Here is a 57671-nt window from a genome sequence, read left to right as displayed (position 1 = left end):
AAGTCGGCGGCCCATTGGGGAGCATATCTTGCCGATCAGGGCCAGGTGGACCCCACTACATCGATGCAGATCGGCCTGCGGGGGCATCCGCGCACGCTGGATTGGCTCGAACCGTCGTACGAATATGGCTACAACGTCGTCACCATGGCCGATTATCGCCGCCGTGGCGCCGCCGATGTCATTGCCCAGACCAAAGAGGTGCTGGATGGTCGCCCGGTCTACATCACTTTTGACCTTGATTGCCTCGACCCCACAATCGCGCCTGCGGTCTCAAACATCGAACCCGGTGTACGTGGCTTTGATATTGACGAGGCAGTGGCACTTTTGCATGCAGTGCGGGGCATGAATATCGTCGGCGGAGACGTTGTCTGTTTGATGCCAACCAAGGACCAGCCCAACAACATCACATCCATGGTTGCGACCTCTATCATGTTCGAGATGATCTCGATGATCGCGGAAAACGCCGCGTCGCATTAGGCGCTGTCTGGACCTTCGCTAGTTAACCAGCTAACGGTTGGCGCATGAGCCATACCGTCGACGATACCAGCGCCAAGCGCACCGTTTTCATCCTTGTTCTGGCACAAGCCTTTTTGGGCGCCCAGATGCCGATGATTTTCACCATTGGCGGGCTGGCTGGCCAGTCGTTGGCCTCCAACGTGTGCTTTGCGACCTTGCCGATCTCATTGATCGTTGTCGGCTCCATGTTATCGGCCACGCCACTCTCTGCGATCATGCAGAAATACGGACGTCGCGTTGGCTTTTTCGTCGGTGCCGCCGGGGGTGCGATTGGCGGGGCAATTGGGGCCTATGGTCTGTATCTCAACAACTTTTACATCTTCCTTTTGGGCAGCCTGATCACAGGTATCTATATGAGCGCACAAGGTTTTTACCGATTTGCTGCTGCCGATACCGCCTCGGATGAATTCCGTCCCAAAGCGATTTCCTATGTGATGGCAGGCGGCTTGGCTTCGGCCATTATCGGCCCGCAGCTGGTCAAAGTGACCAGCGACGCCATGGTGATCCCTTTTCTGGGCACATATTTGGGTGTGATCGTGATCAACGTGGTCGGTGCTGCACTGTTCCTGTTCATCAAGATCCCCAAGCCCGAAGCGCCCAGTGTCGACTCACCCAAAGGCCGCTCACGGTGGGAGTTGCTGACCACGCCGCGCATCGCCGTCGCGGTGATTTGTGCGATGGTATCTTACGCTCTGATGAACCTTGTGATGACCTCAACGCCTCTGGCTGTCGTGGGCTGTGGCTTTGAGCAAAACAGCGCCGCTGACGTGGTTTCAGCACATGTTCTGGCGATGTTCATCCCGTCCTTTTTCACAGGCCATTTGATCGCCCGCTTCGGCGTTGAAAAGATCATGGCGCTGGGCCTTTTGATCCTGGCGGCCGCAGGTGCCGTTGCCCTGCAAGGGGTCGAGCTTGAAAACTTCTTTATCGCGCTGATCCTGTTGGGCGTCGGGTGGAACTTTGGCTTTATTGGTGCAACCACAATGTTGGCCGGCGCGCATGAACCCAGCGAACGGGGTCGCATGCAGGGCCTGAATGACCTGATCGTCTTTGGCGGTGTAACCGTCGCGTCGCTGGCTTCTGGTGGGCTGATGAACTGCTCAGGCGGAGACGCGGTGACAGGTTGGACCTCGGTCAACCTCGCCATGGCGCCATTCCTGATGCTGGCCGGTGGCGCCCTGATCTGGTTGATGCTGCGCCCAAAAGAAGCCTAAGCACCCAAAGGCTACCAGCGCCCTGACATCGCGCACCACATGAGGCTGGCTTTCTTGGCAAATTCGCTTTGCCCCAAAGTGCCGTCGGCCACGCGTTCAGGTGCCTTGGTGGCTTGAGCCAGGATCGCCTCGGCTTGCCAGCCGGCAAGCAAGGCCTGTCCCGCAGGTTTTGTCAGCTTAGACCGTTGCGCACGCGCCCTGTTCAGGCGCTGCAAACCACCCTCAGCCAACAGTGCCACCGCCTCGGCGCGGCCATCCACCAAAGGCACACGTTTTTGCGCCTCAAGTTCTGGGATGGCTCTCAGCCAATTGGCCAACCCGCCGGCATAGGCCACATCGCGCACGACACCTTCATCCGCCTGCCCCAAGGCACGTGCCGCAACCCACATCAGATTGCCGGATGTCGCCTCTAGATACTGGGCAAAATGGGCGGCATCCTCAAAAGGGTCTTTGTAAATGTCCCATTGCCGCGCCACGATCAACGCGTCCAATTGCGCGACGGCCTCTGAATCCAAGATGGCTGCCAATGGCGTCACAACCTCATGCCGACGGACATTGCCGCCCTGCCCGATCTCTTCCAGAGCATCGCGCCACCATTGCAGCCGCATCTCGGCGATCATCGCTTCCTGGGTCAGCCAGGGAGCCCGCGCCACTTCGAGGTTAAAGGCATAAAGCGGAAACAGAACATCACGCGCATCCGGCTTGGCCGCCATCGCCGCCATAAATCGGTCAGGGTCTCCGCGCTGAACCAACCCGGCGCAAGCGCCAATGTCCTGTTCAAGGTCAGACGTCATTTGTCTCATCCAGCCCGAACCGCGCCGCTGCGCACCAACTTCCAGTTCAATGCCTCAAGCAAGGCTTGGAACGATGCATCGACAATGTTGGCAGAGACGCCAACAGTGGCCCAACGACGCCCGCCATCATCCTCAAAATCTATGATGACACGGGTCACGGCCTCGGTGCCACCGTTGGTGATCCGCACCTTAAAGTCGACCAGGCGCACATCCTGAATGACGTCCTGATAGGGCCCCAAATCCTGCCGCAAAGCCTGCCACAAGGCGTTGACCGGGCCATCATCGCTCATTTCGTCAGAATGCTCGTTCTTGAAATAGCTGGTGGTTTTCTTGCCCGAGGGCAATTGCACGGTCACCACGGACTCGGATTCAACAACCAGATGGCCACGCGCATTACGGCGCCGCTCTGAGATCACACGATAGCGTTCCACGTCAAAGAAGTTTTCACCAAGCCCCAGCTCTTCGCGCGCCAACAGCTCAAAACTGGCCTGCGCGGTGTCGTAGCTGTAGCCTTCGGCTTCGCGTTCCTTAATGCGGTTCAGGATGGCGCTGAGCGCTGGATTTCCCTTTTCGACCTCCAGCCCCGCATCCGTCAGACGTTTGCGCAGGTTCGATTGCCCGGCCTGATTGGACATCGGGATCACGCGCTCGTTGCCGACAACACTCGGTTCCACATGTTCGTAGGTTGAGGGATCTTTCAGGATCGCACTGGCATGCAGCCCCGCCTTGTGGGCAAAGGCCGAGGCGCCAACATAGGCCGCCTGTTTCATCGGCACACGGTTCAGGATGTCGTCCAGCAGACGGCTGGCACGGGTCAGCCCCGCAAGCGCCTCCATGCTGACGCCGATCTCATAGGCGCTGGCGTAAGGTTCTTTCGTCAACAAGGTCGGGATCAATGTGGTCAGGTTGGCGTTACCACAGCGCTCGCCCAATCCGTTCAGCGTGCCTTGCACCTGTCGCGCCCCGGCGTCCACGGCCGCCAGCGAATTGGCCACCGCATGCTCGGTGTCATTGTGGGTGTGGATGCCCACATGGGTGCCGGGGATGCCTGCGTCGATCACGGCCTTGGTGATGGCGTGCACCTCGTTTGGAAGCGCGCCGCCGTTGGTGTCACAGAGCACGATCCAACGTGCGCCCGCGTCATAGGCGGCTTTGACCACCTCAAGCGCATAATCGGGATTGGATTTGTAGCCATCAAAGAAATGTTCGGCGTCGAACAAGGCCTCGCGCCCCTGTGCCACGAGATAGGCGATGGACCGCGCCACATTGTCGGTGTTTTCGTCAAGCGTGATCCCCAGCGCTGTTTCCACGTGAAAATCATGGGTCTTGCCCACCAGACAGACCGCCGGCGTGCCTGCGTTCATCACCGCCGCCAGCACGTCATCGTTTTCCGCCGACATGCCCGCGCGTTTGGTCATGCCAAACGCCGTGAATGTCGCGTCCATTTGGGGTTTGGCGTCAAAGAACTCGGAATCCGTGGGGTTGGCACCAGGCCAGCCACCTTCGACATAGTCCACACCCAGCGCGTCCAATACTTCGGCAATCTGTGCCTTTTCCGGGGTCGAGAACTGTACGCCTTGGGTCTGTTGTCCGTCGCGCAGCGTGGTGTCGTAGAGATAGAGGCGTTCCTTGGTCATTACAACAACCCTTCCAGCTTGGCCGCATCAAATCCGGCAGCAGGCAATAGCTCCACTCCGGCCTTGCTCATGCGCACTTCCACACCCGCCGCGATCAAAGCGGCCTTGATCCGGTCCACGTCTGAGAAGTCTTTGGTTTCCATTGCTTTGTTACGGGTGTCGGTCAAAAGACTCTCATAGGCTGAAAGGTCAGCGCCTTTTGCCCAAGCCCCCAACTCATCTGTCAACAAGCCGAGCATCTGCGCGCTTGCCAATAGTCCTGCGGCATCTCCGGCACCAGCCAACTGGTGCAACTCCGTGATGGCTCCGGCCGTGTTCAGGTCATCCGCCAAGCACGCAACGACAGACGCGGCCACGCTGGACGAGGGTTCGACGCCCTCGGTCAGCGTTCGCCACTTGCGCAGCGTGGCTTCGGCCTCGCTGGCCTTCTTGGCGGTCCAGTCCATCGGCTTGCCGTAATGCGTCGACAGGAACACAAAGCGGATCACTTCGCCGGGAACTCCGGGCTGGCCATCGTGGCCATCCAGCAAGTCTCGCACGGTAAAGAAATTGCCCAGAGACTTGGACATTTTCTTGCCTTCAACCTGCAGCATCTCGTTGTGCATCCAATAGCGGGCAAAGGTGCCTTCGGGATGGGTACAGCAGCTTTGCGCGATCTCATTTTCATGATGCGGGAACATCAGGTCGTTGCCGCCGCCATGAATGTCGAAACTGTCGCCCAGCAACTCATAGGACATGGCCGAGCATTCGATATGCCACCCCGGACGGCCATATCCCCAAGGGCTGTCCCACCCCGGCTGGCTGGCATCCGACGGCTTCCACAACACGAAATCCATCGGGTCTTCTTTGTAGGGGGCCACCTCAACCCGCGCACCCGCAATCATGTCGTCGACCGACCGGCCCGATAACTTGCCATAGTCGGCATACTCACGCACTCGGAACAGCACGTGCCCGTCTTTGGCATAGGCGAACCCGTCAGCAATCAGCTTTTCGATCATGGTGACCATCTGCGGGATAAACTGCGTCGCCCGCGGCATCTGATCCGGGTCGCGCGCGCCAAGGGCCGCCATATCGTCAAGAAACCACTGGGTGGTCTCGGCGGTGATGTCGCTGATCGGCCGCCCGCTCTCGGCGGCCCGCGCGTTGATCTTGTCGTCCACGTCGGTGAAATTTCGCACGTAGGTCACGTGATCCTCGCCATAGACATGGCGCAGCAGCCGGTTCAGCACGTCAAACACCACAACCGGGCGCGCATTGCCGATATGGGCGCGGTCATAGACCGTCGGACCACAGACATACATCCGCACGTTTTTGGCATCAATCGGCTCAAACACCTCTTTCTTACGGGTCTTTGAGTTGTGCAGCTTAATCGTCGTCATGTCTTGTCCTCGGGCGGTCCCAACAGGGCACAGTTACGCTCGCGGCGGGCTTAACAACTTCAGATCAAGTATGGAATAGAAGAACGGCCCGCCAAGTTGTCTTAGCAGGGAATGCAGCAAATAATGATGATGTTGCGTGCAGTGTTCATGGGCCGGACCATAGGCGGCGCTGCCATCGCGGTCAAGCGACCTGTTGCGAGGGCGCGTCCGCTCTGTCAAATTGCAGATATGACACGAGACCTCGTTAACGATACCTGCGCCCCCTTGCCGGGTGCAGAATGCTCTGACCCTTGGGGCGGCGGACATGACGCGTGGAAAGTCGGTGGCAAGATGTTTGCCTCGACCGGAGCCAAAGGTGACGGGGTTTCGGTCAAAACACCCGATATCGAGACCGCGCAGATGTTGATCGACGCGGGCGTTGGGATCAAAGCGCCCTATTTCCATCGCAGCTGGATCATGATCCCCTTTGGCGGAGACGCAGACGAGCTGCGCCACCGCATTGAAGTGTCATATGACCTTGTGCGGAGTGGGTTGACCAAAAAGCTGCAGGCCAGCCTGCCGCCGCGCAGCCCCTAGGCCAAATCGCGCCCGGGTTTTACGCCCCAAAGGATAGGCCAGCGGCGCACGCATCCACGTCCGAAACCGCCTGAGCAACCTAGTCATAGGACACAACCTCAAACTCGATGCCATGCGGCCCGTCGAAATAGAACCGCAGGCCCGGTTCATAATCACCGTGCATGCCAGGCTTATAGCCAGCAGCTTTGACCTTCGCTTCCGTCGCGTCGATGTCATCCACGACCACGCCAACATGGTTGAAACCGCCGATCCGGGAATAGGTATTGCCCATTGGTTCCAGCGTTTTTTGCGGTGCATAAAGTGCAAGGTAACTGTCATCGTCGCCGACGTGCACGGTATAGCCGTTGTCCTTGGCCTCGCCTTCCCAGCGGATGTGCCAGCCAAATATGTCGCATAGGACCGCCGCCGTATCCTTGGGGTCTGGAACAGTTACATTTACATGCTCAAGTCTCATCTGGTGCTTCCTTGCAATTCTGATTGATATGACTATCTTAATTCTTCAAGTTAACTTGAGATCAACAGAAAAAACTCATGAAAAATAAACCCCTTGGAAAGTTTGGACTGTCAATTGGATATGTATCCGAGCGGACAGGCCTCGCCCCCTCAGCGATCCGATTCTACGAAGACGAAGGTCTGGTTCAACCGTTCCGCACCGACAGCGGTCAGCGACGCTTTGACCGGGCCGACATTCGCCGTTTGTCGTTCGTGATGATCTCGCAGGGGCTGGGGTTTTCTCTGCCAGAGATCCGAGAGGCGTTGAAATCCCTGCCCGAGGGCCGCACCCCAACCAAGCGTGACTGGGAACGCATCTCGGCCCGTTTTCGCCGCGACCTCGACAGCCGCATCGCACAAATGCAGGCACTCCGCGAAAAGCTGGACGGCTGCATCGGTTGTGGTTGCCTGTCGTTGCAGACCTGCAAACTCTACAACCCCGATGACCGTATTCGCCGTAAAGGTCAGGGTCCGCGCTATCTTATGGGGGACCGTCCGTCCGAGGCCACCTGATAGCATTCTGTCGTCTACAGCCTGTCCCACCCCCATTTTTACCCCCCTCCCGAACGCTATTCGAAAGTTTCCCGACGTCTCGAATAGGGTTTGACGAAAGCGCCAGTTTCGGGCCTTTTCGTCGTCAAATTTCTTAGGAGCCCTGTCATGCAGCTTTCCCATCGCATCACCCACCTGACCGGCGGCGGTTCAGACGGTTGGGACGTGTTCTACCGCTCGCGCCAGATGATCGCGGACGGTATCGACGTGGTTGAACTGACTATAGGCGAGCATGACATTCGCACCGACCCTGTGATCCTTGAAGCAATGGATCAGGCGGCGTCTGGCGGGCATACAGGCTACGCAATGGTGCCGGGCATCAAGACCCTGCGGGAAACCGTGGCCAAGCGCATTCAGGACCGTACGGGTGTACCAACATCTTATGAAAACATCCTGATCACCCCGGGGGGGCAGTCGGCCTTGTTCTCTAGTCACCTGGCCGCCTGCAACCAAGGCGACCGGGCGCTGTATCTTGACCCATTTTATGCCACCTACCCCGGAACCATCCGTGGAATCGGAGCCGTTCCCGTCCCAATCAAAACCCGCGCCGAGGACGCGTTTCAACCGCGCGCCGAGGATATTGCAGCCGAGGCCGAGGGTGCTGCGTCGCTGCTGATCAACTCGCCCAACAACCCGACCGGCACGGTTTACAGCTATGAAACGCTGCAAGGCATCGCCGGCGTCTGTCAGGACTTTGATCTGTGGCTGATATCTGACGAGGTTTATGACACCCAAGTGTGGGAAGGAGACCATATCAGCCCGCGCGCCCTGCCCGGCATGGCCGAACGCACGCTGGTTGTGGGCTCTATGTCGAAGTCACACGCCATGACAGGCAGCCGTGTGGGCTGGATTTGTGGCCCCAAGGACGCCATTGATCACCTCATCACACTGGCAACCCACACCACATACGGTGTCGCAGGGTTCATTCAGGATGCGGCCGAATTTGCCCTGCATCAGGGTCCGGACCTGGAAGACAAAATCGCAGAACCGTTCCGTCGACGTCGTGAATTGGCCCAAGGCATCATCGCAGCTCAGAACACTGTCACTCTGATCCCGGCCCAGGGCGCGATGTACCTGATGCTGGATATCCGGGCTACAGGCATGTCGGGAGAAGCCTTTGCCAACGCACTTTTGGACGCCCATAAGATTGCCGTGATGCCGGGCGAAAGCTTTGGTGAAGCGGCCGCAGGGCATATCCGCGTTGCCATGACCATTGATAATGTGGCCTTTGCGGGCGCTCTGGAAACCCTCTGTGACTTTGCCAAAAAATGCGCAAATGGCCAGGGTCCGGTCTAAAAACGACATTTGGTCGTTTTCCGTCAAGACTTGCACGATTCCCTGAGAGAACTATCGTTTCACTCAGGGAGAGGCGTAAATGCAAGGCATGCGCAGTAAAATCAAACTGGTCGTGGTCACGATCGGAGCCGTGCGGGGACGAGCCGCGCGTGGGCGACCGACTTTTAACATCTGACATCCAATTCGAAATTCAGACGTTAAAACAGGATACTACTAGACATGACTGAACCCGTTTCTCGCCGCTCCGGCGGTCGCGCTGCGCGTCGCGCCGCTCGCGCAGCCCCTCTCACAGATGACATGCGCGCCATTCGCCCCGGTATGGAAGGCGGCATGTACAAGGCGCTGACCCAAGACCAAATGGAGCAAATTCACGAATCCGCTCTGGAAGCGCTTGAGACCATTGGCCTTGCAGATGCCCCCCCCACCGGTGTCGAATACCTTTTGAAAGCAGGCGCCATTCTTGGCGATGATGAGCGTATTCGCATCCCCCGCGCCGTGGTTGAGGATGCCCTGTCCAAAGCCTGCCGCGAAATCACGCTGTGCAGCCGCGATGGTCAGAACGATCTGACGTTGTCGGGCAACCGCGTGCATTTTGGCACGGCGGGTGCCGCGGTGCATATGGTCGATGTCGAAGGGCGTGAGTACCGCGACAGCACCCTGCAGGATCTGCATGACGCCGCTCGGATCACTGACACGCTGGACAATATCCATTTCCTGCAACGTCCCATGGTGGCCCGCGACATCCCTGACAATCGCGAGATGGACCTGAATACGATCTACGCGACCACCTGTGGCACCACCAAGCACATCGGCACGTCCTTTACCGAGCCGGACTTTGTCGACGATGCGCTTGAGATGCTGCACATGATCGCGGGCGGTGAAGAGGCCTGGCGCGCTCGGCCTTTCGTCAGCAATTCCAATTGCTTCGTGGTTCCGCCGATGAAATTCGCCACCGAATCCTGCGAAGTCATGGAGAAATGCATCGCGGGCGGCATGCCGGTGCTGTTGCTTTCCGCGGGCATGGCCGGGGCCACGGCGCCGTCAACCGTGGCTGGTGCCATCGTCCAGGCCGTGGCCGAGTGTCTGGCCGGTCTGGTCTATGTGAATGCCGTGAAACCCGGCCACCCGGCGATCTTTGGCACCTGGCCCTTTGGATTGGACCTGCGGTCTGGCGCAATGACGGGCGGGTCTGGCGAACAGGCGCTTTTGACCGCAGGATGCGCTCAGATGCATCATTTCTATGGCCTGCCGGGTGGAGCCGCCGCAGGTATGACCGATGCCAAAACCCCAGACATGCAGGCCGGATGGGAGCAAATGTGCTCAAACGTCATGGCCGGTCTCTCAGGGCTGAACATGGTCTATGAATCGGTTGGCATGCACGCATCGCTTTTGGGATTCTGCCATGAATCCCTGATCCTTGGCGACGATCTGGTCGGCCACGCCCTGCGCTGTTTGCGCGGCATTGACGTGAATGAAACCACGATGGCATTGGACCAGATGCGCGAAGTCTGCCTTGGCGGGCCCGGTCACTATCTGGGTACCAGTGAGACCCTGTCGCGCATGCAGTCGGACTATGTCTATCCTGCGCTTGGGGACAGAACCTCGCCCAAAGAATGGGCCGAGATCGGCAAACCGGATCTCAACAAGAGGGCGACCGCGCGTAAAGAAGAGATCCTGTCCGAACCCTCCAAGGCGCGGTTTGATCCGATCAAAGATCAGAAAATTCGCGCCAGATTTAAGATCCACCTACCGGCGTAACAACCTGTAAAAAAACAAAAATCCGGGCGCGGCAGTGGCGCCCGGCTTTCTTGCGACCTGTGGCTTACGTACTGGGGGGTTAGGTCGCAAATGTCACGGCAGGATCAGTTGGTGGCGGTTTTGGGCAAGACGCCAGCGTTTACCCCAGCCATGACTTCGTCTTCGCTCAGTGTGCCATCGCGATCCGCGTCCAGTGCGGAAAAAGTCTCGGGCGTTACGTCGGGATGGACCGCCTGCACCTCTTCGATGGTCATCACGCCGTCGCCATTGGCGTCCATGCCGCTGGCAAGTGCCAGCGAAGGCAGGGTGACACCAATAAGGGCGATGGCGGGGATCAGATTGCGCTTCATATCGTAACTCCATTTTGTCTGTAGCTCGAAGGCGCGTTCTGCGACCCTCAATTAGTAAGACACCGCAATTGGCAATTCCGTCCCTCCTGACTCAACCGCACAGCATTCCCGCGCATTTCTGCCGATCCGCGCCGATTCAGGCGGCAAGGCCCCGCCAAAAAAGAGAGGCGCATCGCCATCGGCGGATTCTCCCCATCTTTTCGCCCCTTGGGCAGTTCGTCAGTCTGATTGCAACGCAAACTGCACAGGACATGCAACCATGACGGATGCGAATTGGACCCTCACCGCCCTGATGCCACGCCTCACCCGACGCGCGCGGCGATAAAGTGACACGGCCGAGGCCGCGGAAGACCTTGTTCAGGAGGTCGCCTTGCGCCTTTGGGCGCGACAGGCGTCGGGCGCGCAAATTGATGACCCCGAGGCCTATGCCATGACCGCGCTTGCGAACCTTGCACGCAGCCATTGGCGCAGCCACAAACCCGTTGAGGACATTGAGGAAAACCAGATATCTCACCGCGCCGAGGCGCCGGGGCATCTGGCCTGCCGCGATGTGGCTGACGCCATCCGTCACTTGCCGTCAGATCAGGTTGCCTTGATGCAATTGGTGTTACTAGGAGAGACCAGCCCGCGCCTTTTGGCGGAACGCACAGGGGTGCCGATTGGCACGGTCAATTCACGGCTGGCGCGCGCGGGCACGTCTGCGCGAAGAGATCGGCCTTGAACCGCGTGCCAGTGTTGCCAGCTTGCTGGATTAGACCGCAATAAAAGAAAAATGGGGGGCCGAAGCCCCCCAGTTTCGCCGCTCAGGCTCACTCATTATTACCGCCCGTAGTTTTTGCCTGCGGCCTGAGCGCCGTGCCGGGGCGAACGCATCCGCCCCGTAACCTATGTTTCGTCGGGGGCACGAAGGCCCCCTACCCGAGTCCCCCCGGGATCAGCTACAACCCGAGGTCGCCCCGCAGGTGTTGCATTTCATGCAGGTACCGTTGCGCACCAGCGTGTAGTTTCCGCAATCGCCGCAAGGATCGCCCTCGTAGCCCTGCATCTTGGCCTTGGCGCGTGGGTCCATGCTCACCGTGCCACTGGACACCGCGGTGCTGGCCGTGGCCGTCGTCGCGGCACCGGTTGTTCCGGTCGCGGTTTCAGGCACCAAGGTTTGCAGTGTTGCCACTGGATCGCCCGCGCCATTCAGCGCCGTCGCACCAGCTGCGCCACCATTCAGCACCACCAGTTCTTGTGGCAGACGTTTGCGCAGATATCCTGTAGAGGAAATTTGTTTCAACACTTCCAAAGACTTAGATGCGGCAGTTTCGCTGATTTCCTGAACGTTGCTGACGCCTTCTTCTTCGCCACGACCCAGATCATCGAACATCGTGCCTTCGGGCTTGATGTGCGCCAGATCGGTGCGGTCCAGATATGAGACGGCCAGTTCGCGGAAGATGTAATCCAGGATCGACGTCGCGTTCTTGATCGAGTCGTTGCCCTGAACCATGCCCGCAGGCTCAAACTTGGTGAAGGTAAAGGCATCAACGAACTCTTCCAACGGCACGCCGTATTGCAGGCCGACCGACACGGCGATGGCAAAGTTGTTCATCATCGCCCGGAAGCCAGCACCCTCTTTGTGCATGTCGATGAAGATTTCTCCAAGGTTGCCGTCTTCGTACTCGCCAGTGCGCAGGTATACTTTGTGGCCACCGACAACCGCCTTTTGCGTATAGCCTTTGCGACGCTCTGGCATTTTCTCGCGGTGCGATTTGACGATTTCCTTGACGATCACCTTTTCGATGATCTTTTCGGCCAGCACTTCTGCCTTTTCCTGCGGTGTACCGCTTTCCAAGGTCTCGGCTGCGCCCTCGTCATCCTCAACCAGTGCGGCGGCCAGAGGCTGCGACAGTTTTGAGCCATCGCGATACAGCGCGTTGGCCTTGATGCCCAAGGACCAGCTCAGTTCATAAGCCTTCTGGCAGTCTTCGATGGTGGCATCGTTCGGCATGTTGATCGTCTTCGAGATCGCGCCCGAGATGAACGACTGTGCCGCAGCCATCATGGTGATGTGGCTATCAACACTCAGATAACGCTTGCCTTTTTTGCCGCAAGGGTTGGCGCAATCAAAGATGTGATAGTGCTCTTCCTTGAGGAAAGGCGCGCCTTCCAGGGTCATCGTGCCGCAAACATGGTCGTTGGCTGCGTCGACGTCTTTGCGGGTGAAACCGAGATGGCTGAGCAGGTCAAATGACGGATCGTTCAGCTTTTCGGTTGGGATGCCCAGCACGTTGGTGCAGAACTCTTCGCCCAGCGTCCACTGGTTGAACACAAAGCGGATGTCGAACGCGCTGCCGAGGGCGGCGTCGATCTTGTCCAACTCGTTCTGGCCAAAGCCATGCCCAACAAGTGATGTGTGGTTGATACCCGGCGCATTGCCCAATGTGCCGTGGCCAACCGCGTAAGACACGATCTCTTCGATCTCGCTGGAGGAATAGCCAAGGTTTTCAAGGGCCGCAGGCACAGAGCGGTTGATGATCTTGAAGTACCCGCCACCGGCAAGCTTCTTGAATTTCACCAGCGCAAAGTCAGGCTCGATCCCGGTGGTGTCGCAATCCATCACCAGACCGATGGTGCCGGTTGGTGCAATCACCGAGGTCTGGGCGTTGCGATAGCCGTTCTTTTCGCCCAGCTTCAACGCTTCGTCCCATGAGGATTGCGCCAGCGCGACAAGTTTCTGATCAGGGCAATTGTCCATGTCCAGTGCGACAGGCTTCGTGGCCAGCTCTTCGTAGCCTTCAGTCTCGCCATAAGACGCCCGGCGGTGGTTGCGGATCACACGCAGCATATGCTGGCTGTTACGCTCATAACCGCTAAAGGCCCCCAGTTCACCGGCCATCTCGGCCGAAGTGGCATAGGACACACCGGTCATGATCGCGGTCAGCGCACCGGCCAGAGCACGGCCCTCGTCTGAGTCGTACCCATGACCCATGTTCATCAAGAGACCGCCAATGTTGGCATAGCCCAGTCCCAGCGTGCGGAAGTCGTAAGACAATTGCGCAATTTCTTTCGAGGGGAACTGCGCCATGGTGACGGAGATTTCCAGCGTCACGGTCCACAGGCGGGTCGCGTGCATGTAATCCTCGGCCTGGAACACGCCATCATCGAGGAAGGTCAACAGGTTCATCGATGCGAGGTTACAGGCGGTGTCGTCCAGGAACATGTATTCCGAGCACGGGTTCGAGCCGCGGATTTCGCCATCTTCCGGGCAAGTGTGCCATGCGTTGACAGTGTCGTGGTACTGGATGCCAGGATCGGCACAGGCCCAGGCTGCGTGGCCTACGTCTTCCCACAGTTTGCGCGCCTTGATGGTCTTGGCAACGCTGCCGTCCGTGCGGCGGATCAGTTCCCAGTCAGCGTCATCTTCGACAGCCTTCAGGAAGGCATCGGTGACACGGATCGAGTTGTTCGAGTTCTGGCCCGACACAGAGGCATAAGCCTCGGAGTCCCAGTCAGTATCATAGGTCGGAAACTCGATACTGGCATAACCCTGCTTGGCATAATCCAGAACGCGCTTGATGTAAGTCTCTGGGATCATGACGGATTTCGCGTCACGGATCGCTGCTTTCAGAGTGTCATTGGCCTTGGGGTCAAAGGCATCCGCTTCGGCGCCGTCCCAGGCTTTGATCGCGGCAAAAATGCCATTCAGCTTTTGCTCGTGCATCTTGGAACCGGCCACGATCGAGGCAACCTTTTGTTCCTCCTTGACCTTCCAATTGATGTATTCTTCGACATCCGGGTGGTCGGCATCGACAATCACCATCTTGGCCGCACGGCGCGTGGTGCCGCCCGACTTGATCGCGCCGGCAGCCCGGTCACCGATTTTCAGGAAGCCCATCAGGCCCGAGGATTTGCCGCCGCCTGACAGTGATTCCCCGTCAGCACGCAGCGACGAAAAGTTGGTGCCAGTACCTGAGCCATATTTGAACAGACGCGCTTCGCGAACCCAAAGGTCCATGATGCCACCGTCGCCGACCAGATCATCGCTTACCGACTGGATAAAGCAGGCGTGCGGTTGCGGATGCTCATAGCTGGACTTTGATTTGGTCAGCTTGCCGCTCTTGTAGTCGACATAATAGTGACCTTGAGCCGGGCCATCGATGCCATAGGCCCAATGCAGACCGGTGTTGAACCACTGCGGGCTGTTCGGTGCGGCACGCTGGGTCGCCAGCATATAGCGCATCTCGTCAAAATAGGCGCGCGCATCTTCCTCTGTCGAGAAATAGCCGCCCTTCCAGCCCCAATAGGTCCAAGCGCCAGCCAGGCGGTCAAAGACTTGCTTGGCGCTGGTTTCGCCACCGATCTCGGCATTGTCGTTCGCAGGTACCGAGCGCCACAGGAATTCAGGAACGCCTTTTTCGCGCACTTTCTTGAGAGACGCGGGCACACCGGCTTTGCGGAAATACTTTTGAGCGATCACGTCACTGGCAACCTGGCTCCAGGTTGAGGGCACTTCGACCTCGTCCAGTCGGAATACAATCGTACCATCCGGGTTGCGAATTTCGGATTCGGTCTTCACGAAATTCAGCGCTGCGTATGCGTCCTGACCGGCTTTGGTAAATTTTCTTTCGATTTTCATGGCGCCTCTTTGTCCCTGCTTTATCCCTGCCTACACCTTGGCCGAACAAATTGGTCCAGCCGCTATGATGCAAATCGCCCGCATCGGACGAGACAAAAAGCCACCGCATCGGCAAAAGCATGTTTGCCGAACTCTCCGGAGTGTGCCCCGGTCATCTGTTTGGTTTCCGTCCCTGCCCGATCCTCTTCACCACTATATATTGTGGCGCTTCCGATCTGCTTGCACAATCTGGCGTATCTGGCCCTACGTGGTCAAACCATTTATTTACGTTTTTTGACGATTTTTCCTGTTGACCCAGTCACAGGATTTTGACGCGTTCGTGACGATGCCCGATTCCTTGCGGGCTCTTTTTGGCAATCCGATTTGCGCATCGCATCAAGCCGCGCCGGGAAGTGTTTCAAAAACAAGGCATTTCCCAAAACTGTCCCCAGAACACCGAGTTATCCACAAGATATAGTGCGTTAAGAAACCTTAACACAAGATGTATGAATTTGAGATTATTTTGTCACGTTCTTGTGCGCGCGATCATCAAAGCACGCGGTGATTCTACTCCGACAACACCACGCCGATGCCTCATGATGCAGGCGATCACCCACATGTCTGCGCCCAAAAACTGAACAAATGCACATGCGCCGACCTGAGTGGCAGCGCCACTCAGACGTCGAGCTCTATGGGTTGAGAGAGAAAATTGGTCGGGACGGCAAGATTCGAACTTGCGACCCCCTGTACCCAAAACAGGTGCGCTACCAGACTGCGCTACGCCCCGGACCGAGGCGGTGTTTAGCGCCTAATTTCCGACCTCACAAGGCCAAACCGCACCGTCTTGCAAAATAGATGGGTGGCGCACGTCGCTGCCCACTTGAATTCCCATCGCCTGCGCCATTCCGCCATTGATCTCGAGCACGTAGCGAACGTCATTCGTGCTGGAAATAGGCGTACGATCCAAGGGTTTGGCACGACTGTGGATTTGCGTGACTTGCCCGTTCTCAGCGATAAACAGCATGTCGAGCTCTATCAGCGTGTTTTCCATCCAAAATGACACCGGCTCGGTACGCGAAAAAACAAACAGCATGCCCGCCCCTGCAGACAGCGAGTCGCGATGCATCAAACCAACCGCGCGTTCCTCTGCCGAGTCGGCCACTTCGACGCGGAACCTGGCTTCTCCCCATTCACCGCGCAATTGCAAAGTGTCATCACGACAGACAGAGCTGGCCGACGCGGGCGTCAGCCAGATCAGGGTGCAGGCAGCGCCCAACAGAAGATGTCGCAGCATTAGCTGTCCTTTGTGATCGCGGTTTCCCAGGCCATGACTTCGGTGGCCATACGCCCACGTTTACCTTCGATCACGCGCAAGGCCAATGCCTCGCCAGGCTGCAAGTCCGCCAAACCGGATTGTCTCAGCACTTCAATATGGACAAATACGTCTTCGTGACGTCCAAAGACATTGGCAAAGCCAAACCCCTTGCCCTTATCGAACCACTTAACACGCGCTGGTTCCAAGGGGGCGTCCCGGATTGCCTCCGGATCCAATTCTGCAAAATCCGCAAGCGTCGCCATTGCGGGAGCGTCCGCAACGTCGATGCGAAAGACCTCGACAGCCTGAACGCCTCGTGACGTTTCTTGGATATCGATTTCAATCCGCGCTTCATCTGCGACAGAACTCTGACCGAAATTGCGTAAAACATTCGCATGCAGCAATATATCGGGTCCGCCGCTCTCGGCAACGACAAACCCAAATCCTTTGACAGGATCAAACCATTTCACCTGTCCGACGATTCGAGTCGTCTCTTTTTCGTTTTCACTCAACACCTTAACCCTACGTAAGCTCATCCCTAGCTAGAATAGGAGTCTGCGTTAAATGTTTAACAACGGCAAGAAAAAACCCAACCTTTATCAGTGCCTTGCAGTTTACGTTACGTGAATGTCACGGATTTAGGCGGTCAATTTTCCAAGGCTCCGATAGAGAAATTCGGCGCCAGACAAAGCGGTCATGCAACCGAAATGCCCCATCGGCCCAGAACTCAATCTCAAGCGGGGCAATCCGAAACCCTCCCCAAAACGGTGGGCGTTTGGGATTGGGGCCCTGTTGTGCTGTCACCTTGGCAACTTCGGCCACCAAAGTCGCGCGCGATGACAAAGGTTCCGATTGACGAGACGCCCAGGCCCCGAGGCGGCTTTTGAGAGACCGCGACGCGTAATAGTCGTCAGCCTGCGGGCCATCTTCGCGGGTCACGAGGCCCCGCACCCGAACCTGACGACGCAAAGATTTCCAGTGCATGACAAATGCGGCCTTGCCAGCCTGCTCAATTTCGCGGGCTTTGGCGCTGCCGTAGTTGGTGTAGAACACAAAGGCATCATCCTCGATGTCTTTCAAAAGAACCATACGCGCATTGGGCAGCCCGTCAGTGTCCACTGTCGACAAGGCAATTGCGTTTGGGTCGTTTGGTTCGCTTTTTTCGGCCTCGGCCAACCAGGTGCGTGCGATTGCAAACGGGTCGTCGCCTGCGAATATCCCACTTCTCTCAGTCATTTTGCGCGCCCTTTCTCTAGGTCAACCTGCACTTGATGCATCCGGTCGGATCGCCTAAACGTCCTGATAACCGAATTGGGACGGAGTGGACAGGAATGTCAAACAATCTGATGGCAGGCAAACGCGGCCTTATAATGGGCCTCGCCAATGACAAGTCGATCGCCTGGGGCATCGCCAAGGCCTGCGCGGATGCAGGGGCCGAGATGGCGTTCAGCTATATGGGCGATGCGTTCAAGAAACGCGTGGCACCCTTGGCGGACCAGTTGGGCGTAGAAACCCTGATCGATTGTGATGTCTCTGATCCGGCGTCAATCGACGCGGCATTTGCCGAGTTGGAAGCCAAATGGGGCAAATTGGACTTTATCGTTCACGCGATTGGCTTTTCCGACAAGAATGAGTTGCGCGGACGATATGTCGAAACCTCTAAAGACAACTTTTTGATGACGATGGACATTTCGGTCTATTCTTTCACCGCTGTGATGCAGCGGGCAGAGAAGCTGATGAAAGACGGCGGCAGCGCATTGACGCTGACCTATTATGGCGCTGAGCAGGTGATGCCGCATTACAATGTCATGGGTGTGGCCAAGGCCGCATTGGAAGCCTCGGTCATGTATCTGGCCGAAGATCTCGGCAAGGATGGCATTCGCGTCAACGCAATCTCGGCGGGTCCGATCAAAACGCTGGCCGCCAGCGGTATCGGCGATTTCCGTTATATCCTGAAGTGGAATGAGCTGAACTCACCGCTGCGTCGTAACGTGACCATTGATGATGTTGGCAACTCTGCGCTGTATCTGCTGAGCGATCTGGGCAGCGGCGTCACCGGTGAAAACCTGCACGTTGATGCAGGATATCATGTGGTCGGCATGAAAGCCGTCGACGCACCAGACATCGACGCCGTTACTGGCAGAAAGTAACCGGGAGAATTCTTATGAGCGACCGCCTGCCCCACGAAAAAGGGTTTCACATCAGCTGGGATCAAATGCACCGTGACAGCCGCGCCCTGGCTTGGCGTCTGGACGGTCAAGGCCCCGACGATGGCGCCTGGAAAGCCGTTGTTGCGATTACTCGCGGTGGCATGGCCCCAGCGATGATCGTCGCACGCGAGCTGGATATTCGCACTGTGGATACGATCTCTGTGAAATCGTATCACTCCGGCGGTGGAAAGCAGGACCAGCAGCGCGACGCACAGGTTCTGAAAAGCCCAAATGTCGAACTGATGGGCGACGGAACCGGAATCCTGATTGTCGACGATCTTGTGGACAGCGGCAAAACGCTGGAACTGGTACGCGACCTTTATCCCAAGGCGCATTTCGCCACGGTCTACGCCAAACCCCAGGGCGAGCCCATGGTCGACACCTTCATCACAGGCGTCAGTCAGGACACGTGGATCTTCTTCCCGTGGGACATGGCGTTGCAATATGTCGAGCCCTACCGCGGCACGGATTGAGGTCAGGTTACGCGGTTGAGGCGGAACGCCTCCGGCGGGAGTATTTATGGCAATACGAAGCCGGGGTGGATTGCCCTTATCGAAAGCGGCCCCTAGGGTCGCTTTTGTTGTTTTGACGCGGAGACCAAGATGAACCAGCCCCGGACTGCCACCACTTTTGCCCCCCCTGTCATGGAGGCCCGCCGTTGGCTTGAAGGAGTGCGGTTCACTGATGACCTGCCGCTGATCAATGTGAGCCAGGCAGCGCCCGTCGATCCACCGCCAGCCGCTTTGCGCCAGCATATTGCTGATGTAGCTTTGAACATGGCGGACGCACATCTTTATGGTCCGGTGCTGGGCCTGGATGAACTCCGGGCCGAAGTGGCGACGCAATTCTCTGACGCTTATGGTGGCACGATAGACCCGTCGCAGGTGGCGATCACCTCGGGCTGCAATCAGGCGTTCAGTGCCGCAATGATGTCTATCGCCGGTGAAGGGGATGAAGTCATCCTGCCAACCCCTTGGTATTTCAACCATAAAATGTGGCTGGATATGCAAGGCGTCCACGCGGTGCCTCTGGCGACGGGCGCTGATCTTTTGCCAGATCCCGAGGCTGCCGAAGCCCTTATTACCGAGCGCACCCGCGCCATTGCACTGGTGACGCCGAACAATCCCGGTGGCGTTGAGTATCCCGCGGAACTGGTCGCGGCTTTCGCGGACCTGGCGGCGCGGAAGCGCATTCAATTGATCATCGACGAAACTTACCGGGACTTTGATTCTCGCAGTGGGGCGCCGCATGGTTTGTTCGAAAACCCAGACTGGTCGGATCATTTGATCCAGCTTTATTCGTTCTCCAAAGCCTATCGGCTGACCGGACACCGTGTGGGCGCGATGATTGCCAGTAATTCGCGGCTGGCTGAGGCGGAAAAGTTCCTTGATACCGTCACCATTTGCCCGAACCAATTGGGCCAGCACGCTGCACTTTGGGGTATGCGGAACCTTGGTCAGTGGTTGGCTGGAGAGCGGGCAGAAATTCTCGATCGGCGGGCGGCAATTTCGGACCACATGCCCCTGATTGCTGACAAGGGTTGGAAATTGATGGGGGTTGGCGCCTATTTTGCCTATGTGCAGCACCCGTTTGACATGGCCTCTGATGATCTGGCGCGCGAGCTGGTACAAAAGGCCCATGTTTTGACTTTGCCGGGTACAATGTTCAAGCCAACCGAAGACACCACGGGGCAGCAACAGATGCGCATTGCCTTTGCCAATGTGGACCGCAAGGGCATAGAGACACTGTTCAAACGGCTTGCGGCCTTTGAAATCTAAGCTTTCCGTACATTCCGCGCTACCGCCCCCTTGCCCCTCTGGGGCGGGCGTCGTAGACATCCCGGAACGTTTGAAATGACCGCCATTGCAGGGGGACACGATGTCCAAGGGTAGCACGTCAAAAACACTGGTCTGGATTCTCATGGGCCTGCTCATTCTGGGGCTTGGAGGCTTTGGGGTCACCAACCTTTCTGGAACTGTGCGCAGCGTCGGAGATGTTGGCGGCAAAGACATCGACATCAATGACTATGCACGCGCACTGCAACAGGAATTGAACGCGCTTGGCGCCCAAACCGGACGCAATGTCAGCTTTGGCGAGGCTCAGGCCGCAGGCATCGACAGTCTCGTCTTGGGCAACCTTGTCGTTCAGCGTGCAATGGACGCAGAAACCGCGCGTATGGGCGTCTCAATCGGCGATGAGCGGCTGCGCTCGGAATTGCTGGCCATTCCGGGCTTTCAAGGCGTCAACGGTGAGTTTGACCGCGATGCCTATCGCTATGCCCTGGACCAGACCCGTCTGACCGAAGCCGAGTTCGAAGATTCGATCCGCGAAGAAACCGCCCGCACCCTGTTGCAAGGCTCCGTTGTTTCGGGTGTTGCAATGCCGGCCATATATGGTGACACGATCCTGGATTTCATTGGCGAGCAGCGCGACATCACGCTGGCGCGTTTGAAAGCCGACGATCTTGTCTCACCGATATCCGAGCCGACCGAGGGTGACTTGCGCGCTTTTTATGATGCCAACCTCGACCAATTCACCCTGCCCGCAATGCGCCAGATTACATATGCGTTGCTGACCCCGGACATGTTGATTGATGAGGTGGAAGTTGACGAAGAGTCTTTGCAGGCCCTTTTTGAACAACGCAATGAAGAGTTTAACCGCCCTGAGCGCCGTTTGGTTGAGCGTCTGGCCTTTGCCGACATGGCCAGCGCCGAAGCAGCCCGCGCCCGTCTGAACTCTGGCGAAGCCAGCTTTGAGATGCTGGTCGAAGAACGCGGACTGACATTGGTCGACGTGGACATGGGTGATGTCAGCATGGCCGAGTTGGGCGAAGCTGGTGAAACAGTCTTTGGCGCCGTCATCGGCGCAATCTCGGGTCCTGTGCAATCCAGCCTTGGCCCCGCGCTGTTCCGCATCAACGGTATCCTGCCTGCATTGGAAACCCCATTTGAAGAGGCCGTGCCCACGCTGCGCGAAGAACTGGCTGCTGAACGTGCACGTCGCTTGATCGAAGCGCAGATTGGCGATCTCGAGGACCTTCTGGCCGCGGGTGCTACTCTGGAAGAGCTGACCGAAGAGAGTGACATGCAACTGGGCCAAGTTGGCTGGCACCAAGAGGAAAGCGCTGGGATCGCGGGTTATGAAACCTTCCGCGCACTGGCCAGCATCGTAACCAAAGACGATTTCCCCGAAATCGAAATTCTGGCAGATGGCGGGCTGTTTGCACTGCGTCTGGATGGGGAAACAGAAGCCACTCCGGCGCCGTTCGAAGACGTACGAGACGACGTGGCGGCCGCATGGGCCGATGCAGAAACCGTAAGCCGCCTGCAAGACATGGCCGATGGCATGCTGCCGTCGCTGGGGGGTGACGTTGACTTTGCAGCCTTTGGTTTGACTGCAGAACAGCGCCCCAACATCCTGCGCAGCGGTTTCGTGGCTGATACACCCGAAGGCTTTGTTGATGCCGTGTTCGCAATGGAGACGGGCACCGTCACTACCATTCCGGCCGGTGACGAACTGCTGATCGTCAAGATGACAGCCGTGAACAAACCTGACCGCACGAACCCCGAAATTGCCAACCTGATGAACGCTTTGTTGCAACAGGGTGCGCAGGGTCTGTCACAGGACCTGTTCGAGGCCTATGCTCAGGAAATCCAGTTTGTACACGGCGTCACGATCAATCAGCAGGCGCTGAACGCGGTCCACGCGCAATTCCAATAACCTCCGGTATCGCCGGAGCACGTATGAGGGCTCTGCCTTGGAACTGACCCCGTCGCTTGAAGAGTTTACCGCAGCCTATGACTCGGGCCGCAATCAGGTGGTCTATACCCGGCTTGCCGCCGATTTGGACACGCCTGTGTCTCTGATGCTCAAGCTGACGGGCGCGCAGAAAGACGCCTTTGTGCTGGAGTCGGTCACGGGCGGTGAAGTGCGGGGCCGGTATTCGATCATCGGCATGAAACCTGACCTGATCTGGCAGTGTCACGATGGTCAGGCGCGGATTAACCGGAATGCGCGTTTCGACCCGGATGCCTTTGTGCCACAAGACAGCGATCCACTGGCTGGCCTGCGCGCGATTATCGACGAAAGCCGCATCGACCTGCCCGAAGATCTGCCACAAGCCTCGGCAGGTCTGTTTGGCTATCTCGGCTATGACATGATCCGGTTGGTGGAGCATTTGCCCAACGTGAACCCCGACCCCTTGGGCGTTCCCGACGCCTGCATGTTGCGCCCTTCTGTGGTGGCCGTGTTGGACGGGGTTAAGGGCGAAGTGACCGTGGTCTCTCCCGCGTGGATTTCGGATGGCCAATCGGCCCGCGCGGCCTACGCGCAAGCGGCTGAACGTGTGATGGACGCGGTGCGTGATCTGGAACGCGCCATGCCACAGGCCGCACGTGATCTGGGCGACGCCGATGAAATAGCGCCGCCGGTGTCGAACTTCACCAAAGCCGCCTATATGGAAGCCGTTGAAAAGGCCAAGGAATACATCCGCGCAGGCGACATCTTTCAGGTGGTTCCGGCACAGCGCTGGACGCAGGAATTCCGCCAGCCACCTTTCGCGCTTTATCGCTCGCTCAGACGCACCAATCCGTCGCCTTTTATGTTCTATTTCAACTTTGGCGGCTTTCAGGTCGTCGGCGCCAGCCCCGAAATCCTTGTTCGGGTCTTTGGCGACGAAGTGACGATCCGGCCCATCGCGGGCACCCGTCCACGCGGCGCGACACCAGAAGAAGACAACGCGCTTGAGGCGGATTTACTGGCCGACAAGAAAGAATTGGCAGAGCACTTGATGCTTTTGGATCTTGGCCGCAACGACACCGGACGTGTGTCTAAGATTGGCACCGTGCGCCCCACCGAACAGTTTATCATCGAACGCTATAGCCACGTCATGCACATCGTTTCTAACGTTGTCGGAGAGCTGCACGACGACAAAGACGCACTGGATGCCTTCTTTGCCGGGATGCCAGCGGGCACTGTCTCTGGTGCACCAAAGGTGCGCGCGATGGAAATCATCGACGAGCTTGAGCCGGAAAAACGTGGCATCTATGGCGGCGGCGTGGGCTATTTCAGCTCCGGTGGCGACATGGACATCTGTATCGCCCTGCGCACAGCCATCGTGAAAGACCAGAAACTCTATATTCAGGCCGGGGGCGGCGTTGTTTATGACAGCGATCCCGAGGCCGAATACATGGAGACCGTGCACAAATCCAATGCCATCCGTCGCGCGGCTGCGGACGCTGCGCGCTTTACTGGGCATGGAAACGGGTAAGCATTCCCGATCAAACGCCCAACAGGTATTGGGGCGTTATTGGCGTTCGACCGAAGCCAGTTTCTTGCCGACCTCACGAACGAGTTTCTGACGGATACGCGCCGGGTAATCGGCAAATCCATTGGCCGTAACAACAAAGGCCCCTGCCCCAACGATCACATTTTGCCGGAAATAGCCGGTCAGGTCAGAGTCATCCGTCTCGATCACCAATGCATTGACCGTGATCCCCGCATGGCGCAGATCGCTTCGCAGAGCCAAGGGCGCAACGCCTTCGTTTGACCGCCCATCTCCGGACACGTCAATGACCTTGCGCCGGCAGTCCTGAACCTGAGACATGGCCACCAGACTGACTTCCAGCGCCTCGCCTATCGCCGTCGAGTAGTTTCGCCATTGCCGAGGGGCCTCTTCGATGCTGACGGCCAGAGCCTCGACATCTTGGAGAGTCTCAACGGGTCGCCAGGGAACTGTCATGTCCTGTCGATCACTGCCCGTCCACTGCACCAAGGCCACGCGCGCCTTGGCATTGACCAATGCGTCCGCAACAATCCCGTCGCGCAATCCGGCGGCAAGACCGTCCATCTGAATGCGATACTCTTCCCGATCAACCGATCCTGATACGTCAACAGCCAGAACCAACGCCAGATCACAGGCTGCAACGGTCGTCCCGCCCATGCCAAACCCCAAAGCCCATGCTGCAAGTTTGATACCCATTGGCAAAGCCTGACCGTCGGCTTGGGCATTTTCAACCCAGTGCCGCTGAATGACGGATCACCTTTTGGTGTGTCTCACGGTGATCCGTAAGCACGAGGAGTGCTGTGTGCTTTAGTCTAAGGCCGCCAAAAACGTTTCAATCGCAGCATTGACCGCCTCGGGTTCTTCGATCGTGGAACTGTGCCCGGCGCGGGGGATCATCACCATGTGGGCGCCCGGTATGGCAGCCTTCATCCGCTCGGATTTGGCAGGCACGGTGGCGACATCTTCGTCACCGACAACAATCAATGTCGGCTTATTGATCTGATCCAGTTGGTCATAGATTGGCTGGCGATTGACCACACCCATCACTGCGCGGGTGATACCGATGCGGTGATTGCCGATCATCGCTTTTTTCCAGCGCGCACGCTGTTTTGTGCGCGCGGGATCGGTCAAAAAAGTCTGGCCAAACATGATCGGCATGACTTTCTCAGCAACCGCCCATAGCCCAATCCAGCGCGCCACAAAGTTCAGCGACTTGTACTTACCATGATTTTCCTGTGGCTCAGGATCGGCCGAGGTTTCCAGCAACATCAAAGACTTCAAAAGATCAGGTCGCCGGATCGCCAACCGCATTCCGACAAATCCCCCCATCGAAAGACCCGCAAAATGACAGGGACCAACGTCGAGCGCTTCAATCAGCGCGGCGGCATCCTCGGTCAGCGTGTCCATATCATAGCCATCTGCGGTCACCTCGCTCTGGCCCTGTCCACGGTGGTCAAAGGTGATACAGCGATACCGGTCGCGAAACGCGGCCACTTGCGCCTCGAACATCTCACCGCTCCACAAGAGACCATGCGAAAACACAAGTGTCTCTGCCCCCTGCCCAGTGTCGGTATAGTGCATGTTCGTGCCGTTGACCTGGATATGAGGCATGGATGTCTCCCTTGCGAAGTGGTCCCTTTAGTGGGTTAGTTTTGTTTGGCGCGGATGGTGGCAGAAACCGGCGCCACGGCAACGGTTCCGGCGCGGTCCTGCAAACCCCAGACGAGCAGCGCTGACAGGGTTTCTTCTTTCAAGCGCCCCACCATAATAACGCCACCTTCCTGGTTGGCCTTGAACGCGGCCTGATCCAGAAAACGGCGCATCACTGATGCGGTTTGTCCCTTGCTATCAAAGTCCCGGAACACGGTTGCCGCCGGCACGCCTTCGCGGCTGGCGAGTTTGCGCGCCGTGTCCAATCCCTGTTGGAACAACAACAGACCGTGGCCCGAGCCAAGCAGCACTGCGGCCACCTGATCCGACAGGGGTTTACTGCCTTGCAGACCGTCCCCGGTTCCCTCCATCACTGCCACCGCTTCGGGCATCACCGAAAGATGCGCCGTAAGGGCCACTTCGACATCCGCCGGGGCAGCTGCGGCGGGCAAGTCGACCATCGCGAGGATTTCAAATCCCATGTCGCGGTACGTTGCGACCCGCTCGGCCACATCCGGCACCAGAGTGTTGATCGCAATACTCAAAGGGTATGGGAAATCGGCCAGCGCCTCTGGTGGGATCTGGGGCGCTCCGTCGTCAATCAGGACAATCGACATTAATGGCTTGTCCCCGGCAGCTTCAAACTGAACGGCGTTGCTGTCGAAAGGACGCGCGACAACGTCCGTTCCGGCCTCGGTGCTGTCTGCACCAACGGTCGGCAGCCGAGACGATTCGAGTTCCGAGGTTTTTTCGGTCAGCGAGGTGGCGGGCTTCAAAAGGCTCTCGCCAGTTGCAGGCTGGTCGCCGGATTCCGCACCGGGGCTGACGTCCGCTTCTGGCGTGGCACTTGGCTCTGCAGTAGGCTCAGGGGCCATCTCGGTTTCAGTTTCCGTGTCCGCTGCAGGCGCAAAGGCGCCACCCTCACCCACATCCGGCACGCTGGGTTGAGCCGGGTTGCTGGTGATCGAGTCGGGTGTCAGTTCAGGGGCCTCGGGCGCATCAGGTGTTGGAGCTTCGGGACTTGTCATCACCGGGGTCTCGGTGCCGATTGTCGACACTTCACCGCCGTTGACGCCCGGATCCGGTGCGCTCATGGCCATGTCTGGTGTTTCGGGTTGAGGCTGGGGCGCGCTCTCTGTGTCTGCCAGAGGCATTTCATCTTCGGTTTCGGTCTCAACCTTTGGCGGGCTGACGCCATCCTCTAGCGTGCCGTCTGCCTCGGATGTGGCGCCGATATCGCCGCTGCCTTCGGTGCTGGACCCTGTGGTCGGCTCAACAGCCGATTGCTGCGGGTCAACGGTGGCTGGCAATGGTGCCAAGAGTGAGGCGAACCCCACAACGATCACAACCACGATACCGCCCCAGAAAACGCCGGAAAGAACCCCTCGCAACATCTGCATTGCCCCTTTGTTATGCTCCATGCGCGTCATCCACGCCACGAAGTGCTGTTTCAAGGGGCGTTCCTGCGTGCGCCCCCCTTGACCCTGCGCGTCAAGCCTGAACATGTATACCGCGACCATGGGCAGGGTCTCTACCCTGTTTTCTCACTTAACGCGAAGAAGTGCAAAATGCTGCTCCTGATCGATAATTACGACAGCTTTACCTACAATCTGGTGCATTATCTGGGCGAATTAGGCGCAGATGTCAGCGTCTATCGCAATGATGCGCTGACTGTGCAGGACGCAATGGGGATGAACCCGGCGGGGATTCTCTTGTCTCCGGGGCCTTGTGATCCGGATCAGGCAGGCATTTGCCTGGCCCTGACCGAAGCCGCCGCCGAGACCCGCACCCCTTTGATGGGCGTGTGTCTGGGTCATCAGACCATTGGTCAGGCCTTTGGCGGCACTGTGGTACGTTGCCACGAAATCGTACACGGCAAGATGGGCAAAATGCACCACAACGGTGGCGGCGTCTTTGCCGGACTGCCAACGCCGTTCGATGCCACACGCTATCACTCGCTTGTGGTAGAGCGCGACAGCCTGCCTGACTGCCTTGAGATCACCGCGTGGCTCGAGGATGGCACAATCATGGGTCTGCAACATCGCGAGTTACCGATTCAGGGCGTGCAGTTTCACCCCGAATCCATCGCCTCGGAACATGGCCACGCGATGCTGAAGAATTTTCTCAATATGATGCCCGCAACCGAAGGGGAACTGGCATGAGCGATGATATCAAGCCTCTGATCGGCGCCGCCGCCGACCGCCCCCTGACCCGTGAAGAAGCGCAGCGCGCCTTTGAGATTCTGTTTGATGGCGAGGCCACGCCCAGCCAATGCGGTGGGTTGCTCATGGCCTTGCGCACGCGCGGCGAAACCGTGGATGAATACGCCGCTGCTGCTGCCGTCATGCGCGCCAAATGCAACGCAGTGAAAGCCCCTAAAGGCGCGATGGACATCGTCGGCACTGGCGGTGACGGCAAGGGTACGCTGAACATTTCAACCGCCACGGCTTTTGTCGTTGCTGGCGCTGGTGTGCCTGTCGCCAAACACGGAAACCGCAACCTGTCATCGAAATCCGGAGCAGCAGATGCACTGGGCCAAATGGGCGTCAATGTAATGGTCGGCCCTGATGTGGTTGAACGCGCTTTGGAAAGCTGTGGCATTGCCTTTATGATGGCGCCCATGCACCACCCCGCCATCGCCCACGTGATGCCAACACGGCAAGAGCTGGGCACACGCACAATCTTCAATATTCTTGGCCCACTCACCAACCCTGCCGGTGCCAAACGCCAGCTAACCGGCGCGTTTTCGCGCGACCTGATCCGTCCGATGGCGGAAACATTGGGGCAATTGGGCAGCGAACGCGCGTGGTTGGTGCACGGCTCTGACGGCACGGACGAGCTGGCCATTTCCGGCATCAGCTGGGTCTCGGCACTGGAAACCGATGGCACCGTGCGCGACGTAGAGTTGCATCCCGAAGATGCGGGCCTGCCCGTACACCCGTTTGAAGAGATCATGGGTGGCTCACCCGAAGACAATGCCGTGGCGTTCCGAGCGCTTTTGGACGGTGCGCAAAACGCCTATCGTGACGCCGTTCTGCTGAATTCGGCCGCAGCTCTTGTGGTTGCGGACGCGGCAGAAAACCTGGTCGAAGGTGTTGAAAAAGCTCGTGAAAGCATCGACAGCGGTGCTGCCAAAGCCAAAATTGAGGCATTGGCCAAGGCGACGTCGGCGGCGTGACCCTCAAGGTGCCAACTGCATGGGCCCACCTGCCCTTTTTCTCAGTCGACTTCCCCGCAATTGCGCAGTCACTTGCGGAGGACCACCGACATATCCTGCCCCCCGAAGATCAGGTTTTTGCCGCCCTTGACCGTGGGACCCCTGAAGAGGTGCGCGTGGTGATCCTCGGCCAAGACCCCTACCCGACCCCGGGCCACGCGCACGGACTGTCGTTCTCGGTGGAACCCGAGGTTCGCCCACTACCGCGTTCGCTGAACAACATTTTCAAGGAAATGGTCGAAGACCTTGGTGGCGCACCAATGACCGGTGACTTGCGGTTTTGGGCCGATCAGGGCGTATTGTTGCTAAATACCGTGCTGACGGTGCCCGCCGGGGATGCCAACGGCCACGCCAAATTGGGCTGGCAACCTCTGGCCCAACAGGTTCTGGCCGCGGTTTCTGCCCGCCCCACTGCCTTTGTTCTGTGGGGTAAACAGGCACAGGCCCTTGCGTGTCACATTTCAGACCCTAAGAATGGCGGCGAACATCTGCTGATCGAATCCGCGCACCCTTCTCCCCTTTCGGCGCGACGAGGTTTTTTTGGCTCCCGCCCGTTTTCACGGATCAACGACTGGCTCGCCACCCAAGGCCGGCCGCCCATCAACTGGACGCAAGCATGACCGAAACCGTTCTGGACAAAATCAAAGCCTATAAGCTGGAAGAAGTTGCCACTGACAAGGCCGCGAAACCTCTGGAAGCGGTCGAGGCCGAAGCCCGCGAGGCCGGCGCCACACGCGGATTTGCCGAGGCGTTGCGCCTGAAGTCTCGCGAAGGTTATGGGTTGATCGCCGAGGTTAAAAAAGCCTCTCCTTCCAAAGGGTTGATCCGGGAAGACTTTGATCCCGCCAGCCTGGCACAGGCCTATGAAGCCGGGGGCGCAGCCTGCCTGTCGGTTCTGACGGACACACCAAGTTTTCAAGGTGCCAAAGAGTTTTTGACCGCGGCGCGCGACGCCACCAGCTTGCCTGCTCTGCGCAAGGATTTCATGTATGACACCTATCAGGTTGCCGAGGCGCGTGCGCTGGGAGCAGATTGTATCCTGATCATCATGGCAAGCGTGAGCGACGCACAGGCGCATGAACTGGAAGACGCGGCTTTTGGTTGGGGTATGGACGTGTTGATCGAAGTGCACGACGCCGAAGAGCTTGAGCGCGCCTGCCACCTGAAGTCACCTCTGATGGGGATCAACAACCGCAACCTCAAGACTTTTGAAACCTCGCTCGACACCACCCGGACACTGTCAAAACTGGTCCCAGCCGACCGGATGCTGGTCTCGGAAAGCGGGCTTAACTCGCCCGAAGATCTGTCCGACATGGCGCTTTGTGGTGCGCGGACCTTCCTCATCGGCGAAAGCCTGATGCGCCAGAACGATGTCGAGGCGGCAACCCGCACGCTATTGTCCAATCCCTTGCGCGCAGGAGGCATGTAATGTCCACCCACGCCTCCGGCCTGACCCATTTCGACAGCAAGGGTGACGCCCATATGGTCGACGTCTCGGACAAGGCTGTGACCGCGCGAGTGGCCGTGGCTGAGGGTTGGATCAAGATGGCGCCGCAAACCTTTGATATCATTCGTGAAGGCCGCGCTAAGAAAGGCGACGTTCTGGGTGTTGCACAGCTGGCAGGCATCATGGGGGCCAAGCAGTGTTCAACCCTGATCCCGCTCTGTCATCCGCTCCCGATCACCAAGGTCGCAGTTGAATTGACCCCTGATCCTGATCTTCCTGGCGTGCGCATCGAGGCCACCGTGAAAACCACCGGTCAAACCGGGGTCGAAATGGAAGCGCTCACTGCCGTGAACGTCGCTGCGCTGACAGTTTATGATATGTCCAAGGCCGTCGACAAAGCCATGGAGATCGGCGGCATCCGTGTCGTCCTGAAAGACGGTGGAAAGTCCGGGAGATACGAGGCGGAATGATCACGGTCACCGAAGCTCTTGAGCGATTGTTTGCACTGACCGCGCCGCTTGAAACTGAGACGGTCCCACTGTCTCAAGCCAATGGTCGCGTTTTGGCTGAAACCGTGCGGGCGAACCGCAATCAGCCCCCCTTTGCCGGATCGGCGATGGATGGCTATGCGATGATCGCCGACGAAGTGGCCCCCGGTGCAGAATTTACCCTGATTGGCGAGGCTGCCGCCGGACACCGCTTTGACGGCACGGTCGGCCCCGGACAATGCGTGCGGATCTTTACCGGCGCGCCGGTGCCCAAAGGCGCCAGCCGTGTGGTTATTCAAGAGGATGTAACGCGCCGAGGTGACCAGATCACTTTGGGTGACAGCCTCGACCAAGGTTTTCACATCCGTCCTGCAGGCGCCGATTTTGTGGAGGGTCAGGCGTTTGTCGCCCCACGTGTCCTGCGCCCTTCAGACGTGGCCCTGCTCGCGGCAATGAATATCGCCGACGTGCCGGTTACGCGCCGCCCGCGCGTTGCCATCATGTCTACGGGTGACGAGTTGGTCATGCCGGGGGAAACACCGGGACCGGATCAGATCATCACCTCAAATTCCTTTGGTCTGCAGGCTCTGCTGCGCGATCTCGGGGCCGAAGCACATCAGTTGCCCATTGCCCGCGACACGCGTGAGTCGCTTGAGACTGCGTTCTCATTGACCGATGACGCCGATCTGGTGCTGACCATTGGAGGCGCCTCGGTCGGAGATCACGATCTGGTCGGCGACGTGGCGGTCAATCTAGGGATGGAGCGTGCGTTCTACAAAATCCTGATGCGCCCCGGAAAACCTCTGATGGCCGGACGTTTGGCCTCGGGCGCTATGATGATGGGCCTGCCGGGCAACCCGGTCTCGGCCATGGTCTGCGGCCATGTCTTTGTGGTGCCGGTGCTTCGCGCAATGCTGGGACTGGGCGCCAGCGCCGCTCCAACCCAAAACGCGCCTCTGGCCGCACCAGTTGGCGCAAATGGACCCCGCCAGCATTACATGCGCGCACGGGTTGAAAACGGGCAAATGACAATCTTTGAGCGTCAGGACAGCTCATTGCTGACAGTTCTCTCAGAGGCCAACGCTCTGGCCGTGCGTCCACCCAATGATGCAGCGCGCGCGGTCGGAGAGCATCTGGACTATCTGCTTATCTGACCAGTTTTTGGGTTTGTTCACGCCCTGTTCCCAAAATTCTTGACACAAAACAAGAACATGCGTAGAACAAACCAAAGTTCAGCCGCAAGAGGGATATCTGATGCTGACCAAAAAACAACTGGATCTGCTCGAATTCATCCACATTAGACTGCAACGGGACGGGGTTCCGCCCAGCTTTGACGAGATGAAGGATGCGCTGGATCTGCGCTCAAAATCTGGCATTCACAGGTTGATTACCGCCCTGGAGGAACGCGGCTTTATCCGTCGCCTTGCGCACAGGGCGCGGGCGATTGAGATCGTCAAACTGCCTGAATCGCTTGGCGGGCTGCCCAGCGTGCCAACCGCAGCGCCAAAAGGTGGATTTGAACCTCGGGTGATTGACGGACCCCATCCGTCGCCCACACAACCGGCCAATGTGACCCCGGAAGAGGTGATCTTGCATGCGCGGGAGTTGCCGGTGATGGGCAAAATCGCCGCTGGTGTGCCGATTGAGGCGATCAGCCATGTAGATCATCATGTGGCCGTGCCGGGCGCAATGTTGCGCAACGCTGGCACCCACTATGCGCTTGAGGTTAAGGGCGATTCAATGATCGAGGCAGGCATCAACGATGGTGACGTTGTCATCATTCGCGAAACCAAGACGGCCGACAACGGCGAGATTGTCGTGGCTCTGGTCGAAGACCAAGAGGCGACGCTGAAACGCTTTCATCACAATGGCACCTCGATCGCGCTTGAGGCGGCAAACCCGGCGTATGAAACACGGGTTTACCCTGAAGACATGGTCAAGGTTCAGGGCTGTTTGGTTGGTTTGATCCGCACCTACTGATCCGATCAACGGTTCCACAGACGCAGCCCGCTAACCTCGCGGGCTGTTGTCATTTTCAGGACACCCCCTTTTTGGCTAAAGGCAATCGATCCGGTGTTGCGCAGGCTTTCCGGCGTCAGAACTCGGCAGGGCAGATCATCCGGCGCGTCATGCGTAAAAACCACGATGTCGCGAGCCGTGCAGTCGCTAAACGCCAGAGAGGCTTTCTTGCCTTTGACATGTTTCAACTGCCCCTCTCCTAGCGCGAGTGAAACCACGGCATCTTCGCCATTCGGAAAACGGGTTGCGGCCTGGGGTTGATCGACCGGATCGCCGTCATTTTCCAACCAGTTCAGGGCAATAAAGCCGCTTCCGCGCGGCTTGCTGAGCGCGCGACCATCGTCAGTCATCACCCCGATCAACCCGCCACTGTCCGCGATCAGAATTTCGGGCCGCTCTGCGCGAACCCATAACGCAATTGCAGCCACGGCCAGAACAAGACCCGCGGCACGCAGGCGACCCTGCCACAGGATCAGGATCAGCATGCCCATTGAAAACAGCGGTAAAACCGGTGTCGGCGGCGCGATGACATGGCCACGAGCATCCGGGCGATCCGCAAAGAAATGCGCGACTGTCAGGATCCACTCCAGCCCCAACCCCATCGCCCAAAGGCCAATCCACTCAAGCCCCAAGGGCGCGAGACACATGGCCAGAACCGCTGCTGGCACGACCACTGTGCCCATGACCGGCACCGACAACAGATTGGCCGGCAGCCCATAGTGCGACACGATATTGAAATGCGCCGCCGCGATCGGGGCCGTGGCCAGCCCGGCCACCAATGACGAGATCACCACCGCCGACACCGGCCGCAACCACCGTGGCAGGCGGATGCCCTCATAGTTCCGCAGGGCGCCAAACACCGCCACCAACGCGGTCGTAGCGGCAAAGGACATCTGAAACCCCGGGCCAAGGATCGCCTCGGGACGCATCACCATGACGATGGTCGCGGCCAGCGCCACCGCGCGCAGGCTAAACGCACGCCGATCCAGCATCACCGCTGTCAGCGCCACCGCTGCCATTATGAACGCACGTTGCGTGGCTACATTTCCACCTGACAAGGACAAGTAGCCCGCTGACGCCATGAGCGCGGCCACCGCTGCCAGCTTTTTCACCGGCACGCGCAGCGCCACAGCCGGAACCAGCGCCAACCCCAAGCGGACAACCGCAAAGACAAACCCGGCCAATAATCCCAGATGCAGCCCCGATATGGCCAGAAGATGCGCCAGATTTGAGCCGCGCAAAGCTTCTATGGCCTCTTTGCTCATCCCGCTGCGATCTCCGGCAGACACCGCTGCCGCAAATCCCCCAATGTCCCCCGGCAGAAAGGACTGAATATGCGCAGACATCGCCATGCGCAGGCCAAAGGTTCCCTGCCCGCCTTGGGGATACTGGAGGGCCAGCACCGGTGTGCGGGTATAACCAACCCCGCCGATTTTCTGGAACCACGCATGACGTTGAAAATCAAAACCACCCGGCTCGGTCGGTCCGGAGGGCGGCGACAAATGCCCGGTCAGCACCACCCGCAGTCCTGGCACTGGCGTCACATAGCCCTGAGTGCCATGGAACGAGACCCGCACCAAATGCGGGGTGCGCTCTGGGGGCAATCGATCCAGAACAACCTCTGCCAGCGTCAGCCGCACCTTGTCCGAGCCCGACCTGTCTATCCCAACAATTACGCCCTCAATGGCGCCATAGTAGCGCCATCCTAGCTTTGGTTCGGCAACGGAGTGCGCCCGAAATACACCCAGAAGAACACCAAGAAAAACAAAGCACAGACCGATGGCTAAAGGTGACAACCCCTCTCGAACCCACGCAGCACTCAACGCGAGCACCACGGCACAGACCCCAAGGCCGAGCATTTCCGGGGCAAGCAACTCACGAGGTAAGAGAAAGTATCCGCCAATGCCTGTCGCCAGGCACACCGGCACCCAGGGGAACAAATGACCCCGCTGGCCCTGTATGGCCTCGGCGATCAGGGCAAACATGCGCAAGCCTTGTCCTCATTCAGGCAGGTCGTTAGACAGTCGCTAACATTATCTCCACTTTGGTTACGGAAAGGTTAAGACCGTCATGACAGACCAGGTCGTCACCCGTTTTGCCCCTTCGCCCACCGGCTTTCTGCACATTGGTGGCGCGCGCACTGCGTTGTTCAACTGGCTCTACGCCCGGGGCCGCGGCGGCAAGTTCCTTTTACGTATCGAAGACACCGACCGCGCGCGCTCGACTCCTGAAGCGACCGAGGCCATTTTACAGGGTCTCAGCTGGCTGGGTCTGGATCATGACGGCGACGTGGTCAGCCAATTCGATGGCGCCGCACGCCATGCCGAGATCGCCTTGCAGCTTTTGGAAGAAGGCAAAGCCTATAAGTGCTTTGCCACCCAAGACGAGATCGCCGCATTCCGCGAATCCGCGCGCGCGGAAGGCAAATCAACCCTCTATCGCAGCCCTTGGCGTGACGTCGACCCGTCCACGCATCCCGATGCCCCATATGCAATCCGCATCAAGGCACCTCAGGACGGGACAACAGTGATCCGCGATCAGGTACAAGGCGATGTCACCATCCGCAACGATCAGCTGGATGATATGATCCTGCTACGTTCGGACGGCACGCCAGTATATATGCTCGCTGTTGTCGTCGACGACCATGATATGGGCGTGACCCATGTGATCCGGGGCGATGATCACCTGAACAACGCCGCACGCCAAATGATGATCTATCAGGCGATGGGCTGGACGGTGCCGGTCTGGGCACATATCCCGCTGATTCACGGGGCCGACGGCAAGAAGCTTTCCAAACGCCACGGCGCTTTGGGCGCGGAAGAATATCAAAAGATGGGCTACCCTGCGGCAGGCATGCGCAATTACCTGGCGCGGCTGGGCTGGAGCCACGGCGATGATGAGTTCTTTACCGACGCACAGGCACGTGAGTGGTTTGATCTGGATGGCATTGGCAAAAGCCCGGCGCGATTTGACACGAAAAAACTGGAAAACCTCTCGGGCCAGCACATCGCTGTTAGCGATGATGCTGCACTGCTGCATGAGTTAAGCGAATTTCTGGCCGCAACCGGGTCTGAAGCCTTGAGCGCCAAAAAAACCACGCTGATGGGGGATGCGATGTATTGCCTCAAAGAGCGGGCCAAGACATTTCCCGAACTCCTTGATAAAGCTCAATTTGTTCTGGCTGAGCGCCCGATCGATCCGGACGAAAAATCGGCCAAAAACCTCGATACGGTATCCCGTTGTATACTGAAAGAATTGACGCCGCAGCTGCAAAATGCTAGCTGGACCCGAGACGAATTGGAGGCTGCCACAGGCGCTTTCGCTGAGGCGAAAGAAATCAAGTTCGGCAAGATGGCAGGTCCCATGCGGGCCGCACTTGCAGGACGCGCCGTGACCCCCAGCGTATTTGACATGATGCTCGTTCTGGGGCGCGACGAAACCGTTGCTCGCCTGATGGACGCGGCAGAAGAGGGCAACGGGGGCTGACGCGGCACAAAGCACGCTTCGGCCCCATAATTAAACAACCCCGGCGGTCCGCGCACAGGGGCGTATGAGAGGAAAGACAGTATGACCGAGACTGACAAAACAGCCACATTGACGATTGATGGCAAAAGCATTGAGCTGCCAATCTACTCGCCGACCGCCGGTCCCGACGTTCTGGACATCCGCAAACTCTATGGCCAGGCCGGTGTATTCACCTATGACCCGGGCTTTACCTCGACCGCATCTTGTGATTCGACCATCACTTATATTGACGGTGAAGAAGGTGTCTTGCTGCACCGCGGGTATCCGATTGACCAGCTGGCAGGCACATCACACTATCTAGAAGTTTGCTTCCTGCTGCTTTACGGCTATCTGCCGTCGGCCAAAGAGCTGGACGAGTTCGAGAGCACGATCACGCGCCACACGATGGTGCATGAGCAAATGATCAACTTTTTCAGAGGCTTCCGCCGGGATGCTCACCCAATGGCAATCATCGTGGGTGTAGTCGGCGCGATGTCTGCCTTTTATCACGACTCGACCGACATCAACGATCCGCGCCAGCGTGAGGTTGCTTCTCACCGCTTGATCGCCAAGATGCCGACCATCGCGGCGATGGCGTACAAATACACGATCGGGCAGCCTTTCGTGTATCCGCGCAACGATCTAGACTATGCGTCGAACTTCCTGCGCATGTGTTTTGCCGTGCCATGCGAAGACTACGAAGTGAACCCGATCCTTGCACGTGCGATGGACCGTATCTTTACGCTGCATGCTGACCACGAACAAAACGCGTCAACATCGACAGTGCGTTTGGCCTCGTCTTCTGGCGCCAACCCATTCGCCTGTATCGCGGCTGGTGTCGCATGTCTCTGGGGCCCTGCTCATGGCGGTGCCAACCAAGCATGTCTGGAAATGCTGAAAGAAATCGGCACACCTGATCGCATTCCCGAGTTCATCGCCCGCGCCAAGGACAAGAACGATCCGTTCCGCCTGATGGGCTTTGGCCACCGCGTTTACAAGAACTTCGACCCACGCGCGACTGTGATGAAACAATCCGCTGACGAGGTTCTGGATCTCTTGGGTGTCGAGGACAACCCGGTTCTGGCGACCGCCAAGGCGCTTGAGGCTGCGGCACTGGCGGACCCCTACTTCGCCGACAAGAAACTGTTCCCGAACGTCGACTTCTACTCGGGCATCATTCTTGAAGCGATGGGCTTCCCAACCTCGATGTTCACGCCGATCTTTGCGCTGTCGCGCACCGTTGGTTGGATTTCACAGTGGAAAGAGCAGCTTTCGGACCCAGCGCATAAAATTGGTCGCCCGCGCCAGCTCTATCAGGGTGAGACCGAACGCAACTATGTGGACATCGAAGACCGTTAAGTCGGACACCGATCTGAAATGCAAACGCGCCCTGAGTCGTTCTGGGCGCGTTTTTTGTTAATGATTTGGTAACTATTTCCTATGCCGACCTTGGGATTGTCTCGATAGCAGACACAATGCATTGAAAAAATTGACTTTTTGTCGAAACCCGGTCAACTTTGTGGCGAAATTGAGGCACGGGGATTGTCAATATGTTGGCTGCACTAGGTGTTTTGTCTGTCGTGTTTTGGGCTTGGGTCATTGTCGAAGTTACAAGTGACGATGATGACGATGACGAAGCGACGTCTGAAGAGACAACCATAGAAACCGTCGAAGAAATTTCGGTTGATGAAGGTGAGAACGACCTTTTGATGGGCACTGAAGGTGACGATTCCCTTGATGCCGAGGAAGGTGTCGACATCGTGTTCGGCGATGAGGGCGACGATACACTTCGTGGTGGCGAAGAAGGTGATCTGTTGCTGGGGGGCGCGGATGACGATGAACTGCGTGGCAGTGAAGGCGAAGACACGCTGGTAGGTGGAGAAGGCGCTGACACTTTGATCGGTGGCAGCGGTGCAGACATTCTGGACGGTACCTCGCTCTTGGACGAGGACACATTGGCCACCTCTGCAGAAACAGCCAACACGCTGGACGATTTGGTGTTTCAGTATGACACAGGGTTGGACACCGACGACGGCGACGTCATTCAGGGTCGTGGCGGCGACGACACGATCATTATGGGCAGCGAAGATTCCGTGACTGGCGGTGCTGGAGAAGACCTGTTTTCCGCCGGTGAATGGGTGCGTCCGGGCGAGCCTGCGATCATCGAAGACTATGACGAAGACGAGGACATCATTTCATACAGTTACACGGGCCCGACCGAGCCGGTGATCTCGACCACCATTGATGGCACAACGGACGATGTCACCGTTTATGCCGATGGTCAGGCGGTCATCATCGTCACGGCCGCAGGACCCACGTTCACCGCCGACAACATCGCGTTGTTAGAGACCTGAACTGACCCCGGTGGGGCATCGGGTCATGGGTGGGGCAATTCGGGCGTGGCGCATTCGGGCCACGCCCGTTTCTTTTGCGGAGTCATCCCTTGTCAACGCCCGTTGGCTGAACTAATTGACGGGCCACGGTCCGCAGTTCACCGAGGCGCCGCCGGTCATACGACCACGCTAAACCTGACGAGAGTACCGACAGCATGCTTTATCCCGTGCCGTCGACAAGGGCGGCCATCGACCCCGATCCCGGGAGGCACGATCAGCATAAAGGATGTTGTCCCATGTCTAAGGACGCAAACCCTCTGTTTATTGCCGACGTCTCGGCCTTTACCAAAACCCTGCGCAAGTCTTTGGCGGGTCAAGAGGCCCTGCCCGGCCATGCAGCTATGTTGGCACTGGTCGCCAAGGCTGCTGGCTTTCGCAACCACCAACACATGCGCGTCACAACCTCGCCGCCAGAGCTCGATGAACTGGCGATGAAACGCGCGCGGCGTGTGTTTGGTACCGATGGGCGTATGACACGCTGGCCCAAACACACCAAGGTTCAAGGCCTGTGTCTCTGGCCATTCTGGGCGCGAATGCCCGCGCACCGCGACTTGCGCGAAGTTGAGGTGAACACCATTCTGAAAGAGGGCATGGCCTTTGTTGACCATGTTTTGTTGCGCCGGTCCTTGATTGATCATGGGCTGGCGGAACGCGAAGTTGACGGCAGCGCCTATCGCCGGATTGAGCGCAAGCCAACGCCCGAGGCGTTGGCTTTGATGGCGCATCTGCGCAACCTTTAAAAGCTGGCCTAGCGGCCCTCGTAGGTCGCGGGACGTTTATCAAGAAAGGCCACAACGCCTTCCTGAAAGTCCCGCGTCTTACCGCATTTGCCCTGCAGCTTGGCCTCAAGCGACAACTGCGCCTCAAGGTCATTGTCGCCAGAGGCCTGCAATGCCTGTTTGATATGGGAATAAGCCACTGTAGGACCCTCGGCCAGATGCCGCGCCCGCGCCATCCATGTGTCGGCAAAGTCGTCATCGGCCACCGCTTCCCAGATCAAGCCCCAGGCCTCGGCCTTCTTAGCATCGATCTTGTCAGCAAAAAGAGACATGCCCATCGCGCGCGCCTGTCCTGCAAGTCGCGGCAGCACATAGGTGCCACCGGCATCCGGGATTAGCCCGATCTTGGAAAAGGCCTGCATGAAATAGGCGCTCTCGGCGGCAATCACCACGTCTGCGGCCAACGCAAGGTTGGCCCCTGCCCCGGCTGCTGCGCCGTTCACGGCAGAAATCACAGGCACTGGGCAATTCGTAATGGCGCGGATCATCGGGGCATATTCATCACGCAGCCCGCGCTCCAGATCCATGCTGGCGGCACTGCCCCCATCGCCCAGATCCTGGCCCGAGCAAAATGCCCGGCCAGCACCGGTCAGCACAACAACCCGTGCTTCACCTCCGCCTGTGCGCACCGCATCGGTGATCTCAGCGCGCATCTGCTGGGTCAGCGCGTTCATCACCTCAGGGCGATTAAGCGTCACCACGGCAATGCCGTCCTCAAGGCGATAGTCGATTGTCTGATAGGCCATGCGCGATCCTCCCTCGTCAGGCTAGGAGTTAGGCATGGCCCCGCAAAAGGGCAAGCAAAACCTGACGTTACTCGTCGAGGATTTTCTTTAGACGTGCGGCCTCTTCGTCGTTCAGGCCCTTCTCAGCAGTCACTGGTGCACGTGCGCGGCCACGCAGGTAGAACACAGCGGCCAAGAGCGCCAGGAACAACATCATCGGACCAGCAAGCCACAGCAGCAGGTTCGAACCACTGGTCTGCGGTCGCAACAGCACATATTCACCGTAGCGCGAGACGATGTAGTCCATCGCCTCTTCGTTGCTGTCCCCCGCCACCAGCCGTTCGCGCACCAGGATACGCAGCTCGCGTGCCAGATCAGCATTGGATTCGTCGATACTCTCGTTGCGGCACACCAGGCACCGCAAATCCTTGGACATATCGCGCGCCCGCTGTTCCAGCACCGGATCGTCCAGAACTTCGTCTGGTTGGACCGCCCACACCGGGGCGGCCACCAACATCAAGATCAGGATCAGACGTTTCATTCCGCGGGCACTCCGGTTGTGGGGGCTTTACGTGCGCCAGCAGCGACACGGTACCGCCGATCCGTGAGACTCAGGAGTCCCCCCAGCGACATCAACGTACAGCCCAACCAAATCCAGTTGGTCAGCGGCTTGATATAGGTCCGCATGGTAAAGCCACCGTCTGCCTGAGGATCGCCAATCACCACATAGACGTCCCGCATAAAGCGATAGTCAATCGCGGCTTCGGTCGTTGGCATGGATTCCACCGGATAGACACGTTTTTCAGGGTGCACGGTTGTAACCAGCTCACCATTACGGCGCACAGTGACATCCGCCATCGTCGACATATAGTTCGGGCCTTGTTCAGCCCGCACATCATCCAACGTCAATTCAAACGCCCCGACCGTAAATGGCTCACCCTTGTAGGCCACGCGAATGTCTTCCATCTCCCACGCGGTCAGACCAGCGATGCCGATAATCGTGATGCCGAACCCCGAATGTGCGATGGTCTTTCCCCAGTCTGCGCGCGGCAGTCTGCGCAATCGCGCCAGACGGGAACCGATTGCCCCGCGGCCTGAGCGGCTCAATACGTCTGTAAGCGCTCCAAACACCAGCCAAGCCCCCAAGAACAATCCAACGGGTCCCAACAGGCTCCGTCCGGTCTGCATGGCCCAGATCAACCCCCCCAGCGCCAGAGCCAGCACAAAAGCTGGAATCAAAGGCTTGATCACCCTGCTGAGATTGCCGCGTTTCCACGGCAGCATCGCACCCACAGGCAGGATGATCCCCAAGGCGACCATGAACGGTGTGAAGGCCATGTTAAAGAACGGCGGGCCCACGCTGAGTTTGCGGGTAAAGAATATCTCGGAAACCAGCGGCCAGATCGTTCCGACGAACACCACGAAACAGGCAACCGCCAGAAAGATATTGTTCAACACCAAGGCGCTTTCACGGCTGACCATGCTGAACACACCCTTGGCCTCCATGACGCTTGCGCGGGCGGCAAAGAGCATCAGCGCGCCGCCCATGAACACCAACAGGATGGCGAGGATGAACACACCACGTTCCGGATCGTTGGCAAAGGCATGGACCGAAGTAATCACACCCGAGCGCACAATAAACGTTCCGATCAACGAGAATCCAAAGGCCAGGATCGCCAAAAGAATGGTCCAGCTTTTCAACGCCTCGCGCTTCTCAACAACGATGGCCGAGTGCAACAAGGCACCTGCCAGTAGCCACGGCATGAAAGACGCGTTTTCAACCGGGTCCCAGAACCAGAACCCGCCCCAACCCAGTTCGTAATAGGCCCACCAGGACCCCAGTGCGATACCAATGGTCAGGAAAATCCACGCAGCCAATGTCCAGGGACGCACCCAGCGCGCCCAAGCCGCATCAACACGCCCCTCAATCAAGGCAGCCACTGCAAAAGAGAACGCCATCGAAAGGCCAACATAGCCCAGGTAGAGAAATGGCGGGTGTAGCGCGAGGCCGACATCCTGCAACAGAGGATTGAGGCCTTCGCCATCAAACGGCGGGGCCGAGATGCGCAAAAACGGGTTCGACGTGAACAGGATAAAGGCAAAGAACGCCACAGCGACCAATGCCTGAACCGACAAGGCCCGTGCTCTCAAGGTCGGGGGAAGATTGCCTCCGAACCACGCCAATGTGGCCCCAAACAGTGTGAGGATCAGCACCCAGAGCAGCATCGATCCCTCGTGGTTGCCCCAGACACCGCTGAGCTTGTAGATCATCGGCTTGGCCGAATGCGAGTTCAACGCCACCAGCCGCAGCGAGAAGTCCGACACCACAAAGGCATAGGTCAGCGCCGCAAAGGAAAACGCCGTCAGCAGGAACTGTATCCCCGCCGCGGGTTCAGCCACGGCCATCCAGCCGGGCCAGCGATTGTGTGCGCCAATGAGAGGAACAATGCCCTGGACCAAAGCGGTCAGGGCGGCGAGGATCAGGGCGAAATGGCCAATCTCAGTAATCATGTCTGACATATACGTCGGGTGCGCGGTACGGCCAATGACTTTCGTCAGGTCCGGGCGATCACTTTGTCGCGCCTAGACACGAATATCCGTGGTCTCAGGCCTTCGAAAACCGCAAGACCCCCGCCACAAGCGGCCCACTCTGCAGATCAGTCGGGTGATTTACGCCGTCATAAACAACCACTTCGGGGAAATCGAAGGGGCCAAGCCCTTCAAGACAGGCAACGTTGATGCCAAACTGATGCGGGTTCGACCGACGCTGGTGGTGCGTATAGATGCCACAGACGGAACAGAAATAGTGCTGGGCCGTCTTGGTGTTGAACGCATAGGTGCTCAACTTGTCTTCACCAGTCAAAAACTCGATCCCGTCCAGATTTGCCGAAACCGCCACGGCGCCGCGCATCTGGCAATATGAACAGGAACACCGGCGCGCGGTCTCAAGTCCATCCGTAAGACGGACACGAAAGGTGACTGCACCGCAGTGACAGGCCGCGTTGTGAGTCTTGCCATTTTCTGCCATTGCCAGCCCCAAAATTGGTTTCAATTGCGAAGATCAAGGCTATCGGGCCGCCACCCGAATGGCAATCAACGGTCTGTTAGTCCGGTTTCAGAATACGAGCTCCGTTTCCAATCCATCACGGCAGGATTCGGCGGACCAATCTCGGGCCCTTCCAACAGTTTCAGGTTCTCCACGACAGTCGGCACCTGCGCCATGCTGGTGGCGATAGACCTCTGAAACTCCTGACCTTTTGCTTGATGACGTGCACCAAAATAGAAACTGACAATCACGCCCAAGAGCCACCACAAGGGTTCGGGCACAAGCGCAATCCCGGCCATGCGCGCTGCAAACCAGACCGGGTCGACCATGGCCGAGATCACCAATCCAAGGCATCCCAAGGCCATCATCGGGCGCGGCAGCCTGTTAACTGCATCCATCACGCGGTCAAACAGCCCGCGTTGAGCTGGGTAAAACTCGGCGCCATGCGCCGCCATAGCTGCCAATTGCACCTCTGTGCCGCGCACAGCCCCTGCTTCGGCATTTTCGCGAAACACCTCGGCAGTTTCTTTCACCACATTGCGTCCACCGCCAAAGATCAGTGTGAAGATTTGCCCAATCACCCCCATGCTGCCACCCGTGCTTGAAACTCGGCATCGCTCATGTGGTAGCGCGGAGAGACAAACTCTTCGGCGCGCTTGATCCATCCCCCTTTGCCCCCTGCCCGGCTGCGTGCGTATTTGCGCGAGGCGGGACGGTGATCTGCCAGCCGGAAATAGTAATTACGGCGTGCAATACCGTAAGCATCGGCCAAATGTTCTGGCGCCGCACGGGCGGCCTCTGTCGCAGCCTGCACTGTCTTCGGGCCAATGGCCCCATCCACATCAACCGGGAATCCCATGTCACACAAAAGCCGTTGCAGGATTTTCACCGCGTTGTTGCCTGCGTTCACATACATGTCAAAAACGCTGGCCTGCAGCGTCCGTGGTAGTGCAGCGACACCCGGTGCTTCGAAATAATGCTTGAGGAAGATTTCGACCGCCTGCGCCCGGCTTAAGCGTTTGACATCGCGTGCATCTATCTGCCCGTTTCGATCCAGATCCAGCCCCAACCGCCGCATCGTGTGAATGGTCACGCCATGTTTGGTCGCCCCTCCCGGATCATCCGGGTCATTCACGTAGCCACCCTCGCGCGCCACGATCTCTTCGGCAATCGCCCTCACTGTCTGCATACCGCACCTCGCCCGGAAAACCCGCACCAAGGCTGCGCCAAAGCGGTTAACGCCCTCTCATGCGACCGAACGGTGCACCTCACCCCACAAACAAAGCGACCCGCAACTTCGGTTGCGGGTCACAATTGAATACCAGTGGTCAGAAGCCTTACGATTCAGGCTCTACGTAGACCCCTTGCTCTTTCAGCGCGTCGACCACCTCTTTGGGCATATAGGTCTCATCGTGTTTGGCCAGAATTTCGTCTGCCTCAAACACACCGTCTACATAGCGTCCGGTGCCGACCATGCCCTGGTTTTCTTCGAACAAGTCTGGCAGCACCCCGGTAAAGGCGACAGGGATCGAAGCTCCGCCATCGGTCACGCTGAAAAACACTGTCTCGCCAACGCCACGTTTCAGGGTGCCCGCTTCAACCAAACCGCCGATGCGAAACACTTCGTTCGGCGCAGGTGGCGCTTCGGCCACCTCACTGGGCGAGCGGAAAAAGTTGATGCCGTCGCGCATCGCATAGCCTATCAAAGCCGTCGACAATCCCAAAGCGACAAAGGCCAGCAGGATTACCTGTACGCGGCGTTTCTTTTTGAGGTTTTTCATCCTCTGTTCCTTTCCTGGGCCATTAGGGGAAGACCGGCGCCAACATCAGGCCCTCTGTTTCCTCTTCCCCGAGCATAAGGTTCGCGTTTTGCAGCGCCTGCCCGCTCGAGCCCTTGGTCAAATTGTCCAGCGCCGCGACAACGATCACGCGACCCTCAATCCGGTCCGCGACCACGCCAACATGGCAGAAGTTCGAGGCTCGAATATGCTTTGTACTGGGTGTCTCACCGAAAGGCAGAACCTTGACAAACGGCTCATTTTCGTAAGCCTTTTCAAGAGCTTCATACACTTCCTGCGCATCACCCTGCACATATGCCGTTCCCAGAATCCCCCGGTTCGCGGGCACCAGATGCGGCGTGAACTGGATCGTCACCTCACGTCCGGCAATTTTGCTGAACTCCTGGTCAAACTCGCCCAGATGCCGGTGTTTTCCACCCACGGCATAGGCGTGATAGCCTTCGCTCAGCTCGGCATGCAGGAGGTTTTCCTTTAGGGACCGGCCTGCCCCTGATACAGCACATTTAAGGTCAAGGATGATATGATCAAAGTCAATTACCCCGGCCTTGATCAACGGGGACAGCATGTATTGCCCGGTCGCCGCGTTGCAGCCCGTACCCGCCACGAGACGTGCCTTTTTGATGTCGTCCCGGTAAAACTCGGTCAATCCATAGACGGCCTCGGCCTGACACTCCAAGGCGTCGTGTTCACCCCCATACCATTTGGCGTACTCGTCCGCGTCGCGCAGCCGGAAATCGGCTGACAAATCAACCACTTTCAACGACTTGGGCAAGGCTTTGATGACCTTTTGCGAGGTCGCATGCGGCAGGGCGCAGAAACACAGATCGACGTCAGCAAAATCGATCTCGTCAATCTTGCAGAGCGTTGGCAGTTCAAGGTGGCGCAGATGCGGGAAAACAGCGGCCATTTCCATGCCTGCTTTACGGTCTGCAGAAAGGGCAACAATGTGCATTTTCGGATGGGTTGCGATCAGACGAACCAGCTCGGCGCCAGTGTAACCCGACGCGCCCAGGATGGCGATTTTGTGCGTTTTGTCCATTTCTCAGGACCCCTTTTGTCCGTTTTGTACAGAAGTTTTGTACATTTGCGTTAACCCATAAACGGGTCATTCGTGTGATTTGACGCAGTTCCGCACCACTTTTGATCGCTGCGGAACTTAATCTTTGATTCATGAAATTGCGAGGGGCGTGAATGTCACGCCGACTGAAAGGTGATCTTTCGTCGGAGGAACTGTGTCGCGCGGTCGGACACACGACCCGCATCACCCGTGGTCAGGAACATCGATTCGCTCCCTTCACCGACCATCGCCGGGTGGCGCTGCAGGTAGTCCGCAAGCGACTCGGCCACGAGATTGGCCTGCGAATAGACTTTGACGTCCTCGCCAAGGGCCGCCTGAAACGCATCGTGCATCAATGGGTAGTGTGTGCAGCCCAAAATGGCGGCCTGCGGATCGGGCATCTTACGTTTCAGCGCATCGACATGCGAGCGAACCAGCGCCTCGGCCAGAATGAGATCGCCGTCTTCGATGGCATCCACAACACCGCCACAGGCCTGTGCCTCGACATCCACGCCAATCGCACGGAACGCCAATTCGCGCTGGAATGCCCGGCTGGCCACGGTAGCAGGCGTGGCGAACAGGGCCACGTGTTTCACTTCGACCTCGCGTGGTGGCGAGTTATCACCCCAGCTGCGCTCGGTCAGGGATTCTATCAAAGGCACAAAGACGCCAAGCACACGCTTGTCGCTGGGGATCCAGCTTTCCTGCATCCGCCGCAAGGCCGCGGCACTGGCGGTGTTGCAGGCGAGAATAATCAGATCACAACCCGCATCCCACATCCGCTCAACAGCGGCCGTGGTCAGGCTGTAGACGTCATCCGCATCCCGCACCCCATAAGGCGCGTTCGCATTGTCGCCGAAATACACAAATGGCACATCTGGCAACCGCCGGGTCACCGCGTCCAGAACGGTCAGTCCGCCCAAACCACTGTCAAAAATTCCTACTGCCATCTTCGCCGCCTTGGGCCAGAAACCCGGTGCTGTCGTGGGCCTTAGGCCCGGTGCTTTTCTTCAAATTCAAACCCATAGCCATTGGCTGGCACAGGTCTTGGGGACAACTCATAAGTTCGTTGTCGCAAGAAGTCCATGAGACCTTTGGAATCGCCTGAGAATGCTTGCAAATCCGCAGCGGGAATGGGCTTGCCAATGGCCACTTCGACAGGTTCGTCCACCCGTTTTCCAAACTCTTTGATCAACAGCCCCAGCCGCAACGTGTTGTGCAGATGGCTCGCGACCTGAAACAGACGGCTGGTGTGGCCCTCAAAGTAAACCGGCACCACCTGGGCGTTCGACTTTGAAATCATACGCGCGGTAAAGCTGCGCCAACCGGGATCAAGCGGGCGACCAAAGGGTTTGGCCGCCGTGCTGACCGTGCCGCCAGGAAAGATGCCAATCGCACCACCCTGCCCCAGATAGTCCAGCGCCACTTTGCGCGTTTGCAGGTTCAGCCTGACCGCCTCTTTATCATTGTCGAATGAAATCGGCAGGACGATCCGGTTCAGTTCCTCGGCCTTTTGAAAAACGTTGTTGGCCAGAATGCGGAAATCCCCGCGCACCTCGCTTAACATGTGTCCCAGCATCATGCCGTCGAGAATGCCAAAGGGATGGTTCGCGACCATCAACAATGGACCGGTTGCCGGAATGTTGTCGAGCGAGCCGCTGATGACCTTAAGGCTGAGACCGTAACGCTCCATCATCACGCGCCAGAAATCACGACCGTCGGCGACCTCATGTTCATAGCCTTCGGCCCGTTTGATCAGCCCAAGCCGCCCGGTGGCGTTTTCCAACAGGCGAATAACCGTGCGGCCGCCCCGCGTTTCGGCGGAATGGGCATAGCTGATTTCGCGTGTGACATCGCTGTGCTGGGTCATCAAACCAGATCCTTTCTCAGGCGCGGGGTATAGAAAGGAACCCTGCGCCTGAGAAGATACTAAAATGCCGCTGTGACAATTCCGTTACAAGACAGGCTATTCCGCAGCCTTGGCAGGCGTGTCGCCGTTGCGAAGCGCGGCCAGGCATTCTTCGCGCCGTTTCGCGGCTTTGGCTTCGTTCTCCTGCTTAACCGGGCCAAATCCCCGGATTTGCAGGGGCAGTTCCGCCAGTGCAATCGCGGCATCGGACGCTTGCACAGCGTGATCGCGCAGGATGTTGGCCATGTCAGCCTCATATTGCGCGATCAGGGCACGCTCCATCTTGCGCTCTGCGGTGCGGCCAAAGATATCCAACGGTGTGCCGCGCAAGGACTTCATGCGCGCCAGCAGGCGGAACCAACGGTCCATACCCTGGCCGTACTCTTTCTTGCGGGGGCGTCCGTTGGGCCCTTCTGAGGTCAACATCGGCGGTGCAAGGTGATAGGTCATGGTAAAGTCGCCTTCAAACACCTCGGCAGCCTTGTCGCGGCTTTCAAGATGCAGGCGTGCGACCTCGTATTCGTCCTTGTAGGCCAACAGCTTATGGTATCCGAGCGCGATGGCCTCTCTCAGCTTTTCATCCTGTGCCTGATCGACCAGCTTGCGGTACTTTTTGGCCAATCCCTTGCCCTGATACTTCACCAGATGGTCAACGCGGAACGCGATGCGCTCGTCCAGTGACTTGGGCATATCAACCACGTTCGGGGTCAACAGCTTGTTCGCGTCTTCGGGGAACAACACGGCCCAGCGTCCGATCTCAAACGCTCGAAGGTTGCGGGCCACCGCGGCCCCATTCACCTCAATGGCCTGCTGGATGGCGGCGAGGCTGACAGGGACCAGACCCTTTTGCCAGGCCGCGCCGAAGATCATCATGTTGGAAAAGATCGAATCTCCCAAGGCGATGCGCGCCAGCTCAGAGGCATCAAACAGCGCCAAACCATCCCGCAGGCGCGCCTCAAGAGCGACCTCTAAGCGACTGGTTGGCAACTTGAATTCTATGTCTTGGGTAAAGTCTCCGGTGATGATCTCGTGGCTGTTGACCACCGCGCCAGTGCGTCCGGTAGAGGTCAGGCCAAGGGTCTTGGCACCAGCACTCACCACCAGATCACCGCCGATCAATGCGTCAGCTTCGCCGGTCGCCACGCGGATCGCGCTGATGTCTTCGGGGGTTTCGGCCAGACGGCAATGGATGTGCACTGCGCCGCCCTTTTGGGCGAGGCCTGCCATCTCCATCATGCCCGCAGCCTTGCCGTCGATCTGAGCAGCCTGTGCCAGAACCGCGCCGATGGTCACAACACCTGTGCCACCCACCCCGGTGATGACCACATTGTGCGTGCCGACGATTGGTTTGATCTCAGGTTCCGGCATGTCGGGCAGGTCCAGATCGGCGGTGGCCTCCTTGCGGATCGTGCCGCCCTCGACTGTAACGAACGACGGGCAGAACCCGTTCACACAAGAGAAGTCCTTATTGCAAGACGACTGGTTTATCGCCCGTTTGCGGCCCAGCTCGGTCTCGACCGGTTCAATCGAAATACAGTTCGACTGTACGCCGCAATCGCCGCAACCTTCGCAAATATCGGTGTTGATGAAGACCCGCTTGTCCAGGTCAGGAAACAGCCCACGCTTGCGGCGCCGGCGCTTCTCAGCGGCGCAGGTCTGGACATAAACAATGACAGACACACCTTTGATTTCGCTAAAGTCTTTTTGAACGGACATAAGATATTCACGTTCGTGGAACGCCACCCCTTGTGGGAAACCGTTCTTGTCCAAGTCTTCTTTGTCGTCATAAACCACGGCCAGATTTTCAACGCCCATCGCCATCACTTCAGAGGCAATGCGTTGCGGGTTGAGATCGCCATCATTGGCTTGACCACCGGTCATCGCAACGGCGTCATTGAACAGGATCTTGTAGGTGATGTTGGTACCCGCTGCGAGTGCTGCACGGATCGCCTGCACGCCCGAGTGGTTATACGTGCCATCGCCGAGGTTCTGGAACACGTGGTCGCGGGTTGAGAACGGCGCTTCACCGATCCAATTGGCGCCCTCGCCGCCCATATGAGTAAAGCCAGTGGTTTCGCGGTCCATCCACTGCACCATGTAATGACAGCCGATGCCGGCATAAGCGCGGCTGCCATCAGGCAGTTTGGTCGACGAGTTGTGCGGACAGCCCGAGCAGAAATAGGGAATGCGGGCGGCGATATCCTCTGCGTTGTCGGCGCGTTGCGCATCATCCAGAGCCTGCATGCCAGCCTTAACCGCATCCGTGCCGCGCCCCTCTTCAATCAGGATCTCGCCCAGTTTCTCGGCAATCATGATCGGGTCAAGCGCGCCTCGGGTCGGGAAGAGTTCCGGTCCGTGCATGGACCCGGCGCCACCGCCCTTGTGCCAGCCGTAAACCCGGCGTCCCTGCCGGTCGTCAAAGATCGCCTCTTTGACCTGCACTTCAATGAGTTTTCGTTTTTCCTCAACGATCACAATAAGATCAAGGCCCTCGGCCCAATCGTTGAAACCTTGCATATCCAAGGGGAACGTCTGCCCGATCTTGTAGGTCGTGATGCCAAGGCGTTCTGCTTCGTCCTGATCTACACCCAAAAGTGCCAGCGCATGTTCCAGATCAAGCCAGTTCTTGCCCGCAGCGACAAAACCGATCTTGGCACCGGGCTGCCCCCAAACGCGTTTGTCCATCTTGTTTGCGCGCGAAAACGCCTCGGCAGCAAAGCGTTTATAGTCAATCATCCGCGCCTCTTGGGCATGCGGCGTGTCGACCAAACGGATGTTCAAGCCACCCTCGGGCATCTCGAACTCTGGCGTGACAAAGGACAGGCGATGCGGATCCCCATTCACCACCGAGGTCGCCTCGATCGTGTCTTTCATGGTCTTGAGACCAACCCAGACGCCCGCAAACCGCGACAAGGCGATGCCGTAGAGGCCGTAATCCATGACTTCCTGCACACCCGCAGGAGAAACGATGGGCATATAGGCATCCACCAACGCCCATTCCGATTGGTGCAGCACGGTTGAGCTTTCGCCCGTGTGATCGTCCCCCATCGCCATCAGGACGCCACCATTGACCGATGTGCCGGCCATATTGGCATGCCGCATCACGTCTCCGGTGCGATCCACGCCAGGGCCTTTGCCGTACCAGAGGCCAAAAACACCATCATGGGTGCCTTCGCCGCGCAACTCAGCTTGTTGGGCGCCCCATAGGGCTGTGGCCGCAAGGTCTTCGTTCAGACCGGACTGGAACAGGATGTCATGGGCCTTCAGCTCCCGCTCGGCGCGCATCATCTGGCTGTCGACCGCCCCAAGAGGTGATCCGCGATAGCCGGTGACATACCCTGCCGTGTTCAGGCCAGCGGCGGCATCACGGACCTTTTGCATCAGCATGAGCCGAACCAGCGCCTGTGTGCCATTCAGCAGCACATGATGCTTGTCCAAGTCGAACCGGTCATTCAGCGACACTTTCTGGATACTCATCCAACGCCTCCCCTCGTCTGATTTTCTCAATTTCAATATAGGCTGATTTTAGGTCATAAATTATGACCTAACAACAAAATTCTGTGATCCCGTCGCGTTACATCGCCAACGGCTGTTTTGTTTTCGCTCTGTTTCGCCTAGACAAAGGAAAGGATAACGAAAGTTGCGAATATGGATTGGGACAAGCTCAGAATCTTTCACGCGGTGGCCGACGCCGGGAGCCTGACACATGCCGGCGACACGCTACATTTGTCACAATCTGCGGTATCTCGACAGGTTCGCGCCCTCGAAGAGAGCCTGAATGCCACCCTGTTTCACCGTCATGCACGGGGACTGATTCTAACCGAACAGGGTGAGCTGCTGTTTGACGCCACCAAATCCATGACCAAACGGCTGGACGCCGCTGCCGCGCGCATTCGAGACAGTGAAGAAGAAGTGTTTGGTGAATTGCGGGTCACGACCACAATCGGCTTTGGCACTCTCTGGCTGGCCCCGCGGCTGCCGAAACTTTACGAGAAATACCCGGACCTCAACATCGATCTGATGCTGGAGGAACGCGTGCTGGACCTGCCGATGCGCGAAGCCGATGTCGCCATTCGGATGAAAGAGCCGTCACAAGCTGATCTGATCCGCAAACGGTTGATGAGCGTGCACATGCGGCTTTATGCGACGCCGGAGTACATCGAACAACATGGCGGAGCAGAAACCATGTCTGACCTCGCCGCGCACCGGCTGATCTGTCAAAACATCAACTCGTTCCAGGTTGGTGCCGGCGCCAGCCTCGTACAGCAGCTTCTGAGCAATGAAATCCCGTCAGTTCTATATGTGAACAACTATTTCGGGGTTCTGCAGGCAGTTTTGCACAATCTCGGAATTGGCGTCTTGCCGGACTATGTCACTCAGGATTTCCCGCAATTGGTCCGAATTCTGCCTGAGGTAGATTCGGGTGAAGTGCCTGTTTTTCTCGCCTACCCAGAGGAATTGCGCCAATCCAAGAGGATTGCGGCCTTTCGGGACTTTGTTCAGGAAGAGATTATTACACACCGCAAGCAGTTGAGAGAATTGGGAAATCTATAAGCTATGCATTGGGTGCATAGCGGCAATGCTGCAGGTGCGGCATTGTTTCACTTGAACGATTCAAAACTGATGCCTAATTCATCTCTTGAAGACACCAGTTGCACATTTGTGCAGCGTCTTCACCTCCCTGTTGGACTTCGGCCGAGCTTATTGCTCGGCCTTTTTTTTGGGCCAAAGCCAATTCCATCAAGCAATCCATATAGAGAGTGAACAAAGAAGGTGCATATCGGACGCGTCATGCTAATCTGGTGAACAATTAGCATAGTGATCGAGGCTTTCATGTTCAAAGTTCTTTCAAGGGCCCTTTGGGTCACCCTTTTCGGCGCGATTTTGGCGCTGCCAGCCGCCGCACAAGTTCCCATGTCCACGGGCAGCACGGCTGCCCCCGAAGAAATTCAGATCAACCCAGAGGAAATGACCCCCGAGGCCATTGATGCCATGGTGGCGCGCATGTCCGATGATCAGGTTCGCGCCCTGCTGCTGGACAGGCTGGATGCCGTGGCCGAGGCCGCCCAGCAAGAGGTTGACACGACCCCTCTCAGCGAACGTCTCGCGGTTGTCTGGACCGGTTTCATCTCCAGACCCCTTGATGCTATTCAAAAACTACCAAACCTCCTTGCGAGCCAGGCTGTGGCCGTTCAGGTCTTTGCTGACACCTACGGAGGCGCCACGGGTGTTCTGAGGCTGTTCGGGCTGATCGCGTTTGTTCTGGTCGTTGGCTACATCGCCGAACGCGCTGTTGGCATGATCCTGGCCCGTCGCCGCACGCTTGAGGTCGATCAGGACCAAGACAGCCTGTACGGTGCCATCAACTTTCTGTTCCGACGTTTCCTGCGAGAAATCTTTGGCCTGATCGTGTTCTTCTTTGTGATCCGCGTGCTGGGTCGCATTCTTTTGAGCCCGGAAGAGCTGGCCTTTGCAGGTCCTTTCGTCAACTATCTGATCTGGATGCCCCGCATGGCAGCCGCCGCGTCGCGCTTTCTTTTGGCGCCAAGCCGCGAAGACTTGCGACTGGTCAGTGCCGACAATCACACCGCGTCATATCTGCACCGGAACCTGATTGGCCTCGTGCTTTTGGGCGGTTTCACGTTGTTTGCAATCTCCTTTAACGTTCGCGCCGGGATCAGCATGGAAGAGACACGCCTCGCGTTCTGGCTCGACAGTGCGGTCTACGTCTACATCGCAATCATGGCCTGGACCGTGCGCGATGGCTTGCGTGCCATTATGCTGGGATCTGATCCGGATGTGACCGGGTTCGACAAGTCTGTCTCGTGGAACTACCCCTATTTCGCGATGTTTGTCGCGGCTGGTACGTGGGTGCTGGTCGGTGTCCTGTCGGCCGTAGATATGGTGGCTCCGCTGGGTCACGGAGCGCATTATTATACGATGTTCGTTCTGCTGGCAGTGCCGGTCATTGATACGGCGATCCGGGGCATTGTTCGTCACGTCGTCCCGCCGATGATTGGCGAGGGTGCTGTGGCAGAAGATGCCTATCGCGCTACAAAACGCAGCTATGTTCGCATTGGCCGGGTGATTGCACTTGGCATCGTTATGATGCTGATTGCGCGCGCATGGGACGCCAGCCTGTCGTCGCTGCTCCGCGAAAGCGCCGGGATTGCCGACAACCTCTTTAGCTTTGGCATGACCTGTGTCGTGGGCTACGTCGCTTACGAGGCTGTATCGCTGTGGATCAACCGCCGCCTTGCGGCAGAGCACACCGCGATGGGCATGAGCCAGGACGATGCAGATGCGGGCGAAATCGGTGGTGCGGGCGCGTCGCGCTTGTCGACAGTTTTGCCACTCGCGCTGGTCTCTGCGCGGTCCACAATCATCGTCATCTTTGGTCTCTTGGCAGTTGGCAACCTTGGTGTCGACATCACGCCGCTGTTGGCCGGTGCTGGTATTGCCGGTCTGGCAATTGGCTTTGGTGCCCAGAAACTGGTGAGCGACGTTGTATCGGGCGTGTTCTTCCTGATCGATGACGCCTTTCGTGTCGGGGAATATGTCGAGATCGCCGGCACCATGGGTGCGGTTGAGAAAATCTCAATCCGGTCTATGCAATTGCGCCACCACAGGGGCGCTGTGCACACCATTCCCTATGGTGAAATCCCGCAGCTGACCAACTATAGCCGCGACTGGGTGATCATGAAGCTCAAGTTCACCGTGCCGTTTGACACCAACCCCAACCAGATCAAGAAGATCTTTAAAAAGATCGGTCAGGAAATGCTTGAGGATGAACTGTTCAAGGATGACTTCCTGCAGCCCTTTAAGTCGCAGGGTGTCTTTGACATCGACGATGTGGGCATGGTGATCCGCGGTAAGTTTATGGCCAAACCCGGCAAGCAATTCATGATCCGCAAAGAGATCTTTAACAAGATCAAAGCCGCCTTTGCAGAGGCTGGTATCGACTTTGCCCGCCGCGAGGTGCGTGTTGCGATCCCAGGTATGGAACATCAAGAAGACATGACCGAAGAGCAACAGGCACAAGTTGCCGCCGCAGGCGCAGCGGCCGCAGCAGCGCAACCCCCTGGTCAGGCACCGGGTGGCGGTGGCTCAAAGCCGGGCGATTGATCCTTACTCGGGACAAGGCGTCAACTTGACTTTGCGGTCATGCCTGCGGGATACCCTAGGCATAACCGCTTTGCCCCAAACTGGTTTAGAATTCAGCGCAAGAACAGCGCTCTGTGTTGGCATTTGGGCCATAGGACTGGGATTGGGATTTACGGGCCCCGTCCTGTCAGAGAGCGGACTTGAAACCAGCTCAAACACACTGTCCGACGTTGCCAACGACGAAACAGATTTTGGCTTTCGCAACGGATCGTTTCTGTTCGCGCCAATCCCCTTTAAAACCCCGACGATCGGGGCTGGATTGGCCCTTGGCGGCGGCTACCTGTTCGAAATGGATGCGGGCAGTGATACCTCAAGCCTCGCCGCGGGCGCGCTTTATAGTGACAATGGATCTTTTGCCTATGGCCTGTCGGGTGACCTGTCCTGGGACAGTAACCGTTGGAAACTAAGTGCTACGTTGGCCCATGCTGATGCGATCTATGATCTTTTTGTGGGCGGCACCCCTGTTGGCCTCCAGCAAGAGGGTTACGTGTTCACCAGCACTTTGCTTTATGGGCTGTCAGAGAATTTTTCTTTGGGCGGCAAGGTACGATACCTCGACACAACCATTGGTTTGGCGGATGGCGGTGCACTGCCTCCTGACCTTGACGATGATAGCGAGCTCAAGTTGTGGAACATGGGTCTGGTCGCGCAATATGACAGCCGCGATGATGACCTCTACCCACGAGGAGGCTATTTCGTAGATTTTGAATTGTCCGCAGGAACCACCGTCGAAGGCACCAGCCGCGAGTACGCCCGTGGGTTCGTCAATGCTGCCGGATATTGGCTGATGGCTGAGCGCACTGTTTTGGCAGGGTAGGTTTCAACTTGTGCCGCAAGCGAAGACTCTCCGTTCTTTGACCAATGCGCCCTGGGAGGGATCGACAAGTTTCGCGGCTTTTCCCCGACGCAGTATTACGATCTGCGCAGCCTGTCGGTTCAAGCAGAGCTGCGTCAGAAGTTTGGCAACCGTCTGGGCGGCGTTGTGTTTGCAGGTGTCGGCATGACAAGCCCCGATTATGCATCGCTTGAGGATGGTGGCTTGCATGCCGCTGCAGGTGTCGGTCTGCGGTTTCAACTGACCAAGAAATTCGAGACCGATTTCGCGATCGACGTCTCTTCCAACGATGAAGGCAGTGATCTGGTTTACATCTATGTCGGTCAACGTTTCTGACTGCGACGCGTTTACCCTTTCCCTTGTAGCATGACTGACCTAAAAGCCCCTTGAAACGCCACACTTGGGGAATCTCTCGTTATGCAAGATCCGGCCATTACCGAAAACGTCATCGCAGCCCACGGCTTTACGCCTGACGAATACGCCGAAGTGATCAACATCCTGGGTCGGGACCCTACGTTTACCGAGATGGGCATTTTCTCGGCCATGTGGAACGAGCATTGTTCTTACAAATCCTCCAAGATCCACCTGCGTACCCTACCCACCGATGGCCCCCAAGTGATCTGTGGCCCCGGTGAGAACGCGGGCATTGTCGACATTGGAGATGGCGATGCCGTGGTGTTCAAAATGGAAAGCCACAACCACCCGTCTTACATCGAACCCTATCAGGGTGCTGCGACCGGCGTGGGTGGCATCCTGCGCGATGTCTTTACCATGGGTGCACGCCCGATCGCGGCAATGAACTCGCTGTCATTTGGCGAGCCGAGTCATCACAAGACACGCCAGCTGGTCAACGGTGTGGTCGAAGGCATCGGCGGTTATGGCAACTGCTTTGGCGTTCCTACTGTCGGCGGCGAAGTTCGGTTCCACCCGGCCTACAACGGCAACTGCCTTGTGAACGCTTTTGCAGCGGGCATCGCCAAGGCTGACAGCATTTTCTATTCGGCCGCCTCGGGCGTGGGAATGCCCGTTGTTTATTTGGGTGCCAAGACGGGGCGTGACGGCGTTGGTGGCGCGACCATGGCCTCGGCTGAGTTCGACGACACCATTGAAGAAAAACGCCCCACCGTTCAGGTTGGCGATCCTTTTACCGAAAAGCGCCTGATGGAAGCAACGCTGGAGCTGATGCAGACTGGTGCCGTGATTTCCATTCAGGATATGGGGGCCGCAGGCCTGACCTGTTCCGCCGTCGAGATGGGCGACAAGGGTGGCCTTGGCGTCAAACTGAACCTCGAGGACGTACCGCAGCGCGAAGACAATATGACAGCGTATGAGATGATGCTGTCCGAGTCTCAGGAACGCATGTTGATGGTGCTGAACCCGGAACTGGAAGACGAAGCCCGAGCGGTGTTTGTAAAATGGGATCTGGACTTTGCCATCGTTGGCGAAACTCTCGCGGAAGACCGCTTTTTGATCCGGCACAATGGCGAGGTCAAAGCCGATCTGCCGTTGTCCAAACTCTCGTCAACGGCGCCGGAATACGACCGCCCCTGGGTGCCGACACCTGAAGCCGAGGCCTTGGACGCCGACAGCGTTCCCCAGATAGATCCGATCGACGGTTTGAAAGCCGTGATCAGCTCGCCCAACTATGCCGGCAAGCAGTGGGTCT

Annotated in this window: 51 protein-coding genes, 1 tRNA gene and 1 pseudogene (2 of these 53 running past the window's edge); 28 read left to right on the top strand and 25 right to left on the bottom strand. The window is 58.0% G+C overall.

Annotation, left to right across the window (positions count from 1 at the left end):
- On the top strand, nt 1-477 hold the final stretch of the coding sequence (locus Q0932_RS12545; RefSeq protein WP_299353387.1) for an arginase family protein. It extends 504 nt beyond the left edge of the window; 477 of the gene's 981 nt are visible here — the last part of the coding sequence; the start codon falls outside the window, past its left edge; it ends in the stop codon at nt 475-477.
- Nucleotides 478-521: 44 nt separating this feature from the next.
- Nucleotides 522-1730: an MFS transporter gene (locus Q0932_RS12540; protein WP_299353384.1), complete on the top strand. Its 1209-nt coding sequence runs from the start codon at nt 522-524 to the stop codon at nt 1728-1730.
- Between the two features lie 11 nt (nt 1731-1741).
- On the opposite strand, the gene Q0932_RS12535 is transcribed toward Q0932_RS12540, so the two are convergent.
- From Q0932_RS12535 to cysS, 3 genes are read right to left on the bottom strand one after another with little or no spacing between them, the layout of a single operon-like run.
- Nucleotides 1742-2524 (bottom strand): squalene/phytoene synthase family protein, encoded by a 783-nt coding sequence (locus tag Q0932_RS12535; protein ID WP_299353381.1) that lies wholly within the window; start codon nt 2522-2524, stop codon nt 1742-1744.
- 5 nt (nt 2525-2529) lie between these two features.
- Nucleotides 2530-4161: a citramalate synthase gene (gene cimA / locus Q0932_RS12530; RefSeq protein WP_299353379.1), complete on the bottom strand. Its 1632-nt coding sequence runs from the start codon at nt 4159-4161 to the stop codon at nt 2530-2532.
- The gene (cysS, locus tag Q0932_RS12525) at nt 4161-5540 is read right to left on the bottom strand and encodes a cysteine--tRNA ligase (protein ID WP_299353376.1); all 1380 of its coding nucleotides are present in this window, start codon (nt 5538-5540) and stop codon (nt 4161-4163) included. Before cysS ends, cimA begins: the two co-directional genes overlap by 1 nt.
- A 123-nt stretch (nt 5541-5663) precedes the next feature.
- Between cysS and Q0932_RS12520 the strand changes: the two genes are divergently transcribed.
- The gene (locus Q0932_RS12520; RefSeq protein WP_366141412.1) at nt 5664-6116 is read left to right on the top strand and encodes an MmcQ/YjbR family DNA-binding protein; all 453 of its coding nucleotides are present in this window, start codon (nt 5664-5666) and stop codon (nt 6114-6116) included.
- 79 nt (nt 6117-6195) lie between these two features.
- Here the strand turns inward: Q0932_RS12520 and Q0932_RS12515 are convergent, their stop codons facing one another.
- Nucleotides 6196-6570, bottom strand: a complete 375-nt coding sequence (locus Q0932_RS12515; RefSeq protein WP_299353373.1) for a VOC family protein — start codon at nt 6568-6570, stop codon at nt 6196-6198.
- A gap of 77 nt (nt 6571-6647) precedes the next feature.
- Between Q0932_RS12515 and soxR the strand changes: the two genes are divergently transcribed.
- From soxR to Q0932_RS12500, 3 genes are all read left to right on the top strand, one after another.
- Nucleotides 6648-7121, top strand: a complete 474-nt coding sequence (gene soxR / locus Q0932_RS12510) for a redox-sensitive transcriptional activator SoxR (RefSeq protein WP_299353370.1) — start codon at nt 6648-6650, stop codon at nt 7119-7121.
- 147 nt (nt 7122-7268) lie between these two features.
- Entirely contained in the window at nt 7269-8456 is a 1188-nt protein-coding gene (locus tag Q0932_RS12505) for a pyridoxal phosphate-dependent aminotransferase (protein WP_299353367.1), read from the top strand.
- A 219-nt stretch (nt 8457-8675) separates the two neighbouring features.
- Nucleotides 8676-10214, top strand: coding sequence for a trimethylamine methyltransferase family protein (locus tag Q0932_RS12500; protein ID WP_299353364.1), 1539 nt, complete (start codon nt 8676-8678; stop codon nt 10212-10214).
- Nucleotides 10215-10318: 104 nt separating this feature from the next.
- On the opposite strand, the gene Q0932_RS12495 is transcribed toward Q0932_RS12500, so the two are convergent.
- Complete coding sequence (locus Q0932_RS12495) at nt 10319-10564, bottom strand: EF-hand domain-containing protein (protein WP_299353361.1); 246 nt, start codon at nt 10562-10564, stop codon at nt 10319-10321.
- A gap of 346 nt (nt 10565-10910) precedes the next feature.
- On the opposite strand from Q0932_RS12495, the pseudogene Q0932_RS12490 reads away from it, so the two are divergent.
- Nucleotides 10911-11285, top strand: a pseudogene (locus Q0932_RS12490) (sigma-70 family RNA polymerase sigma factor); the annotation flags it as partial.
- Nucleotides 11286-11498: 213 nt separating this feature from the next.
- On the opposite strand, the gene Q0932_RS12485 reads toward Q0932_RS12490, so the two are convergent.
- From Q0932_RS12485 to pdxH, 5 genes are all read right to left on the bottom strand, one after another.
- Nucleotides 11499-15185 (bottom strand): vitamin B12-dependent ribonucleotide reductase, encoded by a 3687-nt coding sequence (locus Q0932_RS12485; protein WP_299353358.1) that lies wholly within the window; start codon nt 15183-15185, stop codon nt 11499-11501.
- 689 nt (nt 15186-15874) lie between these two features.
- Nucleotides 15875-15951: transfer RNA gene (locus Q0932_RS12480), tRNA-Pro, on the bottom strand.
- A gap of 21 nt (nt 15952-15972) precedes the next feature.
- The gene (locus tag Q0932_RS12475; RefSeq protein ID WP_299353353.1) at nt 15973-16458 is read right to left on the bottom strand and encodes a DUF192 domain-containing protein; all 486 of its coding nucleotides are present in this window, start codon (nt 16456-16458) and stop codon (nt 15973-15975) included.
- Entirely contained in the window at nt 16458-17015 is a 558-nt protein-coding gene (locus tag Q0932_RS12470) for a cold shock domain-containing protein (RefSeq protein ID WP_299353346.1), read from the bottom strand. Before Q0932_RS12470 ends, Q0932_RS12475 begins: the two co-directional genes overlap by 1 nt.
- A 94-nt stretch (nt 17016-17109) precedes the next feature.
- Nucleotides 17110-17715 (bottom strand): pyridoxamine 5'-phosphate oxidase, encoded by a 606-nt coding sequence (gene pdxH / locus Q0932_RS12465; protein ID WP_299353339.1) that lies wholly within the window; start codon nt 17713-17715, stop codon nt 17110-17112.
- Between the two features lie 95 nt (nt 17716-17810).
- Between pdxH and fabI the strand changes: the two genes are divergently transcribed.
- From fabI to trpE, 5 genes are all read left to right on the top strand, one after another.
- A complete protein-coding gene (gene fabI / locus Q0932_RS12460) occupies nt 17811-18629 on the top strand; it encodes an enoyl-ACP reductase FabI (RefSeq protein ID WP_299353330.1) in 819 nt (272 codons plus the stop codon).
- Nucleotides 18630-18643: 14 nt separating this feature from the next.
- The gene (gene gpt, locus Q0932_RS12455; protein WP_299353321.1) at nt 18644-19162 is read left to right on the top strand and encodes a xanthine phosphoribosyltransferase; all 519 of its coding nucleotides are present in this window, start codon (nt 18644-18646) and stop codon (nt 19160-19162) included.
- 129 nt (nt 19163-19291) lie between these two features.
- Entirely contained in the window at nt 19292-20467 is a 1176-nt protein-coding gene (locus Q0932_RS12450; RefSeq protein ID WP_299353314.1) for an aminotransferase, read from the top strand.
- Between the two features lie 100 nt (nt 20468-20567).
- Nucleotides 20568-22409 (top strand): peptidylprolyl isomerase, encoded by a 1842-nt coding sequence (locus tag Q0932_RS12445; protein WP_299353305.1) that lies wholly within the window; start codon nt 20568-20570, stop codon nt 22407-22409.
- A 37-nt stretch (nt 22410-22446) separates the two neighbouring features.
- Nucleotides 22447-23958 (top strand): anthranilate synthase component I, encoded by a 1512-nt coding sequence (trpE, locus tag Q0932_RS12440; protein ID WP_299353297.1) that lies wholly within the window; start codon nt 22447-22449, stop codon nt 23956-23958.
- A 36-nt stretch (nt 23959-23994) separates the two neighbouring features.
- Here trpE and Q0932_RS12435 read toward each other — a convergent pair whose 3' ends face one another.
- From Q0932_RS12435 to Q0932_RS12425, 3 genes are all read right to left on the bottom strand, one after another.
- Complete coding sequence (locus Q0932_RS12435; protein WP_299353290.1) at nt 23995-24669, bottom strand: DUF1194 domain-containing protein; 675 nt, start codon at nt 24667-24669, stop codon at nt 23995-23997.
- 111 nt (nt 24670-24780) lie between these two features.
- A complete protein-coding gene (locus Q0932_RS12430; RefSeq protein ID WP_299353282.1) occupies nt 24781-25584 on the bottom strand; it encodes an alpha/beta fold hydrolase in 804 nt (267 codons plus the stop codon).
- A gap of 35 nt (nt 25585-25619) precedes the next feature.
- A complete protein-coding gene (locus Q0932_RS12425; protein WP_299353275.1) occupies nt 25620-27077 on the bottom strand; it encodes a divergent polysaccharide deacetylase family protein in 1458 nt (485 codons plus the stop codon).
- Between the two features lie 114 nt (nt 27078-27191).
- Here Q0932_RS12425 and Q0932_RS12420 point away from each other — a divergent pair, with 114 nt between their 5' ends.
- From Q0932_RS12420 to lexA, 7 genes are all read left to right on the top strand, one after another.
- Complete coding sequence (locus Q0932_RS12420; protein ID WP_299353271.1) at nt 27192-27785, top strand: aminodeoxychorismate/anthranilate synthase component II; 594 nt, start codon at nt 27192-27194, stop codon at nt 27783-27785.
- Nucleotides 27782-28801, top strand: a complete 1020-nt coding sequence (gene trpD, locus Q0932_RS12415) for an anthranilate phosphoribosyltransferase (protein ID WP_299353264.1) — start codon at nt 27782-27784, stop codon at nt 28799-28801. Before Q0932_RS12420 ends, trpD begins: the two co-directional genes overlap by 4 nt.
- On the top strand, nt 28798-29460 hold the full coding sequence (locus Q0932_RS12410) for a uracil-DNA glycosylase (protein ID WP_299353258.1): 663 nt from the start codon (nt 28798-28800) through the stop codon (nt 29458-29460). Before trpD ends, Q0932_RS12410 begins: the two co-directional genes overlap by 4 nt.
- A complete protein-coding gene (gene trpC / locus Q0932_RS12405) occupies nt 29457-30269 on the top strand; it encodes an indole-3-glycerol phosphate synthase TrpC (RefSeq protein ID WP_299353253.1) in 813 nt (270 codons plus the stop codon). Before Q0932_RS12410 ends, trpC begins: the two co-directional genes overlap by 4 nt.
- Entirely contained in the window at nt 30269-30757 is a 489-nt protein-coding gene (gene moaC / locus Q0932_RS12400; protein ID WP_299353248.1) for a cyclic pyranopterin monophosphate synthase MoaC, read from the top strand. The genes trpC and moaC overlap by 1 nt, the downstream gene beginning before the upstream one ends.
- Nucleotides 30754-31929: a gephyrin-like molybdotransferase Glp gene (gene glp / locus Q0932_RS12395; RefSeq protein WP_299353244.1), complete on the top strand. Its 1176-nt coding sequence runs from the start codon at nt 30754-30756 to the stop codon at nt 31927-31929. Before moaC ends, glp begins: the two co-directional genes overlap by 4 nt.
- 100 nt (nt 31930-32029) lie before the next feature.
- Nucleotides 32030-32755: a transcriptional repressor LexA gene (lexA, locus tag Q0932_RS12390; RefSeq protein WP_299353240.1), complete on the top strand. Its 726-nt coding sequence runs from the start codon at nt 32030-32032 to the stop codon at nt 32753-32755.
- A gap of 5 nt (nt 32756-32760) precedes the next feature.
- Here lexA and Q0932_RS12385 read toward each other — a convergent pair whose 3' ends face one another.
- On the bottom strand, nt 32761-34779 hold the full coding sequence (locus Q0932_RS12385) for a ComEC/Rec2 family competence protein (protein ID WP_299353237.1): 2019 nt from the start codon (nt 34777-34779) through the stop codon (nt 32761-32763).
- 85 nt (nt 34780-34864) lie between these two features.
- On the opposite strand from Q0932_RS12385, the gene gltX reads away from it, so the two are divergent.
- The 4 genes from gltX to Q0932_RS12365 all read left to right on the top strand — a co-directional run bounded on the left by gltX (nt 34865) and on the right by Q0932_RS12365 (nt 39431).
- The gene (gene gltX / locus Q0932_RS12380) at nt 34865-36280 is read left to right on the top strand and encodes a glutamate--tRNA ligase (protein WP_299353234.1); all 1416 of its coding nucleotides are present in this window, start codon (nt 34865-34867) and stop codon (nt 36278-36280) included.
- Nucleotides 36281-36361: 81 nt separating this feature from the next.
- On the top strand, nt 36362-37657 hold the full coding sequence (gene gltA / locus Q0932_RS12375) for a citrate synthase (protein WP_299353231.1): 1296 nt from the start codon (nt 36362-36364) through the stop codon (nt 37655-37657).
- Between the two features lie 191 nt (nt 37658-37848).
- Complete coding sequence (locus Q0932_RS12370; RefSeq protein ID WP_299353228.1) at nt 37849-38652, top strand: calcium-binding protein; 804 nt, start codon at nt 37849-37851, stop codon at nt 38650-38652.
- A gap of 275 nt (nt 38653-38927) precedes the next feature.
- Entirely contained in the window at nt 38928-39431 is a 504-nt protein-coding gene (locus Q0932_RS12365) for a DUF2087 domain-containing protein (RefSeq protein WP_299353225.1), read from the top strand.
- Nucleotides 39432-39439: 8 nt separating this feature from the next.
- On the opposite strand, the gene Q0932_RS12360 is transcribed toward Q0932_RS12365, so the two are convergent.
- The 11 genes from Q0932_RS12360 to Q0932_RS12310 form a co-directional block, all read right to left on the bottom strand.
- Nucleotides 39440-40216, bottom strand: a complete 777-nt coding sequence (locus Q0932_RS12360; RefSeq protein WP_299353222.1) for an enoyl-CoA hydratase-related protein — start codon at nt 40214-40216, stop codon at nt 39440-39442.
- A gap of 67 nt (nt 40217-40283) precedes the next feature.
- Nucleotides 40284-40736 (bottom strand): cytochrome c-type biogenesis protein CcmH, encoded by a 453-nt coding sequence (locus tag Q0932_RS12355; RefSeq protein ID WP_299353219.1) that lies wholly within the window; start codon nt 40734-40736, stop codon nt 40284-40286.
- Complete coding sequence (locus Q0932_RS12350; RefSeq protein ID WP_299353440.1) at nt 40733-42706, bottom strand: heme lyase CcmF/NrfE family subunit; 1974 nt, start codon at nt 42704-42706, stop codon at nt 40733-40735. The genes Q0932_RS12355 and Q0932_RS12350 overlap by 4 nt, the downstream gene beginning before the upstream one ends.
- 94 nt (nt 42707-42800) lie before the next feature.
- Nucleotides 42801-43223: a GFA family protein gene (locus Q0932_RS12345; protein WP_299353216.1), complete on the bottom strand. Its 423-nt coding sequence runs from the start codon at nt 43221-43223 to the stop codon at nt 42801-42803.
- Nucleotides 43224-43288: 65 nt separating this feature from the next.
- Nucleotides 43289-43828: a holin family protein gene (locus Q0932_RS12340; RefSeq protein ID WP_299353213.1), complete on the bottom strand. Its 540-nt coding sequence runs from the start codon at nt 43826-43828 to the stop codon at nt 43289-43291.
- Nucleotides 43819-44430 carry a holin-associated N-acetylmuramidase gene (locus tag Q0932_RS12335; RefSeq protein ID WP_299353211.1) on the bottom strand — a complete coding sequence of 204 codons (612 nt, stop codon included), beginning with the start codon at nt 44428-44430 and terminating at the stop codon, nt 43819-43821. The genes Q0932_RS12340 and Q0932_RS12335 overlap by 10 nt, the downstream gene beginning before the upstream one ends.
- 148 nt (nt 44431-44578) lie before the next feature.
- Entirely contained in the window at nt 44579-45022 is a 444-nt protein-coding gene (gene ccmE, locus Q0932_RS12330; RefSeq protein ID WP_299353208.1) for a cytochrome c maturation protein CcmE, read from the bottom strand.
- A gap of 22 nt (nt 45023-45044) precedes the next feature.
- A complete protein-coding gene (gene argC / locus Q0932_RS12325; protein WP_299353205.1) occupies nt 45045-46079 on the bottom strand; it encodes an N-acetyl-gamma-glutamyl-phosphate reductase in 1035 nt (344 codons plus the stop codon).
- A 155-nt stretch (nt 46080-46234) separates the two neighbouring features.
- Nucleotides 46235-47047: a glutamate racemase gene (gene murI, locus Q0932_RS12320; RefSeq protein WP_299353202.1), complete on the bottom strand. Its 813-nt coding sequence runs from the start codon at nt 47045-47047 to the stop codon at nt 46235-46237.
- A 41-nt stretch (nt 47048-47088) separates the two neighbouring features.
- Nucleotides 47089-47967: a lysophospholipid acyltransferase family protein gene (locus tag Q0932_RS12315; RefSeq protein WP_299353199.1), complete on the bottom strand. Its 879-nt coding sequence runs from the start codon at nt 47965-47967 to the stop codon at nt 47089-47091.
- A gap of 96 nt (nt 47968-48063) precedes the next feature.
- Entirely contained in the window at nt 48064-51483 is a 3420-nt protein-coding gene (locus Q0932_RS12310; RefSeq protein ID WP_299353197.1) for an indolepyruvate ferredoxin oxidoreductase family protein, read from the bottom strand.
- 171 nt (nt 51484-51654) lie between these two features.
- Here Q0932_RS12310 and Q0932_RS12305 point away from each other — a divergent pair, with 171 nt between their 5' ends.
- From Q0932_RS12305 to purL, 5 genes are all read left to right on the top strand, one after another.
- Nucleotides 51655-52560: a LysR family transcriptional regulator gene (locus tag Q0932_RS12305; protein ID WP_299353194.1), complete on the top strand. Its 906-nt coding sequence runs from the start codon at nt 51655-51657 to the stop codon at nt 52558-52560.
- Between the two features lie 279 nt (nt 52561-52839).
- Nucleotides 52840-55131, top strand: a complete 2292-nt coding sequence (locus tag Q0932_RS12300; protein WP_299353191.1) for a mechanosensitive ion channel family protein — start codon at nt 52840-52842, stop codon at nt 55129-55131.
- Nucleotides 55132-55273: 142 nt separating this feature from the next.
- On the top strand, nt 55274-55987 hold the full coding sequence (locus tag Q0932_RS12295) for a BamA/TamA family outer membrane protein (protein ID WP_299353187.1): 714 nt from the start codon (nt 55274-55276) through the stop codon (nt 55985-55987).
- A gap of 183 nt (nt 55988-56170) precedes the next feature.
- On the top strand, nt 56171-56341 hold the full coding sequence (locus Q0932_RS12290) for a hypothetical protein (protein WP_299353184.1): 171 nt from the start codon (nt 56171-56173) through the stop codon (nt 56339-56341).
- Between the two features lie 81 nt (nt 56342-56422).
- Nucleotides 56423-57671 carry the 5' portion of a phosphoribosylformylglycinamidine synthase subunit PurL gene (gene purL, locus Q0932_RS12285; RefSeq protein WP_299353181.1) on the top strand. It continues 917 nt past the right edge of the window, so only the first 1249 of its 2166 coding nucleotides appear in the window; the start codon lies at nt 56423-56425; the stop codon falls past the right edge of the window.

The organism is uncultured Shimia sp. (assembly GCF_947498095.1).
Classification (GTDB): domain Bacteria; phylum Pseudomonadota; class Alphaproteobacteria; order Rhodobacterales; family Rhodobacteraceae; genus Shimia.
This window is presented reverse-complemented; position numbering and strand designations above follow the sequence as displayed.

Bases quoted from the DNA above. Each gene is read 5' to 3' on its own strand.
- Q0932_RS12540 (WP_299353384.1), top strand. From the start codon at position 522: ATGAGCCATACCGTCGACGATACCAGCGCCAAGCGCACCGTTTTCATC.
- Q0932_RS12535 (WP_299353381.1), bottom strand. From the start codon at position 2,524: ATGACGTCTGACCTTGAACAGGACATTGGCGCTTGCGCCGGGTTGGTT.
- cimA (WP_299353379.1), bottom strand. From the start codon at position 4,161: ATGACCAAGGAACGCCTCTATCTCTACGACACCACGCTGCGCGACGGA.
- cysS (WP_299353376.1), bottom strand. From the start codon at position 5,540: ATGACGACGATTAAGCTGCACAACTCAAAGACCCGTAAGAAAGAGGTG.
- Q0932_RS12520 (WP_366141412.1), top strand. From the start codon at position 5,664: ATGATGATGTTGCGTGCAGTGTTCATGGGCCGGACCATAGGCGGCGCT.
- Q0932_RS12515 (WP_299353373.1), bottom strand. From the start codon at position 6,570: ATGAGACTTGAGCATGTAAATGTAACTGTTCCAGACCCCAAGGATACG.
- soxR (WP_299353370.1), top strand. From the start codon at position 6,648: ATGAAAAATAAACCCCTTGGAAAGTTTGGACTGTCAATTGGATATGTA.
- Q0932_RS12505 (WP_299353367.1), top strand. From the start codon at position 7,269: ATGCAGCTTTCCCATCGCATCACCCACCTGACCGGCGGCGGTTCAGAC.
- Q0932_RS12500 (WP_299353364.1), top strand. From the start codon at position 8,676: ATGACTGAACCCGTTTCTCGCCGCTCCGGCGGTCGCGCTGCGCGTCGC.
- Q0932_RS12495 (WP_299353361.1), bottom strand. From the start codon at position 10,564: ATGAAGCGCAATCTGATCCCCGCCATCGCCCTTATTGGTGTCACCCTG.
- Q0932_RS12485 (WP_299353358.1), bottom strand. From the start codon at position 15,185: ATGAAAATCGAAAGAAAATTTACCAAAGCCGGTCAGGACGCATACGCA.
- Q0932_RS12475 (WP_299353353.1), bottom strand. From the start codon at position 16,458: ATGCTGCGACATCTTCTGTTGGGCGCTGCCTGCACCCTGATCTGGCTG.
- Q0932_RS12470 (WP_299353346.1), bottom strand. From the start codon at position 17,015: ATGAGCTTACGTAGGGTTAAGGTGTTGAGTGAAAACGAAAAAGAGACG.
- pdxH (WP_299353339.1), bottom strand. From the start codon at position 17,715: ATGACTGAGAGAAGTGGGATATTCGCAGGCGACGACCCGTTTGCAATC.
- fabI (WP_299353330.1), top strand. From the start codon at position 17,811: ATGTCAAACAATCTGATGGCAGGCAAACGCGGCCTTATAATGGGCCTC.
- gpt (WP_299353321.1), top strand. From the start codon at position 18,644: ATGAGCGACCGCCTGCCCCACGAAAAAGGGTTTCACATCAGCTGGGAT.
- Q0932_RS12450 (WP_299353314.1), top strand. From the start codon at position 19,292: ATGAACCAGCCCCGGACTGCCACCACTTTTGCCCCCCCTGTCATGGAG.
- Q0932_RS12445 (WP_299353305.1), top strand. From the start codon at position 20,568: ATGTCCAAGGGTAGCACGTCAAAAACACTGGTCTGGATTCTCATGGGC.
- Q0932_RS12435 (WP_299353290.1), bottom strand. From the start codon at position 24,669: ATGGGTATCAAACTTGCAGCATGGGCTTTGGGGTTTGGCATGGGCGGG.
- Q0932_RS12430 (WP_299353282.1), bottom strand. From the start codon at position 25,584: ATGCCTCATATCCAGGTCAACGGCACGAACATGCACTATACCGACACT.
- Q0932_RS12420 (WP_299353271.1), top strand. From the start codon at position 27,192: ATGCTGCTCCTGATCGATAATTACGACAGCTTTACCTACAATCTGGTG.
- trpD (WP_299353264.1), top strand. From the start codon at position 27,782: ATGAGCGATGATATCAAGCCTCTGATCGGCGCCGCCGCCGACCGCCCC.
- trpC (WP_299353253.1), top strand. From the start codon at position 29,457: ATGACCGAAACCGTTCTGGACAAAATCAAAGCCTATAAGCTGGAAGAA.
- moaC (WP_299353248.1), top strand. From the start codon at position 30,269: ATGTCCACCCACGCCTCCGGCCTGACCCATTTCGACAGCAAGGGTGAC.
- glp (WP_299353244.1), top strand. From the start codon at position 30,754: ATGATCACGGTCACCGAAGCTCTTGAGCGATTGTTTGCACTGACCGCG.
- lexA (WP_299353240.1), top strand. From the start codon at position 32,030: ATGCTGACCAAAAAACAACTGGATCTGCTCGAATTCATCCACATTAGA.
- Q0932_RS12385 (WP_299353237.1), bottom strand. From the start codon at position 34,779: ATGTTTGCCCTGATCGCCGAGGCCATACAGGGCCAGCGGGGTCATTTG.
- gltX (WP_299353234.1), top strand. From the start codon at position 34,865: ATGACAGACCAGGTCGTCACCCGTTTTGCCCCTTCGCCCACCGGCTTT.
- gltA (WP_299353231.1), top strand. From the start codon at position 36,362: ATGACCGAGACTGACAAAACAGCCACATTGACGATTGATGGCAAAAGC.
- Q0932_RS12370 (WP_299353228.1), top strand. From the start codon at position 37,849: ATGTTGGCTGCACTAGGTGTTTTGTCTGTCGTGTTTTGGGCTTGGGTC.
- Q0932_RS12365 (WP_299353225.1), top strand. From the start codon at position 38,928: ATGTCTAAGGACGCAAACCCTCTGTTTATTGCCGACGTCTCGGCCTTT.
- Q0932_RS12360 (WP_299353222.1), bottom strand. From the start codon at position 40,216: ATGGCCTATCAGACAATCGACTATCGCCTTGAGGACGGCATTGCCGTG.
- Q0932_RS12355 (WP_299353219.1), bottom strand. From the start codon at position 40,736: ATGAAACGTCTGATCCTGATCTTGATGTTGGTGGCCGCCCCGGTGTGG.
- Q0932_RS12350 (WP_299353440.1), bottom strand. From the start codon at position 42,706: ATGATTACTGAGATTGGCCATTTCGCCCTGATCCTCGCCGCCCTGACC.
- Q0932_RS12345 (WP_299353216.1), bottom strand. From the start codon at position 43,223: ATGGCAGAAAATGGCAAGACTCACAACGCGGCCTGTCACTGCGGTGCA.
- Q0932_RS12340 (WP_299353213.1), bottom strand. From the start codon at position 43,828: ATGGGGGTGATTGGGCAAATCTTCACACTGATCTTTGGCGGTGGACGC.
- Q0932_RS12335 (WP_299353211.1), bottom strand. From the start codon at position 44,430: ATGCAGACAGTGAGGGCGATTGCCGAAGAGATCGTGGCGCGCGAGGGT.
- ccmE (WP_299353208.1), bottom strand. From the start codon at position 45,022: ATGAAAAACCTCAAAAAGAAACGCCGCGTACAGGTAATCCTGCTGGCC.
- argC (WP_299353205.1), bottom strand. From the start codon at position 46,079: ATGGACAAAACGCACAAAATCGCCATCCTGGGCGCGTCGGGTTACACT.
- murI (WP_299353202.1), bottom strand. From the start codon at position 47,047: ATGGCAGTAGGAATTTTTGACAGTGGTTTGGGCGGACTGACCGTTCTG.
- Q0932_RS12315 (WP_299353199.1), bottom strand. From the start codon at position 47,967: ATGACCCAGCACAGCGATGTCACACGCGAAATCAGCTATGCCCATTCC.
- Q0932_RS12310 (WP_299353197.1), bottom strand. From the start codon at position 51,483: ATGAGTATCCAGAAAGTGTCGCTGAATGACCGGTTCGACTTGGACAAG.
- Q0932_RS12305 (WP_299353194.1), top strand. From the start codon at position 51,655: ATGGATTGGGACAAGCTCAGAATCTTTCACGCGGTGGCCGACGCCGGG.
- Q0932_RS12300 (WP_299353191.1), top strand. From the start codon at position 52,840: ATGTTCAAAGTTCTTTCAAGGGCCCTTTGGGTCACCCTTTTCGGCGCG.
- Q0932_RS12290 (WP_299353184.1), top strand. From the start codon at position 56,171: ATGACAAGCCCCGATTATGCATCGCTTGAGGATGGTGGCTTGCATGCC.